Genomic DNA, 56936 nt, shown 5'->3' with positions numbered 1-56936 from the left:
GTGTTGCTGGACGGGGATGGCAAGGTGCTGCGCCGCTCCATCATCTGGTGCGACCAGCGCACCCAGGCTGAGTGCGATGAGATCACCGAGCGGGTGGGCCGTGAGCGGTTGATCGAGATCACCGCCAATCCGGCGCTGACGGGCTTTACGGCCTCTAAGGTGATGTGGGTGAAAAACCACCAGCCGGAGATCTTTGAAAAGACCCGCAAGGTGCTGCTGCCCAAGGATTACGTACGTTACCGGCTGACGGGGGAGTATGCCTCCGAGGTTTCGGACGCCAGCGGCATGCAGTTTTTAGATGTGCCCAAGCGTACCTGGTCCCGCGAGGTGCTGGAGAAGCTGGGCATCCCCTACGATTGGATGCCGGCGGTCTATGAGTCCCAGGAGGTCAGCGGCAAGGTCACCCGCGCGGTGGCGGAGCTGACGGGGCTTAAAGAGGGCACGCCCGTGGTGGGCGGCGGCGGCGACCAGGCCTCGGGCGCCGTGGGCAACGGCATCGTTAAAAGCGGCATCATCTCCTCTACCATCGGCACCAGCGGGGTGGTATTCGCCTATACCGATAAGGTCAGCATCGACCCCAAGGGCCGGGTGCATACCTTCTGCCACGCAGTGCCGGGTACCTGGCACATCATGGGCGTGACCCAGGGCGCGGGCCTTTCGCTGCAATGGCTGCGCAACGAGTTTGGCGGGGAGGAAAAGGATCTTGCCAAATTTATGGGGATTGACCCCTATGTATTAATGAGCGCAGAGGCCGAGCAGGCCCCGGCGGGCTGCAACGGGTTGATCTATCTGCCCTACATGATGGGCGAGCGCACGCCCCACCTGGACCCCTACTGCAAGGCGGCATTTTTCGGACTTTCGGCGGCCCACGGGCGCAGCGATATGATCCGCGCGGTGATGGAGGGCGTCTCCTACAGCCTGCTGGACTGCCTGAATATCATCAGGGAGCTGGGCGCCCCGGTTAGCGAGGTGCGCGCCTCCGGCGGCGGCGGACGCAGCAAACTGTGGCGGCAGATCCAGGCGGATATGTTCGGCCATGATATTTATACCATCAACTCCTCCGAAGGGCCTGCCCTGGGCGTAGCCATTCTGGCGGGCGTCGGCGCGGGCGAGTACGACAGCGTGCCCCAAGCCTGTGAGGCCTGTATCTCCCGGGTGGATCAACTGGAGCCCATCAAGGAGAATGTGGAGACCTACGCCAAGTTCTATCCCATCTATCAGGAACTGTACACTGCGCTTAAGCCCTCTTGTGATAAGGTGGCGCAGATACTAGGACAGAAGTAAATCAGGTTAGCAAAGGGTGGAACCAGGCGCATTTCGCTTGGTTCCGCTTGTTTTAAAATGTATTGAAGGAGGCGGAAAATATGGCAGCGCCGGATATTCTCATGATTGACGACGACGAAAATATTTGCAGACTGGTAAAACTCTATCTGGAAAAGGAAGGCTACACCTTGCAGCTGGCCCATCGCGGGGATACGGGGCTGCAGCAGTTCAGGGAGCAGCCGCCGCAGCTGGTGCTGCTGGATGTGATGCTGCCGGGCTTGGACGGCTGGTCAGTCCTGCGGGAGATCCGCAAGACCCACCGGGTGCCGATCATCATGCTGACCGCCAAGGGCGAGACCTTTGATAAGGTGCTGGGCCTGGAGCTGGGGGCGGATGATTATCTGGTCAAACCCTTTGAGCCGCAGGAGCTGCTGGCGCGTATCCGGGCGATCTTCCGGCGGATGACCCCGGAGGAGCCGCAGGATAGGATCATCCGCTACCCGAACCTGGAGATCAACCTGGCCAACTATGTGCTGACCATCCACGGCAAACATATGGAGCTGCCGCCCAAGGAGATCGAACTGCTGTATTTCCTTGCCGGGCATGCTAACCAGGTGTTCACCCGCGAGCAGCTGTTAGAACAGGTGTGGGGATTTGATTATTATGGCGACTCGCGCACGGTGGATGTACACGTCAAACGTTTGAGAGAGAAACTGGGGCAGGATGACGAATGGCAAATCAAAACGGTGTGGGGCGTAGGATACAAATTTGAGGTGAAATAATTTATGCGCCGATCACTGTACGCGCGGCTGCTGGCCACCTATCTGGGCGTGATGATGCTGGCCCTGATCGGGCTGGGCTTTCTGTTCAGTCAAATGATCGTGGGGGAGACCTATACCCAGAAGCGGGATATGCTCCGCATCGAGGCGGGGAGGCTGGCCCAGTATGCCGCGAGAGATTACTTTACTGTCGGTCAGGTCACCAAAAACTTTGGGGAGGATCTGATCTATTCCGCCGGCCAGTACAAGATCGATGTATGGCTGGTAAACCTGCAGGGCAACGTCATGCAGGTGCAGGGCGCGGGCCAGCCGGCAGAACGCTCCATCGAATCCGAGCAGCTCAAGGGCTACCTAAGCCGCATTATGAACGGGGAAACCGTTGAGACCATGGGGAACTTAAACGGGGTCTATTCCCGCCCCATGCTGACACTGGGCATGCCGGCCAAGGATCAGAGTGGCGCGGTGTTGGGCGCAATTTTCGTACATACGCCGATGGACGAAATGAATATGGCGTTTATGAATATCTACACCCGCGTCAGCTGGCTGGCGATCATGTCAGCCGGGTTGGGCGCGGTGCTGATGGCGCTGGTCACGGCAAGGATCACCCGTCCGCTCAAGCAGATGAACCTGGCTGCCAGCGAGATCGCCCACGGCAAGTTCGACCGGCGCGTAGAGGTGACCGGGGATGACGAGGTGGGCCAGCTGGCGCGCAATTTCAACAAAATGGCCGAAGAGCTTAAAAAACTGGAGGAGCTGCGGGGCGGCTTTGTGGCCAACGTATCCCACGAGCTGCGCTCGCCCATGACCAGTATGCAGGGCTTTGTGCAGGGCATGCTCGATGGCACGATCCCGCCCGAGCAGCGGGATTATTACCTGGACATCGTATTGCAGGAGACCAAGCGGCTGACCCGCCTGGTCAACGATCTGCTGGATCTGAGCAAGATGGAATCGGGCAATTTCCCCTTGCAGTGCAGCGCCTTTGAGCTTAACGAGCGCATCCGGCGGGTGCTGATCCGCTATGAAGGGCGTATCGACGATAAGCACCTGCAGGTACAGGTGGATTTCCGGTCGGAAACCTGTATGGTTTGGGCTGATCCGGATCGGATCGACCAGGTGCTGAGCAACCTGATTGACAATGCGATCAAGTTCACCCCGGAGGGGGGCCAGCTGGATATTTGGACTTATACCTCCACCGGCAAGGCGTTTTGCTGCATAAAGGACAGCGGCATCGGCTTAACGGAGGATCAGCTTCCCTTCATCTTTGAGCGGTTCTACAAGGCGGATACCGCGCATACCCCTGGCAGGGGCACGGGACTGGGCCTGTCGATCGTCAAAAAGATCATTGAGGAGCATGGACAGACCATCGAGGCCACCAGCCAGGCTGGCAAGGGGACTTCGTTCGTATTCTCTCTGGCCAGCTATCAGGAAAAGGGCAAGCTGCTGGAAAAACGGGCGAAGGACTTTGGCGGCGATAAGGCGCGCGAGCGCGAAAAAGAATGAGAGAGGGCAGGGTTTTCTTTTTACAGCACGTTCATACTTTATTAAATAAGCCGCATTATAATAAGGGCAGTTGGACAGAAATAAGATGACAATGCCTATCAAGGAGTGAAATTGATGAACGATTATTATTATGACCCGCGTCCCTCACACAGCAGGAAGTGGTTGGTCTTATCCCTGGTGATCGTTTTACTGATCATCGGCGGGCTGGTCGTCGCCGTGGCGATCGAGCATCAGAATAACGACGGTGGCTCTCAGGCGGCGGCGCCCACCACCAGCGCGCAGGCCTCGCCCAGCGCCAGCGCTTCTGGCGGAACGCAGAATACCTCGGGCGGCGAGGTAGCGCTGGGCGGCTCGCTCAAGGAAATGCAGGAGAATGAGGACGCCGTGGTGCAGGTGGCTGAGAACTTGACGCCCAGCGTGGTTTCCATCGTGGGGACCAGCGCCAGCAGTATGGGCAGCGGGACCTCCGTTTCCTCCGGCAGCGGCATTATTATCTCCGAAGAAGGCTATATTTTAACCAACAACCACGTGGTGGAGGACGCGCAGGTCATCAAAGTGGTGCTGCTGGACGGCACTGAGGCCGAGGCTAAACTGGTGGGCCGCGATGAGGCGACCGACCTTGCGGTCATTAAAGTAGATCTGCCCAATCTGGTAGCGGCGCCCTTGGGCGATTCGGACGCCATCAAGACCGGGCAGATGGCGATCGCGGTGGGCAGCCCCTTGGGCACCCAGCTTTCCGGCACGGTAACGGTGGGTTATATCTCGGCCAAGGATCGGACCATTACCAACGAGGCGGGCCGTAAGATGAACATGATCCAGACGGACGCGGCCATCAACCCCGGCAACAGCGGCGGCGCGCTGGCCAACCTGAAGGGCGAGGTCATCGGCATCAATACCTCTAAGAATACCACGATCGGCTACGATGAGTACGGCAACGCTATTTCGGCAGAGGGTCTGGGCTTTGCGATTCCCATTAACGACGCCATCCCCGTAGCGCAGCAGCTGATCGCCAACGGCAGTATCCCGCGGCCTTGGGTAGGCTTTACCTATACCCAGTTTACCGAGCAGGATGCCAAGAGCTATAATATCCCGGTGGGGTTGTTCGTGCGCAGCGTGGTAGCCGGCAGCCCGGCGGATAAGGCCGGCATTCAGCAGGGCGACCTGGTGACCGAGGTGAACGGTACGCCGATCTCGGACGATGTGGATATGCAGGATATCCTCTCGGGGGTGAATGTAGGGCAGACCATTAAAATGAAGATCTACCGCGAGCAGTTGAACCGCGAGATCGAGGTTGAGGTCACCCTGGGGGATTACACTGATTATGAGAAAATACAGGAACAACAGACCCAGCAACAGCAGGGCGGCCAGCAGCCATGGGGCCGTTAGGGTTAGCGGGGAAATAGTTAAAGCGCCGGAGAATTTCTCCGGCGCTTTTTGTTAACGCCATCAGTGATAAGAATAGAAAGAATGCGGCTGGATAAAAGCCCAGCCGCATTTGTATGATGGATGGAAGCGCTTACAGCAGCTCTGCCCGAAGGGCCTCGCCGCTCTTGGGCGAAAGATAGGCCGGAGCGATATCCAGCACCGTTTTGGCACCGCTTTGCCCCTCCTTGGCCAAGCGATACGCCGCACGAGCATAAGCCACCAGCACGCTGGAGGTGAATTCTGGGTTGCTCTCCAGCTTAAGGGAGAACTCCATCACCTGGCGGGTGCCTTCCCCGGTCTGCCCGCTGCGGATCACGAAACCGCCGTGGGGCATCGCGGCGTGCTCGCGCCGCAGCTCCTCTTCTGAAATAAAGTGAACGGTGGTATCGTAATCGGCAAAATAGTTGGGCATTTCTTTAATGGTTTTCTCTACCGCCACCGCGTCCGCGCCCGGCTGCAAGACCACAAAGCACTCGCGCAAATGTTTTTCGCGGGTGGTAAAGGCCGGCGTTTCGCCGCCGCGGATGCGGTCGATCGCGCTTTGCACAGGAACCGTATACTGCTTGGCATCCTTTACGCCGGGCACGCGGCGGATGGCATCCGAGTGGCCCTGGCTGACCCCGCGCCCCCAGAAGGTATAGCTGGCGCCCTGGGGCAGGGAGGCCTCGCCGAGCAGACGGTTCAGAGAGAATAGGCCGGGATCCCAGCCAACGGAGATGATGGCCACGTGCCCGGAGCGGGCGGCCGCCGCATCCACCGCCGCGAAGTGCTGCGGGATCTTGGCGTGGGTATCAAAGCTGTCGATGGTGTTAAAGTACTGGGCCAGCTGCGGGCCTTGCTCAGGCAGATCGGTAGCGCTGCCCCCGCACAGGATCATTACGTCGATCTCCGCTTGCATGCTGGGCGCATCGGCCAGTGCAAACACCTTGGCGCCCGGCGTCTGGGGCACAAGGCTTTTAGGGTCCCGGCGGGTAAAAATACCGGCCAGTTCCATATCCTCATTTTGCTGCAGGGCCAGCTCAACCCCGCGGCCTAAATTACCGTAACCTGCAATACCTACTTTAATTTTTGCCATAAACAGTCCTCCTTTGAAGTCCATATTCCTCCGTCATGATAACGCCAGAGGCGACCCTGCGTCAATGTTCGCCTTCGGATTCTTCCGGCGGCGTTTGGGGCGGCAGTTTGGAAACCAGCGCCCACTCTACGCGGTGCTCGATCAGCTCCTCTACCTCGATGTGCAATCCGGCCACTTCGACGGTCACCCGGCTGCCATCCTCGGGGATGGCGGTCAGCTGGCTAAAGACCAGCCCGCCCAGCGTATCGTATTCCTCTTCGGTGGGCAGTTCCATCTCCAGCGCCTCGCCCAACGACTCCAAATCGATGCCGCCGGACACCCGCCACAGGTTCTCGGCCAGGGGCTGGAGTTCCTGCACATCCTGCGGATCGAACTCATCGTAAATATTGCCCACGATCTCTTCGAGCAAGTCCTCCATGGTGACCAGTCCGCTGGTGCCGCCGTACTCGTCCACCACGATGGCCAAATGGGTCTTGGTCTTTTGCATTTCGCGGAAAAGGATATCCGCCCGGACGGATTCCGGCACAAAGTAGGCGGGGCGCATGATTTTAGAAAGCGGCAGCGGATTTTCGTGCCGCTGGTTGAGCAAGAACTGCCGGGTGGAAACGATGCCTCGGATATCGTCAATATCCTCCCCATAAACGGGGAAACGGCTCAGCCCGGTCTCCTCGATTAGGGCGAGGATATCCGCAGGCGTATCGTCTAGGCCGATGACCGACATGTCCGTTCGATGGATCATGATCTCCTCTGCGGTGGTATTATTAAATTCAAATATATTGTCGATCATCTCCCGCTCGTCCGCGGCGATGGTGCCCCGCTCCTGGCCGATATCCACCATCAGGCGGATCTCCTCTTCGGTTACGGCTTCTTCCTTCTCGGCGGGGTCAATGCGCATCAGGCGCAGCACGCCGTTGGTAGAAACGCTGAGCAGCCAGACGATGGGCTTCATGACCACGGAGAGAAAGTGGATCACGCCGCTGGCGGCGCGCGCCACCTTTTCGGAGCGCTTCATCGCCACGCGCTTGGGTACCAGCTCGCCCAGCACCAGCGTAAAATAGGAAAGGATCAAGGTGATGACGATAATCGAAATGACGTCCAACGTCTGCTCAGGAAGGACGGTAAAGCCGCAATCCTTTACAAGAAACTGGACGAGCTTATCGGAAAAGTTTTCTGCGGCAAAGGCGCTGGCTAAGAAACCGGCCAGCGTAATGCCGATTTGGATCGTGGAAAGAAAGCCGGCAGGCGTTTGCACCATGCGCAGCATCTGTTTGGCCTTTTTATCGCCTTGCTCCGCCTGGTGGCGCAGCTTGTTTTCGTTCAAAGAGATCACGGCGATCTCCGTGGCGGCAAAAAAGGCATTGAGTGCGATCAGTACGACTTGCAGTAAAAGTTGACTCCATATAGGGTCCGGTGACAAGAAGATTCCCCCTTTTAAAATTCATATCTTTTTTAGTATAACATACCGCCCAGGAATTTTTCATCACCCAATATCGGCCAAACGCGCCCTATTTGGGCGATTTTGGGCCCTGACGCGCACTACGCTTGACAGGCCAAAGCGGCGCCCGCTATACTTTTGCCTAGAGGCGCGGCGCGCAAGGAAGGGGAAGGATTAAGATGGCCAAAGCGGAATTTTCTCCATCGCTGATGTGCATGGATCTGTTGGAATTAAAAGAACAGGTGGCCTTTTTAAACGGCAAGGCGGATTTCTACCATGTGGATATTATGGACGGGCACTTCGTCAAAAACATCACGCTCTCGCCGGACTTTGTGCGGGCGCTGAGCAGGATCGCGGCAAAGCCCATCGATTGCCACCTGATGGTGACGAACCCGGAGGATTATGTGGAGAGCTTGGCAAAGGCCGGGGCGGGCTATATCACCCCGCATGCGGAGACCCTTTGCAACCAGGCCTTTCGGATGATTGGCGCGATCCGCGATGCCGGCTGTAAGGTAGGCGTTGCGGTCAGTCCGGCGACGCCGCTGGGCATGCTGGAGAGCTACCTGCACCTGGTGGATAAGCTGACCATTATGACGGTGGACCCCGGTTTTGCGGGCCAGCCCTTTATCCGCGAGATGCTGGATAAGATCGCCCTTGCCGCGCGATTAAAGGCGGAAAGGGGTTATACCTATAAGATCGAAGTGGATGGCTCGTGCAACGTGCGTACCTATAGGGAACTGTACGCGGCGGGCGCGCAGGTGTTTATTCTGGGATCCTCCGGCCTTTTTGGGCTGGACGCCAGCCTGCCCGCGGCCTGGGATAAGATGTGCGCGCAGTTTGCCGGGGAGACGGGGGTATGAACGGCCCGCAGGTCCTGGGGATCGACATTGGCGGGACGAACTTGCGCCTGGGGCTGGTGGACCGGCAGGGCCAGGTAGAAGGGTTGCAGGTGCAGCCCAGCGCCGTCCTGGCGACGGGGGACCCGATCGGCGCGCTGCAAAGCAGCATTGCGGATTACGTTGCGCGGCAGGGGACTATGCCGGAGGCAGTGGCTATCGGGCTGCCTTCCAGCATCAGCCGGGACCGGCAAAGGGTGTATTCTACGCCCAACCTGCCGGGGTTTGACGATTTGGAGATCCCGGGCCCGCTGTCGGCGCGGCTGGGGTTGCCGGTATTTCTGGAGCGGGATGTGAATTTTCTGCTTCAGTGGGATATCCATCAGTGCGGCCTGCAGGGACTAGAAAATATCCTGGGTTTTTACGTGGGTACGGGCTTTGGCAATGCGATTTATCTAAACGGCAGGTTTTATTTAGGCAAAAACGGCGTGGCCGGCGAGCTGGGGCACATCCCCCTTTATGGGGTGGAGGAGGCTTGTCCCTGCGGCAACACGGGGTGTGCGGAGGTGCGCTGCTCGGGGCGGGCGTTGCAAAAATTGGCCGCCCGGCACTATCCTGGCGAGGAAATGGGGCAACTGTTTCTGCGTCATGGGCAGGAGGCACCGCTGCGCCAGTTTATACAGGAGCTGGCCCTGCCGGTAGCCACCGAGGTCACGCTGCTGGACCCGGACGCGGTGATCCTGGCCGGCGGCGTGGTGGCGATGCCGGACTTCCCTAAAGAGATGTTTTTGGACGAGGTTTTACACCGGGTGCGCAAACCCTATCCCGCCCAGGGATTAAGGGTGCTGTTTCCGGAGCATTCCAAGCGCAGCGGCGTGGCCGGGGCTGGGCTTTACGCCTTTGAGCGGCTGCAAAACCGTTAGGAGGGATTGACGATGGAAAAGCATATGCCGGACGAAAAAACGCTGCGCGCCCTGATGGGGCAGGAAAAGTATGCGGCTTTTGCCGCGGCCGCCGCGATGATTGAGGACAGCTATGAGATGGAGACCTTGTGGGGGCCAGGCGGCAAGGCCGGCCCGTATGAGCTGAAATACCGCCGGGGCGGCAAGACGCTGTGCGCCCTTTATCCCCGGGAGAATTCGTTTGGGTTTATGATGATCTTTGGCCGGGCAGAGCGGGAGAAGTTTGAAGCCATGCGCGAAGAATTTTCTGCTGAGACGCAGCGGGTTTACAATGAGGCGCATACCTATCGAGATGGCAAGTGGGTCATGTTTGAGAGCCCCGCAGGGGAACATCTGGCGGAGATGAAAAGGCTGTTGGCCATCAAACGCCGGCCAAATCGAAAATAGTATGCAGATAAAGTTTGAGAAAGGGTAGCAGATCTGTTATACTGATGTGCGTAAAATGCCCGGCCCAACTGATGGACCGGGCTATCAATATGCTTTTTGGAGGGGTTGCTGTGGAACGCAACAAGAAGTTGAAAAGACTGGTGCTGGCCGCGCTGTTTGCGGCGCTGAGCTGTGTAGCGACGCTGATCATCCAGATCCCTTCGCCCATGCAGGGGTATGTGAACCTGGGGGATTGTTTCGTGCTGCTGGGCGCCTACGCGCTGGGGCCGGTCTGGGGCGGGGCTGCCGGCGGCATCGGTTCTATGCTGGCGGACCTTTTGGCCGGCTATGCCCACTATGCGCCGGGCACGCTGGTCATTAAGGCGCTCAGCGCCTTGGTGGCGGCGCTGATCTTTAAGACGCAGAAATCCCGCCGCAGCGTGCTGCCGGTGATTTTGGGCGGCCTGGCCGGCGAGGCGGTAATGGTTGCCGGATACTTCGGCTACGCCTGCCTGCTGCTGGGCAAAGGGCTGGCCGCGGCTACCAGCATACCGGGCAACCTGGTGCAGGCGGCGGTGGGCATCATCGCCTCAACGGTAATGATCCATCTGATCGGCCGCTCGCCCAAGCTCTACCAATACTTGGAGCGTTAGCCGATGGGCGCGGATAGAAGGCGGCTGGATGGGCCGGCCTGCCGGAAAGTACTGGCGCAGGGCAGATGGGGCACGCTGTGCACCGCCAGCAGGGATGGAGCGCCTTACGGCGTCCCCCTCAACTACGTGTTTGTGCCCGATGAGGATGCGATCTATTGCCACTGCGCGCCGGTGGGGCGAAAGCTGCGCAACATAGCCGAAAACCCGCGCGTGTCCTTTGCGGTGGTGGGCTGGGAGCAATTGGTTCCGGAACGGTTTATTACCAACTTTGCCAGCGTGATGGTCGAAGGGCAGGCCCGGTTAGTTATGGATGCAGATGAGAAGCGCCGCGCGCTGCTGGCGCTTTGCGGCGCGCTGGCGCCCGGACAACCCCGGCGCGATGCGGTGATTGCCCGCTATCTCCAAAGTGTAGTCATCATCCGGATCGATATCGTTTCAGTCACGGGCCGCGAGAACCGGGATGACCAGGGGTTGCGCGCGAATGATTGACAGCTGCCTGCAAAATATGGTATTTTATTGAATGTATGGTGCATATGAAGTGCGCTGCGTGCGGCAGAAGGCCGCCGGCAAGACGGAAAGAATAGCCATTTTATACCGCATAGGGATCAGACTTGTAGTCTGCTATTGTAAAGTCAGAAGGCTTCTATTTTTTATAGAAGTCTTTTTCTTTTGCTTGAGGGAGGAAAACCAATGGATCTAAGTGCGATCCGTACAGCCTGGCAGGGCGGCAAGGGCGACCGTAAGGCTTCGGCCGAACTGTGGGACAGCCTTTCGCCCCGGTATAGGCTGGACGCGCTGCCGGATGAAGGGCAGGACAGCTTGCTAAAGCTGATCGCCGGAAAAGGGCTGCTGCCCAAGGGCGGGCGCGCGCTAGACGTGGGCTGCGGCGGCGGGCGATATACCCTGGCGCTGGCGCGCAAGGGATATGCGGTCACCGGCCTGGATTTTGCGCCGCAGATGATCGCTGCCGCCAAAGAAAATGCACAGCGGCTGGATGTGCCCGCCGCCCGTTTTTTACAGGCGGATTGGGAGGGACTGGACCTGCGGGAAGCGGGCATGGAAAAGGCCTTTGACCTGGTCCTTGCCCATATGACGCCGGCGGTGCAATCCGCCGCGGGCTTTGAAAAGCTGATGGCTGCCAGCCGTGGCGCCTGTATCTTGACCAAGCTGACCCGCCGCAGCCACGCGGTGCAGGACGGGGCCTTTGCGCAGTTGGGCATGCGTCCCTTTGGCAATGACGATACCATCGCTTATGCCTTTGACCTGCTGTGGACGCTGGGCTACCAGCCCCGCGTCGCCTATGAGGCGCGCCAGTGGCTGGGGCGCGTGCCGGTGGAGCAGATGCATCAGGAGATCTGCCGGCGGGCGGCGGTAACGCGGGCGTTGAGCCCTGGGGAACAGGACGCGGTCTTGCGCTATCTGCAGGGCCTGGCACAGGATGGAATGATCGAAGAGACCTCGCGCGCCACGGCGGTAACGCTTTACTGGCGCGTGGATGAGTGATGATTGAAGGGGGATTGCGCAAATGCAGAGCAAACAGGAAATGTGGGAAAGGGCCGCGGCCTTCCATGGCCATGTGTGCGGGGGGCTGACCATCGGCTTTCAGGCGGCGCGCTATGCAATGGAGTTGCTGGAGATCGATTTTTCTAAGGATGAAGACGTGGTGTGCGTGACCGAAAACGACGCCTGTGGGGTGGACGCCATCCAGGTGCTTTTAGGGTGCAGCGTGGGCAAGGGCAACCTGCTTTTCCGGCTGCGGGGCAAGCAGGCCTTCTCCTTTTTCAACCGCAAGAGCGGCAAATCGGTGCGCCTGGTATTGCGCCCCGGGCCGGACATGCCCCGGGAGGCGCGCCAGCAATACCTGTTTAACGCGGATTATAAAGACCTGTTCGATGTAAAGCCGGTTCCCTTTACCCTGCCGGAGCGGGCACGGCTGTTTGCCTCCCAGCCCTGCGCGGTATGCGGGGAGACCACGGCCGAACAGTGGCTGCACGCGCAGGAGGGGCAGCTGGTCTGCCCGGATTGCTTTAAGGCCTACAGCCGGTTCTTTTAAGACGGAATTATAGATAACTAAGATGAGGGAAATGAAATGTTTAAAAAAGCAATTACAATATTGATGGCCCTGTGCCTGCTGGCCGGGTGCGCGGGCTGCGCGTCCACCCCGGCTTCCGGTACCGCGTCGGATGCGACACAGACCGGCGCCGCGGCGTCGGGCACGGCGCAGGCGGATACCGTGACCATAACCGATCTTTATGGCCGTCAGGTCACGCTGCCACGGGAGATCAAATCCATCGTTTGCACCGGCGCAGGGGCGCTGCGGATGATCTGCTACGCCCAAGCGCAGGACTTGGTCATCGGCGCGGAGGACAGCGACAAGACCCAGACCATCAAGCGCGGCTACAATTACGTGAATAACGCTATCTTTAAAGACCTGCCCAGCATCGGTAAGGGCGGCGGCCGGGGCTATACCGCGTATGAGGAGGAGATCATCGCCCTGGCGCCGGATGTGATCTTTTCCGCCTATAACAGCGAGGCACTGGAGGAGCTGGCCAGCAAGACCGGCATCCCGGTGGTAGCCATTACCTATGACAGCGGCATGTTTGATGAGAAGCTGTTTCAATCTTTGGAGCTGATCGGTCAGCTGCTGGGCAAGCAGGAGCGCTGCGATCAACTGACCGATGCGCTAAAGGCCGCCCAGCAGGATTTAAGCGCCCGTACGCAGGATATTGCGGATGCGGATAAGCCTACGGCCTATTCGGGCGCGGTCACCTTCTCGGGCGGGCACGGCTTTGAGGGGACTTACGCCAACTTCCCGCCATTTACGGCCATCGGCGCTAAAAACGTAGTGGATGAGACCGGGCTGGACGGATCCTTGCAGATCGACCTTGAAAAGGTGCTGGTGTGGGATCCGGAGGTGATCTTTCTGGACCCTGGCAATATGGACCTGGTAAACGAGCAGTACGACAAGAACCCCACCTATTTCCAATCGCTGCAGGCGGTGAAAAACGGCGAGGTCTATTCTATGATCTCCTACAATAATTACACCACGAATGTGGAACTGGCCGTAGCGGACGCCTACTATGCCGGAACGGTGATGTTCCCGGAGCAGTTTGCCGATATCGACATTGAGCAAAAGGCGGATGAACTGTTTGAACTGTTTTTAGGCAAGCCCATCTACAGCGATATGCAGGCGGCGGGGCTGAGCTTTGGCAAAATTACGATTGGGGAGTAGCAGTTGGATAAGGCGGTTGCGTTGAACCCGCAGGGGTATAACGAATTTATTAAAAAGAAGGTATTGGTGCTCATCGCCTTGGCGGTGCTGGCGCTGGGGGTGGCGCTGCTCTCCATCCTGGCGGGCTCTTCTGGGCTGACGTTGGGAGAGGTATTCGCCTCGCTTTTTGGGCAGGGGACGGCAAAGACCAACGCCATCGTTTGGAACGTGCGCCTGCCCCGGATCGTGACGGCGATGGTGGTGGGCGGCGCCCTGGCTATGAGCGGGTGCGTGATGCAAAGCGTGCTGCGCAATCCGTTGGCCTCGGCTTCTACCTTGGGCGTATCCCAAGGCGCGGCCTTTGGGGCTACGGCGGCCATCATTCTGTTTGGCGCGGGGGTACAAAACTCCGCGTCGGCCGCCAGCGCCATCAGCATCTCCAACCCCTATCTGGTCACCCTATGCGCCTTTGGCGGAGGTATTATCTCCACGTTGGTCGTGCTGGGGTTAAGCCGCGTACGGCGGATCTCTCCCCAGTCCATGGTGCTGGCGGGCGTGGCGCTCAGCTCGCTTTTTACCGGCGGTACCACGCTGCTACAATACTTTGCGGACGATGTGCAGGTCGCGGCGGTAGTCTTTTGGACCTTTGGCGACCTGGGACGTACCAGCTGGCAGGAGATCGCCCTGATCGCGGGGATCACCCTGGCGGCGGGCCTGTACTTTTTTGCCAACCGCTGGAACTATAACGCCATGGAAGCCGGGCCGCATACCGCCCAGTCCCTGGGGGTAAACGTGGGGGCCGTGATGCTGGCGGGCATGACGGTCAGCTCCCTTGTGGCCTCCACGGCGGTCTCCTTTGTGGGGATCATCAACTTTGTAGGCCTGGTGGCCCCGCACATGGTGCGCAAGTTTGTGGGGAACGATTACCGCTTTTTGCTGCCGGCCTCGATGCTGATGGGCATGGTGATCCTGCTGGTCAGCGACCTGGCGGGGCGGCTGGCCGTGGCGCCGGTGATCCTCCCCATCGGGGCGATCACCTCCTTCTTGGGCGCGCCGCTGTTTTTGTATATGATCTTTAAAGGGGTGCGATAGCATGATTACCGTACGCGACTTGCACTTTGGCTATGGCAGCCAAAAAGTGCTGCAGGATATCTCCTTTGACCTTTCCAAAGGGGAATGCCTGGCCGTGCTGGGCAACAATGGCGCGGGCAAATCCACGCTGATGAAATGCCTGAACCGCATCCTCCACGCCCAGGGCGGCAGCGTGCTGGCGGAGGGGAAGGATCTATTGAACCTGCCCCGCCGGGAGCTGGCCCGCCAGGTGGCCTACGTGGCCCAGAAGGGGGAGGGCAGCCGGGCCACGGTGTTTGATACCGTGCTGCTGGGCCGCAAGCCCTACATCAAGTGGAGCCTGGAGGAGGGGGATTATGCCATCGCCCGGGAGGTGCTGCAAAGGATGCACCTGGAGGATTTTGCGCTGCGCTATATCGACGAGCTCAGCGGCGGCGAGCTGCAGCGGGTGATGCTGGCGCGGGCGCTGTGCCAGCAGCCAGAGCTATTGCTGCTGGATGAACCCACCAGCAGCCTGGACCCTAAGAGCCAGTACGAAGTAATGGCATTGGTGCGCGCCATCGCCCGGCAGAACGATATCGCTGTGGTCATCGTCATCCACGACCTGAACCTGGCGCTGCGGTACTGCGACCGGTTCCTTTTCCTTAAGGAGAACCGCATCTTTGCCTATGGGGGTTACGAGGTTATGACGCCCGAGGTCATCGGCCAGGTATATGGCATGCCGGTGGATATCGTGCAGCATAAGGGCGTGCGCACCGTTATCCCCTTGCCTTTTGAGGGAGAAGCGGTATAAAATAAGCATAAGAGGTAAAGGAGGGATGGGGATGACCAAGCTCAAGGGAATGCTGCCCTTTCTAGCGGGCATGCTGGCCGTGTTTTACCTGCTGCCGCTATTGGTGCGGGATACGGGGTCGGGCATGTTTGTTTTACTGGGGCTGGTGCCGCTGTGCTGTTTTGCGCTGGCGCTGGCCTATGGGCTGATGCGGCCCTTTTCGCCGCTGTACGCGCTGTTTTGCGCGCTGCTTTTTCTCCCCACCCTGTGGATATTCTTTAACGAATCGGCCTGGGTGTATATTCCGGCCTATGGAGCCATTGCGCTTTTAGGCAGCGGGATCGGCGCGCTGATCGCCAAGGGCCTCAGGCGCGTATCATGACCGAACGGATAAAGGCCCGCGGAATGTTTCCGCGGGCCTTTTAGCATGCTTTTTCTGGGGGATGCCGGGTTTTTTATTTGGTGTACAAAAAAGGCGGCTTTTGCAGGACGGCTTGACGTAAAGGCAGCCTTTGGCTATGCTGGATATGGAATGGACAGGAGGACAGGATAATGGCGATAAGAACGTTACGCATAGACGATGACCCGGTACTGCGCAAGCCTTGCAGGCCCATTGCACAGGTGGATGAGCGCATCCGCACCCTGCTGGAGGATATGGGGGATACCCTGCGGGCGGCGGGCAATGGCGCGGCCATCGCGGCCTGCCAGATCGGCGTATTGCGCCGGGCGGTGGTGATCGACTGGGAGGGCGAGCTGATCCATCTGGTCAACCCCGTCATTCTGGAGGCCGAGGGCGAGCAGGAGTGCCTGGAAGGGTGCCTGAGCTTCCCTGGACGTTGGGGCCGGACGATACGCCCGCAAAGGGTGCGGGTGCAGGCGCTAAATGAGCGGGGCGAGCCCTTTACGCTGGAGGGCGAGGGCTTGCTGGCCCAGTGCTTAAGCCACGAGCTGGACCATCTGGACGGCATCGTCTTTACCCAGCGGGTGACCCACTGGCTAAGTGAGAAGGAATTGCAAAGCTTATAAAAAAGTGCGTGGCTATGCCACGCACTTTTTGGGTTACCGGGCGCTGCCTTTAAGGGCGCGCAGGCGCGCTTTATCTTCGGGCGTTACCCGGTAGGATTCTAATGCCTTTTGGATGGCCTTGCGATAGGTAAAGCCGTCCAGGTGGCAGCTGGGTGAAGCCAGATAGTCCAGCGCCGCCTGTGGAAATTTTGCGCAGCACTCGGCTACTGTCCAGGCGGCAGCCATTTTAAAGTAGTACCCGGGGTGCTGCGCCCCATCCAGCCGGGCCAATACTTCATCTGCGTATTCAGGGAGGATAAAGTGGTGCAGCATCAGCACAGCGCCAAAGCGCATGGCGTATTCCTGTCCGCTTTCAAGCTGCTGCCCGGCCAGCGCCCAATAGGGCTGGGGGAACCGGCGCGCATCCTTTAAGCTGGTGCAAAAGCTGTCGCATACCGACCAGTTATCGATCAGCGGGATGAATCCACGAACCCGTTCCAGCCGCTGCTCGGGCGGCATTTTGGCCTGGGCGATGATAAAGCCGTGCAGCAGCGTCAGTTCAAAGCAGCCCTCCGGCGCCTGGGCTAAAAATCCGGCCCAGTCCTGCGCTCGGGCGATCTCCTTGGCCAGCGCGCGTACCTTTGGCAGCCGCACCCCCAGGATCCCCGTCACGCCGGGCAGCAATTTGCTGGTAAAGGCCTGATAGCCCGGCTCGGACATCTGTTGCAGGCACAGCAGGGCCTGTTGGTTATTCATTGCGCCACCTCATTTCTCTTTGAACAGGTACCGCTCGATGGCCAGCGCAGCGCCGTCCTCATCTTGGGTGAGGGTGAGGGCGTCCGCCGCGAGGCGAACCGGGTCGGGCGCCTGCCCCATGGCTACGCCCATACCGGCATAGCGCAGCATCTCGATATCGTTATCATGATCCCCCATAGCCAGGATGGACTGGCGCCCGATCCCCAGCCGCCTGGCAAGCGCGTCGATGGCCATAGGCTTGGAAACGCCCCGGGCGCCGACTTCAAGATAGGTATCTTTAGAGCGGGAAACGGCCAGCAGCTCCGCCTCCGGGCAGGCTTGCAGCTGGGCGGTCAGTCGGTCCAGCTGCGCGGGCGGCGCCATGCACAGCAGCTTATCCGGCCCGGCCTGCCGGGCACGCCACTGCGCCGCGAGCGGGGCAAAGGCGCGCAGCTCCGGCTGGAACCCTACGATATCCGCCTCCTGTTTGGCCCAGGGGTCGAACCGCTCACAAAACCAGTTTTCCCCTTCGTACACGCTAAGGTGCACGCCCAGCGCCCGGCAAAGCTGAACGACTTTGGCGCTGGCCCCGGCATCCAGGAAGGCCAGGCGTTCCAAACGGCCGTGGTAGACCAGCAGCGCGCCGCTAAAGCAGATCATGGGCTGATGCGCAAGGCCCAGCATATCGGCAACCGCGCCAACGCCTTTGGGGCTGCGGGCGGAAACCAAGACGAAGGGAACCTGTTGCGCGGCGCGCAAGATGGCTGTGCACGTCCGCTGCGAGGCTTGATGGCGAGAGTTCAGGATCGTGCCGTCGATATCCGAGCATACCATTTGAATGGCCGGCATGGAATAGCCCTCCTTTATCCTATCGTTTCTATCAAAAAGCATAGCATAGGAGCGGTTTATCGGCAAGAAGGCATGAAAAAACCAAATGCCCGCCCTCTTGAGGGCGGGCATTTATCCTTACGGCTTAATAGTATTTGGGCTTGTAGCTGGATACGGCGCCCGCGGCGTCCCCTGCACAGGCGCAGCTGACGATTTGGAACAGGAAAAACCATAGAAAAGTAGCGATGATGCCGGTGATAATCAACGATTTGGCCAGGTCCATATCGTCTTTGGCTACAAATATGCACCCCAGGACGATGCCCAGCCCCGGGAACAGGATGGAAACGATATACAGCCAGGTTACCGAGCCATAGGCCGCAGCCTTGGGCACATCGGGCGTGACCGAGCCGGTATAGGGGGTCAGCGGCAGGTGGCATTCCGGGCAGAGCTGCACGTTGGCCGCGTAGATTCCGCCGCAGTGCGGGCAGACCTTTTTGGCGCCGCTTGCCGCAGCGCTTTTAAGCGAGGTGTGGCACTTAAAGCACTCAGTTGCGTTGTCGCTGTTGAGCTCCTGACATTTGGGACAGGTTTTCATAGATGTTCCCCCTTTATGAAATGTTGTGTTAGAGCGTCTGCAAAAAGCCCGCCAGGCGCGAGGCGATGCGGGCATGGCCCGCGTCGTTGGGATGCAGGCCATCCGGACGGTATTGCGCCTTATTCTATAAACCAGAACGATCTTTCCTCCATTTTAATGCTTTATGGGAGGTCAAAACAAGGTATGCGCACGTTAGACTATAGCCAGCGCAAAGAAAAAGGCCGGCACCGCCATGGCGGTACCGGCCTTTGTGGCTCTTATACTAGATATTTTAAGCCGGATAGATCAGCCGGGCGGCCATCAGCGGCAGCCCATCCAGCTTTTCTCCAACCACATCGGCAAAGATGCGGCAGGCGTCCCCCTCTTTGACCTTAACGGCCCCATCGTAGGTGATCGCCAGCGCCTCGCCATCGGATAGGGTAAAGGTAAAGCGCATGGGGCTGCCGGGGGTCACCTCGCCAATGGTCCCCTCGCACAGAAAAACCTTGCCCGCCAGCTTTTCAGGGGCGGCGGAGAGCTTGGGATAATCCATCTTCCAGGCGCTTTTGGTGTATTCCTCCGCATTGGGCTTGCGGTACAGCCGGTGGGTGAGCCGGGATTGAGAGCCATCGCCCATGGTAGCGGTCACCTCGATATTTTGCCAGCCGTAATCCCTCAGCTGGGCCGTAAAGGTGAAGTTGCCGCCGCTGTCCTGCGTCAGGCTGCCCGAAAGCATCAGCGGGCAGGTGATCACCGCGTCCGGGTCGCACTGGCCCGAAACGGTAAAGGTCTCCTCCTCGGTGATCTCGCTTAGGTCCTCGCTTAAGGAGAGCGCCACGGGCATGCCCGGCCGCTCGATGGTAATGGTCCGGGTGATGGGCAGGTGATAGGGTGCCTGGGCCTTGATGGTATGCTCGCTGGTCTGTCCGGCGGTGAGCGGCACCGTCACGGTATAACGGCCGGTATCGTCCAGCTGGGCGGATACGTCCTCCCCGTTGATCCAGAGCTTGCTGCCCGGCTCCAGCTGCAGGTCCAACAGTACCGCCGGGGAGGTGGTGGAGACGCTTTCGCCCTCGGGCGAGATCAACACCAACTCGGTGGGTTCTACCTTAAGCCCCTCGGGGGTGAGCGTGTAGCTGCGCGGCTGGCCCGAACCCTCTACCGTTACGGTGATCTCACAGGAGACCTGTTCGCTCTCGGGCCATTGGCTGAGCAATTCGCTCTCCTTGATCTCGAACTGCGCGCTGCCGTTTTGAATCACACCGGTGCGCTCCACAGGGGAGAGGCGCACGCTCTCACCATCCTGGCCGCGGACGGTGACGACCTGCAGCTTTTCCCCATCCCGCGAGATAGCCTCGATCTTGGGCTGATACTCGGAAGGATCCACCGGCGCTGGGGAGGCAGCCGCCTGCTGACGGTTCACCGGGGCGTCGTTGGCCCCTAGATAGTGGCTGACCCCCGCGTACCCGGCGATCCCCGCGGCTACGACGGCCACAGCCGCCACCGCGATGGCCATGCCGCGGCGCACGCTGCGCTTGCGCGCCGCCCGCTCCTGCCGGGTCTCGGGCAAATCTTGGAAGGGATCCTCCGGGATGGTGACGATGGGCTCGCGTCCAGCGGGCATGCCGTGGGCCGCGCGCACGGGGTCGCGCAACGGGTCGGCCGCAATGGCTTTATCCGGCTTTTGGGCATGCGTCTGGGGCGTTTGAGACGGTGCGGCGTCCGCCGCCTGCCCGGCCGGTTCAATCATTCTGTTTTGCGCCGGGGGGTCCTGCGCCTGTATCTGTACCGGCGGGGCGTCCTGCAAGCGGCCGGTACGGGGCTTGAGCATGCAGCCGCAGTTGGGGCAAAAGTAGTAAGAATCCGGGTTTTGCGCCCGGCAGATAGGGCATTGCATCTTCATATCGACTCCTTCGGGATAGATTGCTTCTCTTTTTTTAACTTTGCCTCTAGTATTGCCCCGTTTGCTGCGGCTAATGCCCCCAATAAGGGGTTCTCTGTTTTAAAAAAACGTGCTACAATATAAATCATTGTAAAATAGGTTCATTATGCCCAGAATTTAGGGAGGCTTTTTATGCAAGTAGAAGAGTATTATGAGCAGATCGTATCTGCACCCAAACCCCGCCGGGGCGTGCTGGGCATGCTTAAAGCGGGTCAGATCATCTTCCTGGTGCTGACCGTGATCACGTTCGCGGCGTTTTACCTGTTCCCCATCAGCGGCGGCACGGCCGGGGCGATCCTGGGCTTTTCGGTGCCGGTGATCTGCCTGGCGCTCAGCTTGCTGTACCGCTGGCGGCGGCGCAAGATGCTCACGGATTATGAGTACATCTTTTCCAATGGGGATCTGGAGATCGCCCGGGTGATCGCCAACGCCAAGCGCCGCAAGCTGATGACCTGTGATGTGGCCAACTTTGAATCCATGGGCCCCATCGCCGATGAGGAGGGCAAGCGCCTTTCCAATATGCCAGAGCTGCAAAAGGTGATCGCCACGCCGGACGGGGTCGCCACCCATTACGCGTATTTTAACCGCAATGGCGAAAAGACCATGCTGCTGTTTTCGCCCAACGAGAAGCTCTTTGAGATGATCCGCCAGCAGAACAAGCGCGCGCGCCTGTATCAGGGGAGATGAGCAAAAGATGGTCTATCTGGATAACAGCGCCACGACCCAGCCCTTCCCCGAGGTAGTAGAGGCGGTAAGGGCGGCGATGCTGGAGCGGTGGATGAATCCTTCGGCGCTGTACGCGCCGGCGGTGAAGGTGCGCCGCCAGTTTGAGGAAGCAAGGCGGGCGGCCGCCGGGGCCATGGGGGCCAGCGGCGGGCGGGTCGTGCTGACCGGGGGCGGAACCGATGGGGACAACCTGGCCCTGATCGGCGCGGCCAACCGGTATAACCAGCCTGGCAGCCTGCTGGTCTCTGCACTGGAGCATCCGGCGGTGGGGGAAAGCGCGGCCTTTTTAAAGCTGCGGGGGTGGGAGATCGTGCCCCTGCCGGCTACTCCGGAGGGGTTGGTAACGCCCCAAGCCGTGGGCCAGGCGGCAGATAGCGCCCCTGCGGATCGGCCGGTGATCGTCACCTGCATGCAGGTGAATAACGAGACCGGCGCGCGGATGGATATCGAGGGCATTGCCCGGGCGGTGAAGGCCGCGCGGCCGGACGCTTTGGTTCATTGCGATGGGGTACAGGGCTTTTTGCGCACGCCGCTGAAGCTTAAAAATGTGGATCTGTATACCGTAAGCGCCCACAAGGTGCACGGCCCCAGGGGCGCGGGCGCCCTGTTTGTGCGCGATGGCGTAACCCTGCGCGGGGTGCAGGCCGGCGGCGGGCAGGAGTATGGCCTGCGCTCAGGCACTGAGGACGTGGCCGCGGCGCTGGGCTTTAAAACCGCGCTAGTCCGCTGGCAGGAGGAAGGGGCGGCCTGGCGCGAGGAATTGCGAAAGATGAAACTCTACCTGCTGGGGCAACTGCTGGCTATTGGCGATGTGCGGGTGAACGGGCCGGACCCAGCGGGGGATTTTTCCGCACCCCATATCCTCAACCTATCCTTCGAGGGCGTGCGCGCCCAGGTGCTGCTGCACGCGCTGGAGCAGCGGCAGGTCTATGTATCCACGGGCTCGGCCTGCGCCTCGCACGGCTCGCGCCTTTCCGGGACGCTTAAAGCCATGGGTGTGACCGGCAAGCGCGCCGAAGGGGCAATACGCTTGAGCTTATCGCCGCTTAATACCTTAGGACAGATGGATGAGGCCGCGGATGCGATTAAAGAGATGGTGCTTTCCTTGCGCCAATACCGCAGGAGGTAAATGATAATGGAACAATTGATTCTCGTGCGCTTCGGCGAGATCCACTTAAAAGGGCTGAACCGCCCTTATTTTGAGCACCGTCTGGTGCGGGAGATGAAGCGCAGGCTGTATGACGAGCCGCAGGCCGCCGTGGAAAAGGGAGACGGGCGGTATTATATCCGGGGCGTACAGAACCTGGATGCGGTGATGGAGCGTATCCGCAAGGTGTTTGGCGTACATTCGCTCAGCCCGGCCATCGCGGTTGAAAAGGATATTTCCGCCATACGCGACCAGGCGGTGGAGATGATGCGGGACAAGCGCCCCACCACATTTAAGGTGAAGGCGCGGCGGGCGGACAAGCGCTTCCCCATGACCTCGCCTGAGATCTGCGAGGAGGTAGGCGGCTATATTTTAGAAAACCTGCCGGGCTGGAAGGTGGATGTGCACCATCCCGAAGTGACGCTGGAGGTGGAGGTGCGCGAGCAGGCGTTTTTACACTGCGAGACCCTGCCGGCTGCCGGCGGTATGCCGGTGGGCACCAACGGGCGGGCCTTTTTGCTGCTCTCTGGCGGTATCGACAGCCCGGTGGCCGGTTATATGGTGGCCAAGCGGGGCGTGGCTATCGAGGCGGTGCACTTTTTCTCCTATCCCTATACTGGTGAGCCGGCTAAGGAAAAGGTGCTGACGCTGGCCAAGCTTTTATCGGAATACGCGGGCCCGGTGCGGGTGCACGTGGTGCCCTTTACCAAGATTCAGCAGGAGATCTACCAAAAGTGCCCGGAAGGGGAGCTGACGGTGATCATGCGCCGGTTTATGATGCGCATTGCCCAGGGGCTGGCCCAAAGGGGCAAGGGCGGGGCGCTGGTCACCGGCGAGAGCATCGGCCAGGTAGCCAGCCAGACCATGGAGGCCCTGGCTGCCACCGACGCGGTGGTGGACATGCCGGTTTTCCGGCCGGTGATCGGCATGGACAAGCAGGAGATCATGGAGATCGCCATGAAGATCGGCACCTATGAGACCTCCATCCTGCCCTACGAGGATTGCTGCACCGTATTTACCCCGCGCCACCCGGTGACCCGGCCCAAGCTGGAGCGCATCGAGGCCTCAGAAAAGGTGCTGGATATCGGGGCGCTGGTGCAAGAGGCGATAGACGGTACGGAAGAGGTGACCTTTAACGCGGCCGGGCGCGGCCTGGACGAGTAGAGTAAGGAGTGGACGGCGTGTATCCGTTATTGGCGGCGATCCCCATTTTTGTTGCGGCAATTTTACTTTTGGTGCTTAAATGGCCGGCCTCAAGGGCCATGCCGGCGGCCTTTGTCTCGGCGGCGCTGGTGGCGTTTTTCGGCTGGCAGATGGATTGGCAGCATATCGCGGGCGAATCGCTGCTGGGCGTTTTTAAGGCGGTGGAGCTGTTTACCATTTTGTTCAGCGCACTGCTGATCATCAACCAGATGCGCGCCTCGGGCGCCATGGCGTCTATCAACCGGGCCTTTGGTTCGGTCACGCGGGACCCGCGTATCCAGTCCATCATCATCGGCATGGGCCTGGGCGCCTTTATCGAGGGCGCGGCGGGCTTCGGCATGCCGGCGGCGCTGGGGGCGCCGCTATTGGTGGGCCTGGGCTTCCCGCCGCTGGCGGCCGTGGTGGTGGCGCTGATGATGAACATCCCCTCCATCATTTTCGGTGCGGTGGGCACGCCTACGCTGATGGTGATCAATACCACCAGCGACATCGCCGTTCGTGCGGGGCTGGATGCGGCTTTTTACGGCGCGGCCGTCACTCAATGGAGTGCGTATTTGTACGCGCTGCCGGCAGTGCTGCTGCCCTTTATCGCCATACTGGTATTGACCCGTACCTACGGTAAGGAGAAAAAGTGGCGGGATTTTGTAGAAGTGCTACCCTTTTTGACATTTTCGGTCATCTGCTTTATCGTGCCTTTCCTGCTGGCGGCCACCTTTATCGGGGCGGAGCTGCCCTCGATGATCGGCGCGCTGGTCTGCCTGCCGGCGATGGTGCTGGCGGCGCACAAGGGCTTTTTAATGCCTAAGCACGAGTGGCACTTTTTGCCGGAGGAGCAGTGGCCGGGGGATTGGAAGAGCGTGCATAACCAGGCCGATGCCGGTTACACCTATATGCAGCAGTGGCGCGCCTGGATGCCCTACATCATCGTCATCCTGTTTCTGGCCATCTCCCGCATCCCGGAACTGGGGATCAGTGGTTGGCTGCAGCAGTGGAAGATCACCATCCCTTCCCTGGCGGGGATCGAGGGGAAGGACTATACGGTGGCGCTGGGGTATCTGCCCGGGCTGCTGCCGATCTTTGCGGTGGCTCTTGTCACCCCGCTGATGCATAAGATGGAGGCCTGGCAGGTGGGGCACGCCTGGCGCAATACCTTTAAAATGAGCGTTGGGACGCTGATCATGCTGATCGCCAGCTTTGCCATGGTGCAGGTGATGCTGGGAAGCGATGTCAACGCCAGCGGGATGGACTCGATGACCTCGGTGATCGCCGGGGCATTGGCCCAGGCATCGGGCATGGCTTATCCGGTGATGGCGCCCATGATCGGCGTGCTGGGTTCGTTCGTCTCCTCCTCGGGCACGGTATCCAATACGCTGTTTAGCTCCCTGCAGGTGGAAACGGCCACCATGCTGAACATGTCGCCCACGCTGATCGCCGCGCTGCAAAATGCCGGCGCCATCGTAGGGGTGCCCTTTGGCGTGCGTACCATCATCGCCGCGCTGGTCACGGTAGGCATGGTGGGCAAGGAAGGGACGCTGATGCGCCGGTATTATCCGATGATGATCGTCATCGCTCTTATGATCGGGCTGATCGGCTACCTGCTGATCGCCTCGGGATTTGATCCGGTCCCGGCTGGATAGCGCGGGGATTGACGGATAGGTTATAATAGAATGAAGAGAATAGGGGCCGCCTGGAAGCGGCTCCTTTTAGAAGCGGAAAGGAGGGCTGCGCGTTGAATCTATCCCAAATGCTGGAGCATTTAAAGGGGGACCCGTTTTTTATGCAGAATGTGACGGGGTGGCATATCCAGCCCGCGCAGGCCGCGCGCACCCTGCCCTTCCCCGACCGGGTGGCGCCTGAATTGCGCGCCGCCTACGAAAAGCGGGGCATCAGGGCCCTTTATACCCACCAGCGCCAGGCTTTTGACGCGCTGGAAGCGGGCAAAAACGTGGTGGTGGTCACCCCCACGGCCTCGGGCAAGACGCTGTGCTACAACCTGCCGGTATTAAACGCCATCGCCCGGGATGAGAACGCCCGCGCGCTCTACCTGTTCCCCACAAAGGCCCTGTCCAGCGACCAGGTCTCGGCGGTGACCGAGATCGTAGACCAGCTGGGCCAGGATATCAAGGCCTTTACCTATGACGGGGATACCTCCGTATCGGCCCGGGCGGCGGTGCGGCAGGCGGCCCATATCGTGGTTACCAACCCGGATATGCTGCACTCGGGCATCATGCCCCATCATACCAAATGGGTCAAACTGTTTGAAAACCTGCGCTATATCGTCATCGACGAGGTGCATACCTACAGGGGCGTGTTCGGCAGCCACCTTTGCAACGTGCTGCGGCGCTTAAAGCGCATTTGTGCGTTTTACGGTGCTCATCCCCAGTTTATCTGCTGCTCGGCCACCATTGACAACCCAAAGGAATTGGCCGAAAGCATCTGCCGCGTGCCCATGGAGCTGGTGGACGATAACGGCGCCCCGCGGGGGGAGCGGCACTTTATCTTTTACAACCCGCCGCTGGTCAACCGGCAGCTGGGCGTGCGCAAAAATGCCGTGATCGAGACGCGCAAGATCGCCACTGAGCTGATACGCAACCATATCCAGACCATCGTGTTCGCCCGCAGCCGGGTGAATGTGGAGGTGCTGACCAATTATTTGAGCGAGGCCGCGGGCAGCGGGGAAAAAATACGCGGTTACCGGGGCGGCTACCTGCCTAGCGAGCGGCGCGCCATCGAGCGGGGGCTGCGCGCGGGGGATATTTTGGGCGTGGTCTCCACCAACGCCCTGGAGCTGGGTATCGATATCGGCTCGCTGGAGGCCAGCGTGCTGTGCGGCTTCCCGGGCACCATTGCCAGCACCTGGCAGCAGGCCGGGCGGGCCGGGCGGCGCGCCGGGGAGAGCCTGACGATCCTGGTGGCTACCTCCAGCCCCCTAGATCAGTACATCATCCGCCATCCGGAGTACTTTTTTACCGCCAGCCCGGAGCAGGCGCGCATCAATCCGGATAATCTTTATATCCTGCTCAGCCACTTTAAGTGTGCGGCTTACGAGTTGCCCTTTGTGGATGGGGAGACCTTTGGCACCGATACCGCCCAGCCTCTGCTGGAGTTTTTGCAGGATGAGAAGATCCTGCGCCATGTGGGCGGCCGTTGGCATTGGATGAGCGAGGAGTTCCCGGCCAGCGAGATCAGCCTGCGCACTGCGGTAAGCGAGAACTTCGTGGTGGTCAATATCACCAACCCCGAGCACCCCAAGGTGATCGGCGAGATGGACAAGTTCACCGTACCCATGCTGTTACACGAGCAGGCCATTTACCTGCACCAGGGCCGCCAGTACCAGGTGGAAAAGCTGGATTGGGAGAACCGCAAGGGCTATGTGCGTGAGGTGAATGTGGATTATTATACCGACGCCAATATGCTGACCAGCCTGCGGGTGCTGGACGTATTTCGGGATGGGGAGCGCGCGGGCATCCCCCGTTTTAGCGGCGAGGTGCTGGTCTCGGAGATCACCACGCTATTTAAAAAATTCAAGCTGGATACCCACGAAAACGTGGGCTGGGGAAAGGTGCACCTGCCCCAGCAGGATATGCATACCACGGCCTATTGGCTGACGCTGCCGGCAAAGGTGCGGGAAAAGTACACCGTTCCGCAGATCGAAAAGGCGCTGGGCGGCATCGCCAACCTTTTGCGCAATATTGCACCGGTGCTTTTGATGTGCGACCCTATGGATATCCGGGTGCAGATGCAGGTCCGCGGGCCCTTTACCGAGGAGCCGACCCTGTTCCTTTACGATAATTATCCGGGCGGCATGGGCTTTGCGGATCGGCTTTACGAGCTGCACGAGGAGCTGCTGGGCCAGGTGCTGAAGATGCTTATAAGCTGCGAGTGCGAGAGCGGCTGCCCCAGCTGCGTGGGCCCGGCGCTGGAGAATGGGGAGGACGGAAAGTACCTGACCCGCAAAGTGCTGGAGGCGATGCTTTTATGATCTCCAACCTGCGCGCAAAACTCAAGTTGATGGCTAAGGAACAGGGCCAGCCCCTGCGGGATGAAACGGTGATCCCGCCCGATACGCTTTCCGCCCGGGCGCAGGAACAAGCCGGGCTGCGCCACGAGGTCGCGCGCTATCCATTGGAATTTAAGCGTGGACGCTGCGCGGTGGGCGGCTTTTTGCGGGCGGACCCGGGGGCGGCCGCGCTGCTGGGCGGGCCGCAGGCGAGCTTTGACCCGCGCCGGGCGCTGTTTATCGATACCGAGACCACGGGGCTGCAGGGCAGCGGCGCGCTGGCCTTTTTGGTGGGCCTGGGGTATTTTGAGGGGGACGAATTCGTCGTCCAGCAGTTTTTGATGCGGGACCTGTGTTATGAGGTCGACCTGCTGACGGCCTGCGGACAGCTCTGGATGGAATTTGATACCCTGGTCACCTTCAACGGACGGGCCTTTGACTGGCCGCTGCTGCGCAGCCGCCTGATTATGAACCGTCTGCGCCAGTATGACAAGGCGTTTTACCAGATGGATCTGCTCTACCCCGCCCGCCGGGTCTGGTCGCTACGGCTGCAAAGCTGCCGGTTGGTGGCGCTGGAACGGGATATTCTGGGGGAGGAGCGCCAGGGCGATATCGACGGGGCCGAGATCCCCGGGCGGTACTACCGGTACCTGCGCACCGGGGAAGAAGGGCTGCTGAGCGACATCGTGCTGCATAACCGGTTGGACGTGGCCACCATGCCCGCGCTGGCTGGGGAGCTTTGCCGCCTGCTTAGAAACCCTGAGACAGCCGGGCACGTGCAGGATATCAAATCCCTGGGGCGCATTTACCACCGCCAGGGGGAGCTGGCGCTGGCGGAAAAGCTATACAGCCTATCCGGCGCCATCGCCTGCCGGGAGCTGGGGCTGCTCTATAAAAAAGAGGGACGGCTGGATGAGGCCGCCGCGGTGTGGGTGCAGATGGTGCAAAAGGGCCTGGGGGGCGTGTTCCCCCACGTGGAGCTGGCCAAATATGCGGAACATACGTTAAAAGATTACGGGGCGGCCTGCGATTGGACGCAAAAAGCCCTGCGTTTTCCGTTGCTGAGCCAGGGGACTCAGGCGGAGCTTCGGCACAGGCTGCACCGATTGCAGGGCAAGCTGGCGCGGGAGCGTGAGCAAAAGGAGGAAGCGACATGAGTTTTATGGGGAACCTTTACGGGCGCTATGCCTATTTCCGCCATATCGGCGGGCGGATGGAACAGGCCAAGAAATTTTATCTCAAGGGTCTTGAAAAGGGCATGGATAAGCCCAAGTATCTGTCCGGCTGCGGGGTAGCCATGCTGCGGCTGGGGGACTTTGAACTGGCCAAGGAGATGTTCCAAAAAACCTTGGCCCACCCCAAGACGCCGGAGGCGCACAAGAATGCCAACCGGCTGAACCTGGCGGTGACGCTTTGGAAGCTGGGGGAGATCGATGCATCGCTTACACTGTTCCACCAGCTGGAGGAAGATTATCCCAGCGCCGCGGTCTATGGCAGCCTAGGATATGTGCTGCTGGATATCGGCCGGGAGGAAGAAGCGCTGCAATATAACCTTAAGCGCCTGGAGGAATACGATGAGACCGATCCGGTCATGCTGGATACTGTAGGGCAGATCTATTACCGCCGGGGCGAGCTGGATAAGGCCAAGGAATATTTCTCCGAAGCGGTCAAGATCAAGAATAATCTGGTGGATTCGCTCTATTATCTGGGCATTCTAGAGCAGCGGGACGGCAACATCCGCCGGGCACGGGCCATGCTCTCGCGCGCCTCGCGCCAGCATATCTCTACCCTTAATACCGTTACGCGGGAGATGGTGGAAGAGAAGTTTAAGGAGCTGGACGAGCTATACGACGCGTTGCCCCCCGAGGAGAAGGAGGCGCAGGCGCTTAAAAGCGCGCCCAAGGCGCAGACCCATAGCGACCCGACGCAAAAGCTCAAGTTCTAAAGCGGCTCGCTTGACAGATGCCTAGCGTAATAGGTATAATGACTTGGCCGGTTATTGCCGGTAAGATGATGAATGGAAATGGGGTTAGAGCGTGCGCAAAACTGCTTAAAGTGCGGCGAGGAAGCGGTTCCCTTAAAGGGCGGGGACAGTCTGTTTGCTGCACGGATTATATCTGTTAAGCAGAAGATTGCCGCGCCGGTGACCCGCTTTTTTAAGCAGTAGGGGCATTTTACCCTTTGTGATACGGAAAAAGGGCCTGCGGAATTTTCTGCAGGCCTTTTTGTTGCGCCGATAAAGAGCGCGTGACGGTAAAATTTCCACACAAGGAGGGATGCGCATGGCGATGCTGCAAATTAGCCGCCTGACCTTTGGCTACGAAGGCGGCGTAGAAAATATATTTGAGAATGTGAACCTGATTTTGGATACTACCTGGCGCTTGGGGCTTATCGGGCGCAACGGCAAGGGAAAGACCACTTTTTTAAAGCTGCTGATGGGCGAGATGGCCTACCAGGGGCAGATCGACGCGCCAGTCTCGTTTGATTACTTCCCGTTTGAAGTGCATGCGGCCCCGGGCCAGCCGGCGCTGGAGGTCATGCGTCAGGTGATCGCCCCTTACGCTAAGATGGAACGGGAGATGCAGGCCTGCCTGGAGGATGGCGGCGAGCAGGCGATGGAAGCCTATGGGGCGCTTTTGACCCGCTATATGGCGCTGGATGGCTATACCCTGCCGGATACGTTGCGGGTCGAGGCGGCTAAGCTGGGGGTAAAGCCTGAGGCGCTGGAGCGCCCCTTTAACACCCTGAGCCATGGCGAACAAATGAAGCTGGAGCTTGCGGCGCTGTTTCAAAAAAAGAACCGCTTTTTGCTGATCGACGAGCCCACCAATCACTTGGACGGGGACGGGCGGGAGAAGGTAGCCCGCTATTTAAAGGGCAAGACGGGCTTTATCCTGGTTTCGCACGACCGGCACTTTTTAGACCAGACCATCGACCACGTGCTGGTGCTGGGCCGCAAGGATATCGTACTGCAGCAGGGCAATTATTCCACCTGGCAGGCGGATAAGGCCTTGCAGGATCAGGCGCAGCTATCCCGCAACGAAAAGCTGAAAAAGGATATCGGGGCCTTGGCGGCCTCGGCCCGACGCACGGCAGGCTGGTCCGATGCGGTGGAGCGCAGCAAGACCGGCGCGGCGGATAAAGGATATGTGGGGCACCAGGCGGCCAAGATGATGAAGCGCGCTAAAGCGATCGAGGCCCGGCGGGAAAAGGCGATAGAGGAGAAAAAGGGCCTGCTGCAAAACTTGGATGAATGCTCATGTACGGTAAGGAAGCAAGCAACCGAAAACAAGAGATAGACCGCCAGCACTACACTATTCCGAACCAAAGACCAAAAGATAAGCATTGTGGGAAAATCTAAACTTTTGGATTTTCCTACAATGCCGACTACGGCGGAATCCTTCCCACTCCTTATATCTTTATTTCCGTATACATTGAATTTGTATTTAGTAAATGCTATAATGTCCCTATTCAAATTATAAATGTGTTGAATTAGTTACATGTACATATTTTTTGTGCCGCATAAATACCCTGTTGAGGTTGTCGTTCTTTGTCCAGATGTGGAAACAATAAAAGGAAGGGAACGATACAGGGAGAAAACAGGCTATTCCGGCTTTACGGTTGAAACCTTATACGATACATTTATGCAGACAACACCACGGATCGGCTTTTGGCTGGACAATTCCAACCAAACACCACAGCAGACAGCAGAAACCATTCTGAACGCCAGAAAGTCGGTATGATTGTTACATATAAGGGGAAGAAAAATTTCTTTTAGGTACTTTCTTTCCTAAAACTAATGTGATATAATAGCATCATTCCAAAAAAGGAGTAAAAAATATGCGGCAAGGTATTCTTAAATAAAACTATAATCAAATAGTGGGAACAAAGGATTATGATAGTCCCTTTTGTGGGGGCTTGGTTTTTTGTACCCAATTTAAAAATACTTTTGCCTTATCAATTTTGACATATCCGAAAAACAGCAATCACAAACAGGTGTATGCTGTATATGTGTATGTCCGCAAATTATAATCCCCAGTGGTAAAAGTATTTTACTGCTGGGGATTTTTATGCCCTTTTGGGGCTGTAAAAGGAGGACAATCACATGAAAATAATCAATATTGGAATTCTCGCCCATGTAGACGCAGGAAAAACAACATTGACGGAAAGCCTGCTGTACACCAGTGGAGCGATTGCGGAACAAGGAAACGTGGATAAAGGAACTACAAGAACAGACACTATGATTTTGGAACGGCAGCGCGGAATTACCATTCAGACAGCGGTTACTTCTTTTTGCTGGAATGATTATAAAATCAATATCGTGGACACTCCCGGTCATATGGATTTTTTAACCGAAGCATACCGCTCTTTATCTGTCCTTGACGGAGCTGTTTTAGTCATTTCGGCAAAAGACGGCGTACAGGCACAAACCCGTATATTATTCCATGCGCTTCAGAAAATGGACATTCCGACAATTATCTTTATAAATAAGATAGACCAAAATGGGATCGACCTGCGGCGTGTTTACCAAAGCATTAAAGATAAACTTACCAGTGATATGATTGTCATGCAGGAGGTTTCCCTGTCGCCAAAGATAACCATGACCGATATTTCTGATTTGGACAAATGGGATATGATTATTTCCGGAAGCGATGAACTATTAGAACGATATGTTGCAGAGGATTCTTTGGATATACAGGAATTACAATATGAAAAGTGCAAAAGAACCAGATGCTGCTCTTTGTTTCCTGTTTATCATGGGAGTGCAAAAGACAATTTAGGAACAGAAAAACTGATTGAAGCGATTACAGAAACTTTCATTACAGAAACAGACGATATTCAGTCTGAATTATGTGGATATGTTTTTAAGGTTGAGTATACAGAGCGGAAAAAACGGCTTTCTTATTTACGCCTGTATCATGGGACGCTCCATTTACGGGATACCCTGCTGCTGTCAAAAAAGGAAAAAATAAAGATTACAGAAATGTGTATTCCGTCAAATGGTGAAATCGTCCCGGTTGACCATGCCTGTCCGGGAGAAATTGTTATTTTAGCTGATGATACTTTGAAACTGAACGACATTCTGGGAAATGAAAAACTCCTGCCTCACAAAACACGGATTGATAATCCCATGCCATTACTTCGGACAACGGTAGAGCCGCAAAAGCCGGAGCAAAGGGAAGCCCTGTTAAATGCCCTCACAGAGATTGCTGATACAGACCCTCTTTTGCATTTTGACATTGATACTGTTACACATGAGATTATATTATCTTTTTTGGGAAAAGTACAGTTAGAAGTTATTTGTTCGCTATTAGAAGAAAAATATCATGTGGGCGTGGCTATGAAAGAGCCTTCGGTTATTTATCTGGAAAGACCGCAAAAAAAAGCGAGCTACACGATTCATATTGAAGTGCCGCCGAATCCGTTTTGGGCATCTATTGGTTTGACTGTAACACCGCTTCCTGTTGGAAGCGGAACACAATATAAAAGCGAGGTATCTCTCGGCTATTTAAACCAAAGTTTTCAAAATGCCGTCATGGAGGGTGTGCGTTATGGAATGGAGCAGGGCTTATATGGCTGGGGAGTGACAGACTGCCAAATTTGTTTTGATTATGGAGTTTATTACAGCCCGGTCAGCACCCCCGCTGATTTTCGTTTTCTTGCGCCTGTCGTGTTGGAGCAGGCATTGAAAAAAGCAGGAACACAACTGTTGGAACCATACCTTTCCTTTACCCTTTTTGCACCGCAGGAATATCTTTCACGGGCTTATAATGACGCACCAAAGTATTGCGCAATCATTGAATCAACCAGACTTGAAAAAGATGAAGTTATTTTTAAGGGGGAAATCCCTGCCCGTTGTATTGGTGAATATAGAAATGATTTGAATTTTTATACAAATGGAAGAAGTGTCTGCATTACAGAATTAAAAGGGTATCAGGAAACTTCCGGCGAGCCTGTGTTTCAGCCACGCCGCCCGAACAGCCGTTTAGACAAGATCCGGCATATGTTTCAGAAGATAATGTAACATCTTGCGCAATGCAAACGTTCATTGCTGGCTATTGCGAAATATCATTGATAAAATCAGCATCAGAGAGGAGGAACCATTTTGAACCAGAAACAGACGGATATTACAACAGGAAAGCAAATACGTCATCTGCGAACACAATCGGGAATGACACAGGAAGAACTGGCTGGGAAATTGAATGTTACCCGGCAGGCGCTATCGAATTGGGAGAGAGATGTTAATGAACCCGATTTAAATACGTTGAAAAAAATTTGTTTTCTTTTTGGAGTCCACATGGACGATTTTGCGAAGGAGGTAATAACAAAAATGGAAACATGTGAAAAAAAGAGAAACGACAATTTAATAAGTATGATATGGCAATTGGACTTTTTTATGGTGTCGGGATATTTCTTGGCATTGGTATTTTCTTTGTTGGCGGTTTTATGACAATGTCGGGTGCAGGGTGGGGAGCATCACTATTTGGCGGTGGCTGTTTTTCTCTTGTATTTGGCTTGATATGCCATGCAGTTATTACATTGAGAAGAAATGACAAATGATGACATATCCTGCTTTCTAGTCTTTTCGGTCATATCGCGTAAAAAAGCCGCTGCTTTTGGCTTTCCAATAGCGGCGGCAAAGGGAAATATCCTTTGAATACCTTACAGAAGAAAAGTTTTGCAGCATTATAAAAATAAAAGCCTATACCATTTTGGAAAGAAAAGATACATAATAGTCAAGACGGCAACAATCAGAAGTTATGGAGGGTAACAATGGAATATAGTAAGGAAGATTTAATGGAAGCAAAAAGGCAAATTTTGGGAGTGGGAGAGAACATGGGAACAGAGGAAAGCAAAAAGATCTGGGAGAAAAACGCACAATTTTGGGATGATGCAATGGGTGACGAATCCAATGAATTTCACAGAGAGGTAGTACGTCCCAAAGTAACGGAACTTCTCTCTCCTGATCCTTCGGATTACATTTTGGATATTGCGTGCGGCAATGGAAATTATTCTTCGTATCTTGCACAGAGAGGCGCTTCGGTCGTCGCTTTTGATTACAGCAAAAAAATGATAGAATTGGCTAAAAGACGGCGATCACAATATGCAAAACAAATTGAGTTTTGCGTAGCGGATGCGACCAATAGAGAAAGCTTATTAGGATTAAAAAGAAATCGAGCCTTTACGAAAGCAGTTTCTAATATGGCAATTATGGATATTACGGATATTGAACCGCTTTTTATGGCTGTTTATGAACTATTGGAGGAAAACGGGATTTTTGTCTTTGCAACGCAGCACCCTTGTTTTATCACATTGACTGAAAAATATATGACACCGCACAGTTACTATGATATAGCGATCGAAGGGCAGCCGGAGGAGCAGATTTATTATCATCGTTCCATACAAGATATTTTTAACCTTTGTTTCAGAGCTGGATTTGTCATTGATGGATTTTATGAAGAATGTTTCAAAAACAATAAAGAAATTCCTATGGTAATGATAGTAAGGCTTAAAAAGGTAAAACGTGATAGCTTAAAATAAATTCAAGTTTGCCGGATAAATAGCAAACCCGGCCGAGCCAGTCAACGGTCAAGATGAACGGGCTTCGCCCGCCGTTGACAGCCCCGCCCGGTTTTGCAGTTAGGCAGTCAAGGAGCGACAGCCTAAAGTGCTGCCGCCCCTTACTATCATAAAAAGCAACTACTAACCAGCCACAGCCCTTTTGGGAGGAAAGGGGGATTTTCCATGACCTGTACAGAAGAATATCGGGAACATATCGAGTACACTTTCCATGCCTTTTGCAAAGTCGTTATCCGAAATGCAACGATCAACGCAGCGAGGACACGGAGCAGGAAGCACAAAAGAGAAATATCCCTTGAATACCTCACAGACGAAAAGCACTACCCTTTAGGCACGACAGATGAATATTTCCAAGCCCCGGAGCCGGACGAGGAATACATACTTACCCTTTGCGGCGATACGGTCATTTTCAGCAGCGGTTTACTTGCGGAAGCCCTGTCACGGCTGGACGAACGGGAGCGGGAAATGATTTACCTGTCCTTTTTCAAGCGTATTCCACAGCACGAAATTGGCAGACAGTACGGGCGCAGCCGCAGCACAGCGGGCTACCATATCCGAAAAGCCCTACGGCAGCTCCAAGCGGAAATGGAGGGAATGGCATATGAGAAATAATAGGCTTCTCCCCTATGAAACAATCGTCCAAGCCGCCAGCGGGGAGCCGGAAGCGGTGGGAACTGTATTGCAGTATTACCGCCGCCGCATACAATGTGCCGCCCGTGTGAATGGACGGGTAGACCAAGATACAGAGGACTACATCACCCAGACGCTTCTCACAGCTATTTTCAAGTTCCGCTTTGGGAGATAGCCCTACCGCCTACAACTGAATAACCGCCGCTTCGCCGGCAACCAGAAAGCAGTAAATCTATTCAACAGATTTGCTGCTTTTTTTCGTTCCTGTTTGGCATTTTTGAAAATCCCCAGTATGAAAAAACAAAAGGGAAAATAGCCGCCGCAGTTGGCAAAATCCCTTACTTATCCGTAGAGGGTATCAAAGAAAAAAATACTGCCATTGTCCGCCTATTCCGGCTTGCGTGGTGTTGTAGGGAATAGAGGGGAAATTCTAAAAATCTCCGTCCATTTTGCTTTGCGTGGTGTTGTAGGTAGTGAAAGGAAAATTTTCAAGATAAGCCGGAATAGCGGGTAGCAAAGCCCTTTTGAAACGTTTTGTTAGCGGAAAGGACGGGAGCCGGGGAACGCCGGAGTTTTTCAGAGCAAGATTCTACCGAGGTGCCAAAATTCGCTCTCCGCTTATTTTTGCCCCTGCGGGAATCTTGTTGGGGAGTGCCTTCCCCAAACCCTGCTATGCGCCCTGTCGGGCGAGAAAGGAGGTCACAGACCATGCGAAAGAAATACAATACGCCCCACCGCCGTCATGTGGTAAAGACCCGCATGACCGATGAAGAATACGCCGACTTCACCGGGCGGCTGGCGGCTTATGAAATCAGCCAGTCCGAGTTTATCCGGCAAGCCATACGGAAAGCGACCATACGCCCCATTGTCACCGTTTCCCCGGTCAATGACGGGCTGCTTGCCGCCCTCTCCAAGCTCACGGCAGAGTACGGGAAAATCGGCGGCAACTTAAACCAGATTGCCCGGAGCCTGAACGAATACGGAAGCCCCTACCGGGGGCTGGAAAAGGAAGTGCGGGGAGCCGCCGCCGACCTTGCCGCCTTGAAGTTTGAAGTCTTGCAGAAAGTAGGTGAAGCCGTTGGCGATACTCAAACATATCAGCTCTAAAAATGCCAACTACGGGGACGCTGAAAAATACCTCACATTCGAGCATGACGAGTTTACCATGAAGCCCACCCTTGACGCAGACGGGCGGCTCATACCGAGGGTAGACTACCGCATATCCTCTCTGAATTGTGGCGGGGAGGATTTTGCCGTTGCCTGTATGCGCTCCAATCTCCGCTACGGCAAGAACCAGAAACGGGAGGACGTAAAGAGCCACCACTACATCATCAGCTTTGACCCACGGGACGGCCCGGACAACGGCTTGACCGTTGATCGGGCGCAGGAGCTGGGCGAGAAGTTCTGCGCCGAGCATTTCCCCGGACACCAGGCCCTTGTCTGCACCCACCCGGACGGACACAGCCACACCGAAAATATCCATGTGCATATCGTCATTAACAGTCTGCGGATTGCGGAGGTTCCCATGCTGCCCCACATGGACAGGCCAGCGGACAGGAAAGCAGGCTGCAAGCACCGCTGTACGGACGCAGCTATGAACTATCTGAAAGCCGAAGTCATGGAGATGTGCCACAGCGAGGGGCTTTACCAGATAGACCTTTTGAACGGCAGCAAAGAACGCATTACCGAGCGTGAGTATTGGGCGCAGAAGAAAGGACAGGCTGCCCTTGACAGAGCCAACGCCCCTATTGCTGCGGACGGTATCGCGCCCCGGCAGACCAAGTTTGAAACGGATAAGGCGAAGCTGCGCCGGACTATCCGGGAAGCCCTTGCCGCTGCTTCCGGCTTTGATGAGTTTGCCGCCCTGCTTCTCCGGCATGGTGTGACCGTCAAGGAGAGCCGGGGGCGGCTAAGTTACCTCACGCCGGACAGGACGAAGCCAATTACCGCCCGGAAGCTGGGGGACGATTTTGACCGGGCTGCTGTCCTCTCCGTTTTGGAGCAGAACGCCGCCAGAGCCGCCGAAAAACCCGCAGCCATAGCGGAATACCCCGGCAGTATCAAAGACCGCTTACGGACGAAAAAAGAAGCGAAAAACGCCCCGAACAATGACGCTGTACAGCGCATGGTAGACATAGCCGCCAAGCGAGCCGAGGGGAAAGGACGGGGCTATGAGAAGTGGGCGACCATGCACAACCTCAAACAGATGTCGGCTACCCTCATGCTCTACCAGCAGTATGGCTTTTCTTCCCCGGACGAGCTGGACGCTGCCATTTCCGCAGCCAACACCGCCACGCAGGAGAGCCTTGCCGGACTGAAAGGGCTGGAAGCCGCTATCCGGGAGAAAAAGGAATTGCAGCGCAACCTTTTGGGCTATATCGGCACGAAGCCCGCCCGTGACGGTCTGAAAGCGCAGAAATCGGAGAAAGCCCGGAGAGCCTACCGGGAACAGCACGAAAGCGATTTTATCATAGCGGACACAGCCGCCCGTTATTTCCGGGAGCATGGAATAACCAAGCTGCCAGCCAGCAAAGCCCTGCAAAGGGAGATTGAGCAGCTTACCGTCCAGAAGAACGCCGGATATAACGACTACCGGGAGAAACGCCAGCGGGCGCAGGAGCTTCAGACAGTCAGACGCAATATCGACCAGATTTTAAGGGGCGCACCGAGCCAGCAGAAAAAGCGTGAACAGGAGCGTTAAAGACCGCCCCGAAATGATACCGAAACCCTACAAAAATACAGGTATGATATGAACCCTTACCGCAATACTCCCCGACTTCCAAACGGGGCTTACAGGGCAGAAAAAGCCCGAAAATGATACCGAGAACATACAGAAAATGCCCCCTATCCCGCTACACCGATAGGAACGGCAGAAAGGAGCTTACCATTGCCGAGAATGAGCAAGAAGCGGCGGCTGGAATGGTCTTTCTTCCTCAACCACCGCAACCGTATCACTTACAACGACCTATGCCGGGGCTGCACCCGTGACTGCAAACAGAGCTTCCGGGCGGTTATCATACTATGCCCTCGCTATTATTCCAAACGCTGGAAAAAGGAGGACGCAGCCTATGGCAGATAACCGCAAATATTACTACCTCAAGCTGAAAGAGAGCTATTTTGACGATGATGCAATCGTTCTGCTGGAAAGTATGCAGGACGGCGTTATCTATTCCAACATTCTCTTGAAGCTGTACTTGAAATCGCTGAAAAACGGCGGGAAATTGCAGCTTGACGAGAATATCCCCTACACCGCCCAGATGATTGCGACCATTACCCGCCAGCAGGTAGGTACCGTAGAGAGAGCTTTGAAAATCTTTATGAAGCTGGGGCTTGTGGAGCCTTTGCCAAGCGGCGCACTCTACATGAGCAACATTGAGCTTTTAATCGGCCAGTCCTCTACCGAGGGGGAGCGCAAGCGCAGGGCGCGGCTGGCTTTGCAGGAACAAAAAGCCCTGCCGCAGACAGGGGCGGACAAATGTCCACCATATCGAGCGGACATTTGTCCACCAGAGATAGAGATAGAGAAAGAGATAGATATAGAAATAGAAAAAGAGAGAGAGTTAGAAACGGGACACCCCGCCCCCGCCGCCTATGGCAGATACCACAATGTCATTCTTTCCGATACGGAGCTTGACGGGCTGAAAACAGAGCTTCCCGGCAAGTGGGAGTATTACATTGACCGCCTATCCTGCCATATCGCTTCCAGCGGGAGGAAATACAAGAGCCATGCAGCCACGATTTTCAAGTGGGCGCAGGAGGACGCAGCCAAGAAAGCCCCGAAAAAGGGCATACCCGATTATACCTGTAAGGAGGGCGAGAGCTTATGACGAATGGATTTGATGAAATGATTTTGAATATGACCGACACCACGCCGGAGCCGGAGGACTACACCGGCGAGGACGGGCTTTTATACTGCGGGAAGTGCCACAAGCCCAAAGAGGGCTATTTCCCCAAAGAAACCGCCGCATGGCTGGGGCGTGACCGCCACCCGGCAGAATGTGACTGCCAGCGGGCAGAGCGTGAGGAACGGGAAGCCGCAGAGAAACAGCGCAGTCACCTTGAAACTGTCGAGCGGTTGAAGCGGCGGGGCTTTACAGACCCGGCTATGCAGGGCTGGACGTTTGAGAACGACAACGGCAAGTGCCCGCAAATGGAACACGCCCATTTCTATGTGGAGAACTGGGAAACCATGAAAGAGCGCAACATTGGCTATCTGCTATGGGGCGGCGTTGGCACAGGCAAGAGCTATTTTGCGGGCTGTATCGCAAATGCCCTTATGGAGCGTGAAATCCCCGTGTGCATGACAAACTTTGCATTGATATTGGGTGACCTTGCCGCCAGCTTTGAGGGCAGGAATGAATATATCTCCCGACTTTGCAGCTTCCCGCTGCTTATCCTTGACGATTTTGGAATGGAACGGGGAACGGAATACGGCTTAGAGCAGGTCTACAACGTGATTGACAGCCGTTACCGCAGCGGCAGGCCGCTGATCGTCACGACTAATCTCACGCTGGAGGACTTGCAGCACCCGGAGGACACCGCCCACGCCCGCATTTATGACCGTCTGATTGAAATGTGTTCTCCTGTCCGCTTTACCGGGAGCAACTTCCGAAAAGCCACGGCGCAGGAGAAAATGGGACAACTGAAAAAGCTGATGAACAGAAAGGAGAGCCGCCTATGACCAACACCCCAAAGAATGACCGCAGCACCCGCCGCCCGGATTGCGTGACGGAAATCCGCATAGGTAATTCTGTCCTTGTCGTTTCCGGCTATTTCAAGCAGGACACCACCGCCACCGCCGCCGATAAAATGCTGAAAGTGCTGGAAGCGGAAGCTGCTACACAAAAATCGGCAATTTGACGGGACGTAAAGAAGCAGAAAGGACTGTACAGCCAGCCCCGGCGTGTGGTATGATAGTCATACGGAATAGTGGGGCTGGCTGTCGGAAATGGAGGACACTATGTTAAGACAGACCACCCGAAACCTTATTACCGCCCTTTATCCGAGATTATCCCACGAGGACGAGCTGCAAGGTGAGAGCAATTCTATTTCAAACCAGAAGCGTATTCTTGAAACCTATGCGAAGCAGAACGGCTTTTCCAATCTGCAATGGTACACAGATGACGGTTATTCTGGGGCGAACTTCCAAAGACCCGGTTTTCAAGCCATGCTTGCGGACATTGAAGCCGGAAAAGTCGGCACCGTTATCGTCAAGGATATGTCACGGTTAGGGCGAAACTATCTGCAAGTGGGAATGTATACGGAAATGATTTTCCCACAGAAAGGCGTCCGCTTTATCGCTATCAATGACGGAGTGGACAGCGCACAGGGCGACAATGATTTTGCCCCTCTGCGGAACATTTTTAACGAATGGCTGGTGAGAGATACGAGCAAGAAAATCAAAGCAGTAAAACGGTCTAAGGGTATGAGCGGGAAGCCCGTCACGAGCAAACCCGTATACGGCTACTTTATGGACGAGGACGAAAATTTTATCATTGACGGGGAAGCCGCCCCTGTTGTGCGGCAGATTTACAGCTTGTGCCTTGCCGGGAACGGGCCGACCAAGATAGCCCGTATGCTCACAGAGCAGGAGATCCCCACGCCGGGAACGCTGGAATACCGTCGGACGGGAAGCACCCGCCGCTACCACCCCGGCTATGAGTGCAAGTGGGCGACCAATACCGTGGTACATATCCTTGAAAACAGGGAGTACACGGGCTGTCTGGTAAACTTCAAGACGGAGAAGCCGTCCTACAAGACCAAGCACAGCGTAGAGAACCCCATTGAGAAACAGGCGATTTTCGAGAACCACCATGAGCCTATCATTGACACCCAGATGTGGGAGCGTGTGCAGGAGTTACGCAAGCAGCGCAAACGCCCGAACCGCTATGATGAAGTGGGCTTATTCTCCGGCATACTCTTTTGTGCCGACTGCGGCAGCGTCCTTTACCAGCAGCGTTACCAGAACGCCACCCGCAAGCAGGATTGTTATATCTGCGGGAGCTACAAGAAGCGTACCCGTGACTGTACGGCGCACTTTATCCGCACCGACCTGTTGACCGCCGGAGTGACCGACAATCTGCGGAAAGTCACCAGCTATGCAGCGAAGCACGAAGCCCGGTTTATGAAGCTGCTGATCGAGCAGAACGAGGACGGGGGCAAGCGCAGGAACGCCGCAAGGAAAAAGGAGCTGGAAGCCGCCGAGAAGCGTATCAGCGAGTTATCCGCTATCTTCAAGCGGCTGTATGAGGACAGCGTGACCGGGCGCATTTCAGACGAGCGTTTCACGGAGCTGTCGGCAGACTATGAAGCCGAGCAGAAAGAACTGAAAGAGAGAGCCGCCGCTATCCGGGCAGAGCTTTCCAAAGCGCAGGAAGCCACGGTAAACGCAGAAAAGTTTATGAATGTTGTCCGCAAGTACACCAGCTTTGAAGAACTTACCCCTACCCTTTTGCGTGAGTTTGTGGAGAAAATCGTTGTGCATGAGTGCAGCTATGACGAGAACGGCACACGCAGACAGGACATTGATATTTATTACTCTTTCGTTGGCAAGGTAGACCTGCCCGAATGACCGCCCGACCTATCCGGCGCAATGCGCAAACGCCGGATAGGAACGGCAAAATTTTTTACACTTCTACTACTTCTTTATCACACATCAGCAAAGCACAGGCGCTTAAAGTGCAGGTGCTGCCTACCCGGCGCAGCGCTTTGCTGGAGGTGCGGGATCTGGTGATCGACTACGGCAGCGGCCCGCTTTTTGAACCCGTGAGCTTTTGCGTGCGGGAAGGGGAGCGGGTAGCCATCCAAGGGGGCAATGGTTCGGGCAAATCCTCGCTGCTCAAGCTGCTTTTGGGCGAACAGATCCCTTATATGGGCGACGTGCGCGTGGCCGGCGATCTGGTCATCGCCACGGTGCCGCAGGAGCCCGGGCTTTTGCAGGGCAGCCTGCGCGCGTATGCGCGGGCGGCACAAATCGACGAGAGCCTTTTTTTAACGATCTTGCGCAAACTGGATTTTAGCCGATTGCAATTTGAAAAGGATATGGCGGATTTCAGCGCCGGGCAAAAGAAAAAAGTGCTGCTGGCGGCCAGTTTGGCCAAGCCTGCGCACCTGCTACTTTGGGATGAGCCCCTCAATTATATCGATATCCTCAGCCGCAGCCAGCTTGAGGAGGCCATCCTTCGCGACCGGCCCGCCATGGTGTTTGTAGAGCACGATCTGTTTTTTACCCAAAAGGTGGCCACACATACGGTAAAGCTGCGTGAAAGGCTTGCCAGGCGTCCTGCAAAGGGCTAACCGCGCCTTTGCCCTCCAGTTTCGCCCAGCTTTTTGCGCAGATCCTGCACATAGGCGCGCTGCATTTTGTGCAGCGGCATAAAGCAAAAGGCCACCGCCCGCAGAACAGGGTTTTTAAATTGCAGCGTCTCGGTAAAGACCACCTGCGTCCCCGTACCATAGGCGGAAAAGGTACCGGTCCAGCGGCCGGAAAAGCGGCTGTTTTGCATGTCGAAGGCATAAAGGCGGCAGGGCTCAAAATGTGTGATGGTAAAATAGGTCTCCAGGCGGCCGGATCTCTCCACAAAGGTGGTATCGCTTAAGACACGTAGCTCGTCGATCCCGCTGCGCCAGGCATAATCGGAATTATCGGTCACCGCCTGCCATACCGCCTCGGGGGGTGAGCTGAGAAAAGCTGAAATCTGCGTGTGGAGCATTCTACCGCCTGCCTTTAACTAATATTCTTTACCATCATAGCACAATTGGCGTAATATCCCAATATACAACGCGTGGCAAAGCCTGGGAATCTGTGCTATACTGCCCATAGTAGATTTAAGGAAGGCTTGTTTACCCACAGGGGAGGCGAACAGCGCATGAAAAAGATCGGGCGGGGTTGGTTGGCCGTTCTGCGCTCCAGCCGCGATTATATCAGGCGTGATAAAGAGCAGATACGCGAAAAGAATCTGCATGCGCTGCAGATCGTCAGTATTGTGTTTAGCGTATTGCTGGCAATTTACACCATAGTAGCCTACTTTTTCTTTAAAAATCCGCAGTTGATGGCCTTTTATTATGTTTTTTTAGGGCTGCAGGCGGTTTTTGATTGCGTCTTGTTGCGCGTGGTACGTAAAGACGCCTCGACCCGGTGGGTGCAGGGGCTTTGCATGTCGGCCAGTTTGCTGATCGTAGGGTTCGTCATTGCGATTTCGGTCTTTCCCTACCCCACGCGCCCGGCCATCTTCTTCCCGCCGGTGCTGGTGGGCATGGCGGCGATCTTTATCTTTTCATATGAAAGACTGATTTTACTGCTTACAGGTTATGCTGCGGTGTTTGCGGCGCTGGTGATGATTTTTAAAACGCCCCAGGCCCTGGCTTACGATATTTGGAGCATTATTCCCGCTTATCTGATCGCCATGGTGTGCGCATACAATATTACCAGCCTGCGCCTGGGAGACTTCCACAGCCGCATGCGATGGATGCAGCTGAGCATCATTGACAAACCGACGGGGCTGCTCAACAAAGCGGCCTGCGAGGATGCCTGCCGGGCCTGCTTGGCTGAGGCGGGCAGGGGTACCCACGCGCTTTTGGTGCTGGATATTGACGATTTTAAGCAGGTGAACGATACCTATGGCCATCAGGAGGGGGACCGGGTGTTGCGCAGATTAGGCGCGCTATTGCAACAGGGCTTCCATGAGGACGATGTGATCGGGCGCATTGGCGGGGACGAATTCTTGGTATTGATGAAAGATATCGACGAGCGCACCGCTGGGGAGCGGGCGCTGGAAATGGTGGGCAGAATCGCATGGTCGCTTTCTAATCACCCGGAACTACGCGCAACCTGCAGCGCGGGGCTGGCGATAGCGCCGGAGGATAGTAAGGATTTTGACGCGGTGTTTGCCCGGGCGGATCAGGCGCTGTACCAGGCCAAACAGCAGGGTAAAAACCGGCTGAGCGTCCTTTAGAACAGGATATTGCATCGATAAAAGCGCGCGGCTTGGCCGGGCGCTTTTTAGAGCCAGATAAAATTTTACCTGCGAATAGATGGTGAACATATTGTAAATAGTCTTTGCGTCGCGATATAATATAAAAGATCATCAAGAGGGGGGGATATAATGGCGCTTTTAGCAGTCAACTTCTTTTCGGTTAAATTAAACATGAATTGCGCGTTGTCCATCATCCTGCCGGACCGTACTCGCGAACAGGGAAAACGCTGGCCGTTGCTCTATCTTTTGCATGAGGAGGGCGGCAACCATACCGCCTGGCAGCGCAATACCCGGGTAGAGCGCTTGGCCAACCGTTGGGGGATGGCTATGGTGCTGCCCTCGACGCTACAGGGATGTTATACGGATATGGCGAACGGATACGCCTTTTTCTCCTTTTTGAAGGATGAATTGCCCGGCATCATCGCGCGGGATTATCCGTCCATCACCGCGGACCCGCAGGACACCTGGGTAGCCGGCTGCGGGATGGGCGGCTTTGGCGCGCTGAAATGGGCGCTGCACTGCCCGGAGCGGTTTGCCGCAGCAGGTGCGTTTTTTGCACCGGTGGATATTGCAAAGGCCTTTCAAAGAAAGATAGACGCAAAAGAGGATGTGGCCCGTTGGAAGAATATCTGGAAAAGTCCGCAGGCTATAAAGGGCGGCCCATCCGATTTGGAGGCTTTGGCTGGGAAAATTACGCAGGCGCCCGGACTACGGTTCTACCTTACCTGCCCGCAGGGCTGCACCGCTTATGCAGAGAATCAGATGCTATACCATACGCTGCAAAGCAGGTGCGATGTAAAAATGGATGCACCTGCCCAGGGCGATGCGTGGGATTTGGCCGAACAGGGACTATGCGATATGCACGCCTGGTTGTGCGGGCAGGCGTGAGGAGGGAAAGTTATGTCTTTTATTCAGGCGGATTTTTACTCCCGGGTCTTGCAAATGGAGTGTCAGCTGAACGCCGTGCTGCCGGAGGCGCGCCAGGGCGTAGGCGCCAATGCGGCGGTGCGCGAGGGAAAGTATCCGGTATTGTTTTTGCTGCATGGCACCTCGGGGGATCACAGCGATTGGGAGCGTTGGACTAGCATTGAGCGTTATGCCGCCCATAAGGGGATCGCGGTGGTGATGTGCGCAGGCCAACTGAGCGCCTATGCCAATATGGCCTATGGCGAGCGCTTTTTTGATTACGTGGCCTATGAGGTGCCCCAGATAGCGCGGGAATTTTTCTCGCTTTCCGCCGCGCGGGAGGACAGCTTTATCGCCGGCCTGTCCATGGGCGGATACGGGGCGCTGAAAGTTGGCCTGACCGATCCGGAGCGTTATGGAGCGGTGGGGTGCCTCTCCTCCTTTAACCAGGCCTATATGCCGCCGCTGCCAGATGGCCCTTTAAAGCAGATCGTGGCGGATCGGTTGCGCCTTTGCTGGGATGCGCAGGACGCAAGCGGCATCATCGGCACGGAAAGCGACCTTTTCGTGCTGGCACGGCGGGCACTGGACGCGGGCAAGAAACTCCCGCAGATCTTTTTTGCCTGTGGGAGCGACGACCACAATTTTCCGCCGGCCCAGGATACCATCCGCTTTTTTACAGAGCTGGAGGGGGACCCGTTCAGGTTCAAATATTACCGGCCGCGTGGCCGGCACGACTGGGAATTTTGGGACGAATGGGTGCAAAAGTTGCTGGACTGGCTGCCGCTGCAAGACTGACAAGATGATCGATGAAAGGGGAACGAAAATTGGCTACGGGTTTTTTGGTCGTAATCTATCTGGCCTTTATCAGCCTGGGGCTGCCCGACCCCATGTTGGGCGCGGCCTGGCCGCTGATGCAGGTGGATTTTGGCGCGCCGCTGGAGGCCGCGGGCGTTGTTTCCATGGTGATCTCCGGGGGGACGATCCTTTCCAGCCTTTTAAGCGGGCGGCTGATCGCCCGCTTTGGCAACGGACGGCTGACGCTGTTTAGCGTAATGCTCACTGCCGCGGCGCTGGTAGGTTTTGCGCTGGCCCCCTCGTTTGGATGGCTGGTCGTTCTGGCGGTGCCCTACGGACTGGGGGGCGGCGCGGTGGATGCAGCGCTGAATAATTATGTGGCCGCCCATTACGAATCCCGCCACATGAGCTGGCTGCATGCCTTTTGGGGCGTGGGAACGATGATCGGCCCCATGGCGCTATCGGCGCTGATCGCCGGCGGGCTTTCCTGGCGCAGCGGATATTGGGCGGTGGCGGGCTTCCAAACGATGCTGGTATTGATCCTGATCTTTACGCTGCCCTTATGGGGCAAGGTGGCCAAACTGAACCCCAATAAGTTTACCGGCGAGGCAGATGAGGCCCAGGGCAGCCGGGTGACGATTCCGCAGGCCATCAAGATACCGGGCGTAAAACTCGCCATGCTGGCGTTTTTATTCTACTGCGGCGTGGAGACCACGGTGATGCTGTGGGGCGCCAGCTACCTGATCCAGATGCGGGGGATCGATGCCGCTACGGCGGCGCAGGGCTCGGCCGCATTTTTTGCCGGCATCACCGCCGGACGCATCCTCTCCGGTTTTTTAACGATGAAGTTATCCAACAAGCGCCTGATCTGGCTGGGGGTAGCGGGTATTATAGTAGGCGTGGCGCTGCTGCTGATCCCCGGCGGGGCGGGCCTGGCCATGGCGGGCTTTTTCATGCTGGGCCTGGGCTGCGCGCCCATCTTCCCCTGCATGCTGCATGAAACGCCGGTGCGCTTTGGTATTGCCGCCTCGCAGACCGTGATGGGCATGCAGACGGCTACGGCCTACACCGGCTCTACGCTGCTTCCGCCGCTGCTGGGGGTGATCGCCTCCTGCGTTTCGCTGCAGATCTTCCCCTTTGTGTTGCTGGGGTATGCGTTGGCGCTGGGCGTTTGTACGGCCTGCATCAACCGCAATCTGGCGCGCAAGGGCGCAGGAGCTTAGGCACTTTCATCGCCAAGTATGGAAAAAATCCCCGCCGTCGGTTGACAAACGGCGGGGATTGCCATATAATAAGCTAACACGCTAGTGCTGTAGTGATTTAGAACGATAAAGTAGCAGGTGAAATGATGGCAACCTATCAAAAGCAGATCCCCGGCGGCGTGCAGGACTATCTGCAGGCCGAGTGTTACCACAAGCGGCGGGTGGAGCGCGCTTTGCGCGAGACCTTTATGATGAGCGGGTATGACGAGGTGGAGACCCCCTCGTTTGAGTATTACGATGTTTACAGCGAGAGCAACGCCCTAAAGCAGGAGCGGATGATCAAGTTCTTCGACCCGAACGGGCGCATCCTGGCCCTGCGGCCGGATTTTACCATGCCGATTGCCCGTCTGTGCGCCACGCGCATGGAGGGGGCGGAGCTGCCGTTGCGGCTGTGCTATGTAGGCAGCGCCTTTGGCAACGATGCGGGCGCCCAGAGCCAACGGCGTGAGTTTACCCAGGCGGGCGTGGAGCTTTTGGGCCTGCCCGGGGCCAAGGGGGATGCCGAGGTGATCGCCCTGGCCATCGTCGCCATGAAAGAGGCTGGGCTGACGGATTTCCAGATCGACATTGGGCAGGTGGAGTTTTTCCGCGGGCTGATGGATCAGGTGGGGATGAACGAGCGGGACGCCGAGCAGCTGCGCGAGTATGTGGAGCAGAAAAACGAGCTGGCCATCGAGCTGATGCTGAAAAACTACCCCATGGGCGGGGAGATCAAAAGCGACCTGCAGCGCCTGCCTATGCTGTACGGCGGGCCGGAGGTACTGGACGAGGCACAGGCCATATCCTCGCACCCGCGCTGCCGCGCCGCTATCGACAACCTGCGCGAGGTGTACGCGCTGCTGGAGGCCTTCGGCCTGAGCGACTATGTTTCCATCGATTTAGGCATGGTGCAGGCCATCGGGTATTATACGGGCGTGATCTTTAAGGGCATGACGGGGGCTTTGGGTTACCCGCTGCTCACTGGCGGCCGGTATGATCACCTGCTGCGGGCCTTTGGGCGGGATCTGCCCGCCACCGGGTTTGCGCTGGGGGTCAAAGAGATTTTGCTCTCGCTGGATAGCCAAAGCGCGCTGCGGCGGCAGCCCGGTGTGCAGGTGCTAGTGGGGGCGGACGCCAGCTGTGTCTCAGCCGCTTATGCCTATGCGCAAAAGCTGCGGGGCGAGGGCGTGCGTACGGCGTTTTGCCTGGGGTGCCTGCCCCAGCAGGTCGTCTCGCAGGCCCGCCAGCTGGGCGTGCCCAAAGCGGCCTACGCAGATGCCAACGGCGTGCGGCAGTTGATCGAGGTAAAGGAGGGCGAGGCGTGATGCAGGATGTGATCACCATTGCACTGGCCAAGGGCCGGCTGGCCGAAAAGGCTATTGCGGTGCTGGAAAAATGCGGGATCGATTGCAGCCAGGTCAAAGATCCCGGGCGCAGGCTGGTACTGCGGGATGAAACGGGAGCGTATCAGTTTATCCTGGTCAAACCCAGCGACGTGCCCACCTATGTCGATAGCGGCGTGGCGGATATCGGCATCGCCGGTAAGGATACCCTGATGGAGGAGAACCGCCCGCTTTACGAGATGCTGGACCTGGGCTTTGGCCGGTGCCGCCTGTGCATCGCCGGCTTTCCGGATGCGGCGCAGCGCCGGGGCATCACGGTGGCCAACCGGCGGGTCGCCACCAAATACCCCAACATTGCCCGCAGTTTCTACGCGGCCCGGGGCGAGACCATCGATATTATCAAGCTCAACGGCTCGGTGGAGCTAGGCCCTATCGTGGGCCTGGCCGACGAGATTTTGGATATTGTAGAGAGCGGCAAGACCTTGAAGGAGAACGGATTGGTGGTGCTGGAGGAGGTTTGCCCGGTATCGGCGCATTTGGTGGTCAACCGGGTCAGCCTGAAGACCAAGGGGAACAAGATCAAGGCGCTGATCGCCCAGGTGCGCGCGGCGCTGGAGGAGGAGCAAGCATGATCCCAATTATCGATTGGCAGGCGGCGCCGCAGGCCGTGAAAGAACGGCTGACCGGCCGCTCGCAGTTAAATTTTGACGCCGTGCGCGGCGTAGTTAATGAAGTGCTGAGCAATATCCGCCAGCGCGGGGACGAGGCGTTATTGGAGTACACCGCCAAATTTGACGGGGTGCAGTTCCCGGACGGGGCGGCCATGCGCATTACGCAAGAGGAGATCGACCAGGCGTACGCCCAGGTGGATGCGGACATGCTGCGCCGGCTGCGGGCCGCACGGGACAATATCCGCGCCTTCCACGAAAAGCAGATGCAAAAGACCTGGATGGATATCGGCCCCGGCAAGACTCTGGGGCAGCTGGTGCGGCCGATCGCCAGCGTGGGCGTTTACGTGCCGGGCGGCACGGCGGCCTATCCTTCTTCGGTGCTCATGAATATCATGCCCGCCAAGGTAGCGGGGGTGGAGCGGATCGTCATGGTCACCCCGCCGGGTAAGGATGGCAAAGCCAACCCCTTAAGCGTGGTCTGCGCCGCGGAGGCCGGGGCCAATGAGATGATCAAGATGGGCGGGGCACAGGCGGTGGCCGCGCTGGCCTTTGGTACGCAGAGCATTGAGAAGGTGGATAAGATCACCGGCCCGGGCAATATCTACGTGGCCAACGCTAAGCGGGAGGTCTACGGTTACGTGGGCATCGACATGATCGCCGGGCCCAGCGAGGTGATGGTGATCGCCGATGCTAGCGCTACCCCCCGCTATGTGGCGGCGGACCTTTTGAGCCAGGCGGAGCACGACGCGCTCAGCGCCGTTATACTGGCGACGGATTCCATGGCTATCGCCCAGGGCGTTGCGCAGGAGCTGGAGCGCCAGCTGTCCACCCTCTCCCGCAAGGAGATCGCGGGCAAGTCCCTTTCTACCTATGGTACGATCGTAGTGGTGCCGGACCTAAAGGCCGCAGCTGCCCTGGCCAACGAGGTAGCGCCCGAGCACCTGGAGCTGTGCGTATCCGCGCCCTTTGAGCTGCTGGGGCAGATTCGCAACGCGGGGGCGATCTTCCTGGGACATTACACGCCCGAGCCCGTAGGGGATTATTGGGCGGGGCCCAATCACGTACTGCCCACCAGCGGTACGGCGCGGTTTTTCTCTCCGCTCTCGGTTGAGGATTTCCTCAAAAAGAGCAGTGTGCTATACTATTCAAGAGAAGAGCTGGCGTCCTGCTGGCAGGATATTTCGCAGTTTGCCCGGGGTGAGGGGCTGGATGCCCATGCCCGCGCGGTAGAGCTGCGCTTTGAGGAGGAAAAATAGATGGCGCGCACAGGCGAGGTGGCACGCAAAACGGCGGAGACGGATGTCGCGCTGCAGCTTGCGATCGATGGCACGGGCGCATCCCAAATCGATACCGGCGTGGGCTTTTTAAACCATATGCTGACCCTGCTATCCAAGCATGGGATGATGGATTTGCAGGTGCGCTGCAAGGGCGATCTGGAGGTGGACGCCCACCATACGGTGGAGGATATCGGCCTTTGCTTAGGGCAGGCGCTGCGCCAGGCCGCGGGGGACAAAAGAGGCATTGCGCGCTACGGCACTTTTTATGTGCCCATGGATGAGGCGCTGGTGCGGGTAGCGCTGGATTTTTCCGGCCGGCCGTTTTTTGTGCTGCGCGGAGCGCTGCCCTATGCGCTGCTGGGGCAGATGGATACCGGGCTTGTGACGGAGTTTTTCCGCGCCGTGGCCATGGAGGCGGGGCTGACGCTGCACATCGATATTTTAGCGGGGGAGAACGCCCACCACATGGTAGAAGGGGCGTTTAAGGCTTTTGGCCGGGCGCTGCGCGCGGCGCTGACCCTGGACGCGCGGGAGCAGGGTATCCCCTCTACCAAGGGGAGCCTATAAATCGTGGAGAAGAAGGATAATATGGTCATCTATCCGGCAATCGATATGAAGGACGGGCGCTGCGTGCGCCTAAAACAGGGTGCGGCGGACGCTGTGACGGTTTATGGGGACGACCCCGTGGCCATGGCGGAAAAGTGGGCCGCCGCAGGGGCCAAATGGCTGCACGTGGTGGACCTGGACGGCGCCTTTGAGGGCAAAAGCCGCAATGCGGCGCTGTTTAAGCAAATTGTGGAGGCGGCAAAAATACCGGTGCAGACAGGGGGCGGCATCCGCACGATGGCGGATATCGCTTATCGCATTGAAGAATGCGGCATTGCCCGGGTGATCCTGGGTACGGTGGCGCTGGAGAATCCGGGGCTGGTGGCGGAGGCGGCCAAGCGCTTCCCGGGTAAGATCGCCGTGGGCATCGACGCCAAGGACGGCTATGTGGCTGTGCGGGGCTGGGTGGATGTGTCTAAGACGCTGGCGGTAGACCTAGCGCAAAGAATGGCGCACGCCGGCGCCTGCACGGTGATCTATACCGATATCAGTAAGGACGGCATGATGCGCGGCCCTAACGTAGAAGCCACGGGCGAGATGGTGAAAAAGGGCGGTATGCCGGTCATCGGCTCGGGCGGGGTCTCCTGCCTGGAGGATGTCAGGGCCCTGAAGGCGGCGGGCTGCGCGGGCGTCATCGTAGGGCAAGCGCTGTATTCGGGCGCGGTGACCTTAGAGGAACTGCTGGCGCTGGGAGATTAATATGGGAAAGGTTTTGCGCCGCCTGGCGATTTTGCTCTTGCTGATCTCGCTGGCGCTGGGCGGGATCGCCATCCCCATGGATCGCGGTCAATGGCTATGTGCCGCCTGGCCCTGGTGCGACCCGCTGTACGTGATCGCGGCGGAATATGCGGTCATCGGCGGGCGGGACCGGTCGATAGACGAGGAAAAACTGACCATGAGCCTGCGGGGCGAACAGGTGACCGTGCTGCGCGAGCAGGTATGGGTCTTTGGCGGCGCTGCGCCGCAGACAAAGGATTTGGAGGAGGATACCAATGGAAAATAATATCCTGGAAAAAGTTAAATATAACCACCACGGCCTGGTGCCGGCCATTGCGCAGGATGTGGAGAGCGGCCGGGTACTGATGATGGCCTGGATGAACGAGGAGTCCCTCAAGCTGACGCTTGAGACCCGGCGGGCGCATTACTTTAGCCGCAGCCGCAAAAAGCTTTGGCTAAAGGGCGAGACCTCGGGCCACTTTCAGGATGTGGTGGATATGGCCCTGGATTGCGACGGGGATACCATCCTGATGCGCGTGCACCAGACCGGGGCCGCCTGCCATAACGGCACCTTCAGCTGTTTTGAGCAGCCCCTGCTGGAGAGCGAGGAAGAGATGGGCGGCGACAGCCGCGTGCTCCAGGAGCTGTATGACGTGATTGCGGACCGCCAGAAAAACCCCAAGGAGGGCTCTTATACCAACTTCCTCTTTGAAAAAGGGGTGGATAAGATCTGCAAAAAGGTGGGCGAGGAGGCGGCCGAGACCATTATCGCCGCCAAGAACCGCTCCAAGGACGAGGTGACGGGCGAGGCGAGCGACCTGATGTATCACCTGATGGTATTGCTGGTGGAGCAGGGCGTGAGCCTGCAGGATATTTATCGGGAACTGGCGGACCGGCGCTAAAAAGCGCCGCCGCTACATATTTTTGCCCCGTGCGCATATGCTTTTAAGGAGCGAGAAAGCCCCGTCCCCGTGGGATGAACGCGCAAGCGCCTATCCTGCGGGCAGCGGCGGTTTGCATGCGCAAAGCAGGGTAAAAATATGGCGAATAAGGGATTGACAGACGCCCCGAACTATTATATAATTATCAAGCATCAATTCGTTCGGGAGCATAGCTCAGCTGGGAGAGCACTTGCCTTACAAGCAAGGGGTCACAGGTTCGAGCCCTGTTGTTCCCACCAATGGCCTGGTAGTTCAGTTGGTTAGAACGCTAGCCTGTCACGCTAGAGGTCGAGGGTTCGAGCCCCTTCCAGGTCGCCATATGCCTCGGTAGCTCAGTCGGTAGAGCAAGGGACTGAAAATCCCTGTGTCGGTGGTTCGATTCCACTCTGAGGCACCATCTTTGCGGTAGTAGCTCAATGGTAGAGTGCCACCTTGCCATGGTGGATGTTGCGAGTTCGAGTCTCGTCTACCGCTCCAATTCCGGCGCTATAGCCAAGTGGTAAGGCAAAGGTCTGCAAAACCTTCATTCCCCGGTTCGAGTCCGGGTGGCGCCTCCAGCGGCAATTAGCCGTACCCGATATCGCAATTCACTTTGGTGGGTTGCGATATTTTTGTGTCCGTAAGTAAATTCGTATCGTAAGACATTGCCAGCGGCAAGTGGCCGCTCTCAAGTTCGTAAACCGCTTATGTGGTTTGCAGAATGAATGATTCGATATTAACCATTTAAAACTAAAAAACTTACCAGCAAGCCGGCTGCACCCGATGTTTTGCAAATTGCTTACAAAGGTTGCGGCGTTTTTATGTTTAAGAGAGGTACGGGTACATTTTTTTATCGATGCGCCTAAGCTGCGGGGTAGCACGCAACCGTCAACACATATACGGGTTGCGCATTTTTTATATTTTCTAACAACATTTTTTATATTTGCAGTTGCGAGTATAGGTTATTGTGCGAAAAGATGAACTGTCGGGTGCATTCATAAACGGAATACGGGTTTGATTGCGGAAGAAACCCAGGAATGTTACAATATACTATAAGTATAGCTAAATATCGGGCGTGTTGGACAGACACTTAACCGTGGGGCCCATTTGAGGAGATAAGCGATGCGAGCAGAAAACTTAGCCGGGTTGCTGGATGCGATGACGCAGACTAGTATCTACGTCATCGAGGAAGAAAGCCACCGGCTGCTTTATTATAACCGGCGCTGCCGCGATATGGGCCGGGGAAAGGCCGCCCTTGGGGTGAAGTGCCACGAGGTATGGCCGGAGGTCTGCGCCAACTGCCCGCTAGATGCGCTGGGGGATAATTCTTCCAGCCATATTGTTTGTTACGACCCGCTGCTTAAAACCACGGTTGACGTTACGGCCAACCGGATTCTATGGGATGATACGATTCCAGCCGTCGTGGTGACGGCAACACCGCATAAGCTGAATTTTGAGGAAGAACAGGGGCTGCAAAAGATTCGGCAGATGTACGCGCGCAGTTTATTGACGGTCTTTGGCGAGTGCATTATCGCCAACCTTACGGCTGACTATTATGTAAACTGCCAAAAGGATATGCTGTGGACCGGGATACCGGAGGAAGGAAACTTTGGCGAAGAAAACCGTAAGTACGCCCGGAAACTACTGCACCCGGACGACCTGCCCCTGTTTAATGATGCTTTTTCGCGCGAGGCGATGATTCGGCTCTTTGGAGAGGGAAAGCGGCAGATCACCCGGCGCCTGCGCCGGCGCACGCAGGAGGGCGGCTACCACATGGTGGAGTTTACCGCCGCGCGGATCGACCAACAGGAGGGGGGCGCCCTGTGGTGCGTGCTGGTGTTCCGAGATGTTCAGGAGGAATATCTGCTGGAGCGCCAGCGCAATCTGGAGCTTAGCCAGCTGGCCACCGCGGCGCAGGTAGCCTTTCAAATGCTGATCTCTGTCAACCTTACCCAGAATACCTATCATATGCTGGCCTACGAGCGATTCCCCGTGAAAAAACCGGAAGACCAGGGCAGCTTCAGCGACTTGATCGCATCGGAATGCGCCAGCGTGCATCCCGATTACCGCGATGAATTTATCAATAAATTCTCCCGGCGCGCGTTGATGGAGACCTTTATGGGCGGCAGGCGCATTGTGGCGATGGAAGTACCTCACCTGGGCGAGGATGGGCAGTACCACTGGCATTTTACCCAGGTTGTACGGGTGGAGAGCCCCTATACCGATGAACTGATCGAGATCACCCTTTCGCGTAATATTGATGCGGAACGGCGGATGCAGCGGGAGATGCTGGAAAAGGAGCGCCGCGCCAAAAAGCTGCTGGAGGACGCGCTGGATAAGGCGGAAAAGGCCAACCGGGCCAAGAGCGACTTCCTTTCTAAAATGAGCCATGATATCCGCACGCCGCTAAATGCCATCACCGGGATGACGGAGCTTGCGCAGCTGCATATCGGGGATGCGGAAAAGATGCAGGATTATTTGCACAAGATCGCCAGCTCCGGCACGCATCTGCTCAGCCTGATCAACGAGGTGTTGGATGTAAGCAAGATCGAAAGCGGCTCGGTCGAGTTGGAGGAACGCGAATTTGACCTGCGCGCGGTAGCGCAGGAGGCGGCGGAGATGATCCGTCTGCCCGTGGAGCAGAAACGGCAAGCCCTTTTAATACAGATCGACCCTCAGATGCACCTGCAGGTGTTGGGAGATGCGGCGCGGCTGGGGCAGGTGCTGGTCAACATTCTGGAAAACGCCTCAAAATATACGCCTGAAGGCGGGAAGATCACCTTTAAGGTGGAGGAGATCAAAAAAGAAGAACTCTATGCGGGAACTTACCGGTTTGAAATTGAGGACGAGGGGATCGGCATGGCGCCGGAGTATCTTCAGCATATATTTGAACCCTTCAGCCGGGCGGACGACAGCCGTACCAGCAAAGTGCCGGGAACGGGGTTGGGGATGACCATCGTCAAAAGCCTGGTGTCGATGATGGGCGGCAGCATTGATGTACATAGCGAATATGGCAAGGGCTCCCGGTTCACCGTCACACTGTATCTGAATAAGGCTTGCGCACCAAAAGCCAGGGAGCCAGAACCGGTGCAATGGCCCAAAGAGGCTTACAGCCAAATGCGGGTGCTGCTGGTGGAGGATAACGAGATCAACCGGCAGATCGCAACGGAGATGCTGCAACTGCTGGGCATACAGGTCGAGGCGGCCGAAAACGGGCGCGAGGCGGTAGAGGCGGTACACAACCATCCGCCGCTATACTATAGCATGGTATTTATGGATATTCAGATGCCGGTGCTCGATGGATATGAGGCCACCCGCCAGATCCGGAATTCCGGCATGGCACGGATCGAGGAGCTGCCCATCTTTGCGATGACGGCGGACGCCTTTGCAGAGGATGTGAGGCGGGCGCGTCTTGCGGGAATGAACGGACATTTGGCCAAGCCCATCTCTCTGGAGCAGCTGCGAGGGGTGCTCTCGGAATGCTTGAGCTGGCGGCGCGAGCACTTGACTGAAACGATGGACCAATGAGAGTACACCAATACGGTATACGGGATAAAGAAGCGCTGCCGTCAGGCAGAATAGAGGGTTGAAGTGATGATAGCACGCAAGAAAATACTGATCGTAGAGGATAACCCGATTAACCGGGCCATGTTAAAGGAGATATTATCCTCTCAATATACCGTTATAGAGGCGGAAAATGGCCAGGAAGCGCTGGACGTTTTAAAGGATTATAAAGACGAGCTGTCCTTGATCCTGCTGGATA

57 protein-coding genes, 5 tRNA genes and 2 pseudogenes (2 of these 64 cut by a window edge) are annotated in these 56936 nt (G+C 57.0%); 57 read left to right on the top strand and 7 right to left on the bottom strand.

Features of this window, described 5'->3' with window-relative positions:
* The 4 genes from xylB to H8699_RS03305 form a co-directional block, all read left to right on the top strand.
* A protein-coding gene (gene xylB, locus H8699_RS03320; RefSeq protein WP_249284469.1) for a xylulokinase crosses the window boundary here: on the top strand, positions 1–1284 show its 3' portion. The gene continues 252 nt to the left of window position 1, outside the view; 1284 of the gene's 1536 nt are visible here — the last part of the coding sequence; its start codon lies beyond the left edge, outside the window; its stop codon occupies positions 1282–1284.
* An 80-nt stretch (positions 1285–1364) separates the two neighbouring features.
* Positions 1365–2045 (top strand): response regulator transcription factor, encoded by a 681-nt coding sequence (locus H8699_RS03315; RefSeq protein WP_138295037.1) that lies wholly within the window; start codon positions 1365–1367, stop codon positions 2043–2045.
* A gap of 3 nt (positions 2046–2048) precedes the next feature.
* Positions 2049–3542, top strand: coding sequence for a sensor histidine kinase (locus tag H8699_RS03310; RefSeq protein WP_138295036.1), 1494 nt, complete (start codon positions 2049–2051; stop codon positions 3540–3542).
* A gap of 114 nt (positions 3543–3656) precedes the next feature.
* Positions 3657–4928 carry a S1C family serine protease gene (locus tag H8699_RS03305; protein ID WP_249284468.1) on the top strand — a complete coding sequence of 424 codons (1272 nt, stop codon included), beginning with the start codon at positions 3657–3659 and terminating at the stop codon, positions 4926–4928.
* 130 nt (positions 4929–5058) lie between these two features.
* On the opposite strand, the gene H8699_RS03300 is transcribed toward H8699_RS03305, so the two are convergent.
* Positions 5059–6042, bottom strand: a complete 984-nt coding sequence (locus H8699_RS03300) for a diaminopimelate dehydrogenase (protein WP_249284467.1) — start codon at positions 6040–6042, stop codon at positions 5059–5061.
* 61 nt (positions 6043–6103) lie between these two features.
* The gene (locus H8699_RS03295; protein ID WP_249284466.1) at positions 6104–7459 is read right to left on the bottom strand and encodes a hemolysin family protein; all 1356 of its coding nucleotides are present in this window, start codon (positions 7457–7459) and stop codon (positions 6104–6106) included.
* Between the two features lie 197 nt (positions 7460–7656).
* On the opposite strand from H8699_RS03295, the gene alsE reads away from it, so the two are divergent.
* The 12 genes from alsE to def all read left to right on the top strand — a co-directional run bounded on the left by alsE (position 7657) and on the right by def (position 16374).
* Complete coding sequence (alsE, locus tag H8699_RS03290; protein ID WP_249284465.1) at positions 7657–8337, top strand: D-allulose 6-phosphate 3-epimerase; 681 nt, start codon at positions 7657–7659, stop codon at positions 8335–8337.
* Entirely contained in the window at positions 8334–9236 is a 903-nt protein-coding gene (gene alsK, locus H8699_RS03285) for an allose kinase (RefSeq protein ID WP_249284464.1), read from the top strand. Before alsE ends, alsK begins: the two co-directional genes overlap by 4 nt.
* A 12-nt stretch (positions 9237–9248) precedes the next feature.
* Positions 9249–9662 carry a DUF3788 domain-containing protein gene (locus tag H8699_RS03280; RefSeq protein ID WP_249284463.1) on the top strand — a complete coding sequence of 138 codons (414 nt, stop codon included), beginning with the start codon at positions 9249–9251 and terminating at the stop codon, positions 9660–9662.
* A 110-nt stretch (positions 9663–9772) separates the two neighbouring features.
* Positions 9773–10294 (top strand): ECF transporter S component, encoded by a 522-nt coding sequence (locus tag H8699_RS03275; protein ID WP_249284462.1) that lies wholly within the window; start codon positions 9773–9775, stop codon positions 10292–10294.
* Between the two features lie 3 nt (positions 10295–10297).
* Complete coding sequence (locus tag H8699_RS03270) at positions 10298–10783, top strand: pyridoxamine 5'-phosphate oxidase family protein (RefSeq protein ID WP_249284461.1); 486 nt, start codon at positions 10298–10300, stop codon at positions 10781–10783.
* A 201-nt stretch (positions 10784–10984) separates the two neighbouring features.
* Positions 10985–11797 (top strand): class I SAM-dependent methyltransferase, encoded by an 813-nt coding sequence (locus tag H8699_RS03265; RefSeq protein ID WP_249284460.1) that lies wholly within the window; start codon positions 10985–10987, stop codon positions 11795–11797.
* 22 nt (positions 11798–11819) lie between these two features.
* Positions 11820–12347, top strand: a complete 528-nt coding sequence (locus H8699_RS03260; RefSeq protein WP_147518984.1) for an FmdE family protein — start codon at positions 11820–11822, stop codon at positions 12345–12347.
* A 36-nt stretch (positions 12348–12383) separates the two neighbouring features.
* On the top strand, positions 12384–13526 hold the full coding sequence (locus tag H8699_RS03255) for an iron ABC transporter substrate-binding protein (protein WP_249284459.1): 1143 nt from the start codon (positions 12384–12386) through the stop codon (positions 13524–13526).
* Positions 13527–13529: 3 nt separating this feature from the next.
* A complete protein-coding gene (locus H8699_RS03250) occupies positions 13530–14597 on the top strand; it encodes a FecCD family ABC transporter permease (RefSeq protein WP_249284458.1) in 1068 nt (355 codons plus the stop codon).
* A gap of 1 nt (position 14598) precedes the next feature.
* Entirely contained in the window at positions 14599–15369 is a 771-nt protein-coding gene (locus tag H8699_RS03245) for an ABC transporter ATP-binding protein (RefSeq protein ID WP_249284457.1), read from the top strand.
* Positions 15370–15400: 31 nt separating this feature from the next.
* Complete coding sequence (locus H8699_RS03240; RefSeq protein ID WP_249284456.1) at positions 15401–15730, top strand: hypothetical protein; 330 nt, start codon at positions 15401–15403, stop codon at positions 15728–15730.
* Positions 15731–15900: 170 nt separating this feature from the next.
* Positions 15901–16374 (top strand): peptide deformylase, encoded by a 474-nt coding sequence (gene def / locus H8699_RS03235; RefSeq protein WP_249284455.1) that lies wholly within the window; start codon positions 15901–15903, stop codon positions 16372–16374.
* A gap of 33 nt (positions 16375–16407) precedes the next feature.
* Here def and H8699_RS03230 read toward each other — a convergent pair whose 3' ends face one another.
* The 4 genes from H8699_RS03230 to H8699_RS03215 form a co-directional block, all read right to left on the bottom strand.
* Positions 16408–17109 carry a DNA alkylation repair protein gene (locus H8699_RS03230; protein ID WP_249284454.1) on the bottom strand — a complete coding sequence of 234 codons (702 nt, stop codon included), beginning with the start codon at positions 17107–17109 and terminating at the stop codon, positions 16408–16410.
* 9 nt (positions 17110–17118) lie between these two features.
* Positions 17119–17937 (bottom strand): Cof-type HAD-IIB family hydrolase, encoded by an 819-nt coding sequence (locus tag H8699_RS03225; protein ID WP_249284453.1) that lies wholly within the window; start codon positions 17935–17937, stop codon positions 17119–17121.
* 124 nt (positions 17938–18061) lie between these two features.
* Positions 18062–18511, bottom strand: a complete 450-nt coding sequence (locus H8699_RS03220; protein WP_249284452.1) for a double zinc ribbon domain-containing protein — start codon at positions 18509–18511, stop codon at positions 18062–18064.
* A gap of 271 nt (positions 18512–18782) precedes the next feature.
* Complete coding sequence (locus H8699_RS03215; RefSeq protein WP_249284451.1) at positions 18783–20393, bottom strand: zinc ribbon domain-containing protein; 1611 nt, start codon at positions 20391–20393, stop codon at positions 18783–18785.
* 171 nt (positions 20394–20564) lie between these two features.
* On the opposite strand from H8699_RS03215, the gene H8699_RS03210 reads away from it, so the two are divergent.
* The 23 genes and pseudogenes from H8699_RS03210 to H8699_RS03110 all read left to right on the top strand — a co-directional run bounded on the left by H8699_RS03210 (position 20565) and on the right by H8699_RS03110 (position 43015).
* Positions 20565–21119 (top strand): DUF6106 family protein, encoded by a 555-nt coding sequence (locus tag H8699_RS03210; protein WP_249284450.1) that lies wholly within the window; start codon positions 20565–20567, stop codon positions 21117–21119.
* 7 nt (positions 21120–21126) lie between these two features.
* A complete protein-coding gene (locus tag H8699_RS03205) occupies positions 21127–22287 on the top strand; it encodes a cysteine desulfurase family protein (RefSeq protein ID WP_249284449.1) in 1161 nt (386 codons plus the stop codon).
* Between the two features lie 6 nt (positions 22288–22293).
* The gene (gene thiI / locus H8699_RS03200; RefSeq protein ID WP_249284448.1) at positions 22294–23469 is read left to right on the top strand and encodes a tRNA uracil 4-sulfurtransferase ThiI; all 1176 of its coding nucleotides are present in this window, start codon (positions 22294–22296) and stop codon (positions 23467–23469) included.
* 17 nt (positions 23470–23486) lie between these two features.
* Positions 23487–25145, top strand: a complete 1659-nt coding sequence (locus H8699_RS03195) for an L-lactate permease (RefSeq protein ID WP_249284447.1) — start codon at positions 23487–23489, stop codon at positions 25143–25145.
* A 92-nt stretch (positions 25146–25237) separates the two neighbouring features.
* Complete coding sequence (locus H8699_RS03190; RefSeq protein ID WP_249284446.1) at positions 25238–27490, top strand: DEAD/DEAH box helicase; 2253 nt, start codon at positions 25238–25240, stop codon at positions 27488–27490.
* A complete protein-coding gene (locus H8699_RS03185; protein ID WP_249284445.1) occupies positions 27487–28665 on the top strand; it encodes a ribonuclease H-like domain-containing protein in 1179 nt (392 codons plus the stop codon). The genes H8699_RS03190 and H8699_RS03185 overlap by 4 nt, the downstream gene beginning before the upstream one ends.
* Complete coding sequence (locus tag H8699_RS03180) at positions 28662–29453, top strand: tetratricopeptide repeat protein (RefSeq protein ID WP_249284444.1); 792 nt, start codon at positions 28662–28664, stop codon at positions 29451–29453. Before H8699_RS03185 ends, H8699_RS03180 begins: the two co-directional genes overlap by 4 nt.
* A gap of 337 nt (positions 29454–29790) precedes the next feature.
* Positions 29791–30807 carry an ATP-binding cassette domain-containing protein gene (locus tag H8699_RS03175; RefSeq protein ID WP_249284443.1) on the top strand — a complete coding sequence of 339 codons (1017 nt, stop codon included), beginning with the start codon at positions 29791–29793 and terminating at the stop codon, positions 30805–30807.
* 222 nt (positions 30808–31029) lie between these two features.
* Positions 31030–31251: pseudogene (locus H8699_RS12580) on the top strand (phosphotransferase); the annotation flags it as partial.
* A gap of 362 nt (positions 31252–31613) precedes the next feature.
* Entirely contained in the window at positions 31614–33533 is a 1920-nt protein-coding gene (tet(32), locus tag H8699_RS03170; RefSeq protein WP_002602099.1) for a tetracycline resistance ribosomal protection protein Tet(32), read from the top strand.
* A gap of 81 nt (positions 33534–33614) precedes the next feature.
* A pseudogene (locus H8699_RS03165) lies at positions 33615–34069 on the top strand (helix-turn-helix domain-containing protein).
* Positions 34070–34282: 213 nt separating this feature from the next.
* Positions 34283–35050 (top strand): class I SAM-dependent methyltransferase, encoded by a 768-nt coding sequence (locus H8699_RS03160; RefSeq protein WP_002602097.1) that lies wholly within the window; start codon positions 34283–34285, stop codon positions 35048–35050.
* A 204-nt stretch (positions 35051–35254) separates the two neighbouring features.
* Positions 35255–35701, top strand: a complete 447-nt coding sequence (locus tag H8699_RS03155; RefSeq protein ID WP_002602096.1) for an RNA polymerase sigma factor — start codon at positions 35255–35257, stop codon at positions 35699–35701.
* Positions 35691–35894: a helix-turn-helix domain-containing protein gene (locus H8699_RS03150; protein ID WP_002602095.1), complete on the top strand. Its 204-nt coding sequence runs from the start codon at positions 35691–35693 to the stop codon at positions 35892–35894. The genes H8699_RS03155 and H8699_RS03150 overlap by 11 nt, the downstream gene beginning before the upstream one ends.
* 533 nt (positions 35895–36427) lie before the next feature.
* Positions 36428–36826: a plasmid mobilization protein gene (locus H8699_RS03145; protein WP_002602094.1), complete on the top strand. Its 399-nt coding sequence runs from the start codon at positions 36428–36430 to the stop codon at positions 36824–36826.
* Complete coding sequence (locus tag H8699_RS03140; protein WP_002602093.1) at positions 36798–38420, top strand: relaxase/mobilization nuclease domain-containing protein; 1623 nt, start codon at positions 36798–36800, stop codon at positions 38418–38420. Before H8699_RS03145 ends, H8699_RS03140 begins: the two co-directional genes overlap by 29 nt.
* A gap of 186 nt (positions 38421–38606) precedes the next feature.
* Positions 38607–38798: a hypothetical protein gene (locus H8699_RS03135; RefSeq protein ID WP_006058351.1), complete on the top strand. Its 192-nt coding sequence runs from the start codon at positions 38607–38609 to the stop codon at positions 38796–38798.
* Positions 38788–39546: a phage replisome organizer N-terminal domain-containing protein gene (locus H8699_RS03130; protein WP_002605636.1), complete on the top strand. Its 759-nt coding sequence runs from the start codon at positions 38788–38790 to the stop codon at positions 39544–39546. Before H8699_RS03135 ends, H8699_RS03130 begins: the two co-directional genes overlap by 11 nt.
* Positions 39543–40400: an ATP-binding protein gene (locus H8699_RS03125; protein WP_002605635.1), complete on the top strand. Its 858-nt coding sequence runs from the start codon at positions 39543–39545 to the stop codon at positions 40398–40400. Before H8699_RS03130 ends, H8699_RS03125 begins: the two co-directional genes overlap by 4 nt.
* On the top strand, positions 40397–40579 hold the full coding sequence (locus H8699_RS03120; RefSeq protein ID WP_002605634.1) for a transposon-encoded TnpW family protein: 183 nt from the start codon (positions 40397–40399) through the stop codon (positions 40577–40579). The genes H8699_RS03125 and H8699_RS03120 overlap by 4 nt, the downstream gene beginning before the upstream one ends.
* Positions 40580–40679: 100 nt before the next feature.
* Complete coding sequence (locus tag H8699_RS03115; protein WP_002605633.1) at positions 40680–42290, top strand: recombinase family protein; 1611 nt, start codon at positions 40680–40682, stop codon at positions 42288–42290.
* Between the two features lie 21 nt (positions 42291–42311).
* The gene (locus H8699_RS12625) at positions 42312–42452 is read left to right on the top strand and encodes a Maff2 family mobile element protein (RefSeq protein WP_456237267.1); all 141 of its coding nucleotides are present in this window, start codon (positions 42312–42314) and stop codon (positions 42450–42452) included.
* The gene (locus H8699_RS03110; protein WP_249284442.1) at positions 42398–43015 is read left to right on the top strand and encodes an ATP-binding cassette domain-containing protein; all 618 of its coding nucleotides are present in this window, start codon (positions 42398–42400) and stop codon (positions 43013–43015) included. Before H8699_RS12625 ends, H8699_RS03110 begins: the two co-directional genes overlap by 55 nt.
* Here the strand turns inward: H8699_RS03110 and H8699_RS03105 are convergent.
* The gene (locus H8699_RS03105) at positions 43012–43431 is read right to left on the bottom strand and encodes an SRPBCC family protein (RefSeq protein WP_249284441.1); all 420 of its coding nucleotides are present in this window, start codon (positions 43429–43431) and stop codon (positions 43012–43014) included. The genes H8699_RS03110 and H8699_RS03105 overlap by 4 nt on opposite strands.
* Before the next feature lie 156 nt (positions 43432–43587).
* Here H8699_RS03105 and H8699_RS03100 point away from each other — a divergent pair, with 156 nt between their 5' ends.
* The 18 genes from H8699_RS03100 to H8699_RS03015 all read left to right on the top strand — a co-directional run.
* Entirely contained in the window at positions 43588–44673 is a 1086-nt protein-coding gene (locus tag H8699_RS03100) for a GGDEF domain-containing protein (protein ID WP_249284440.1), read from the top strand.
* Between the two features lie 150 nt (positions 44674–44823).
* Complete coding sequence (locus H8699_RS03095) at positions 44824–45582, top strand: alpha/beta hydrolase (RefSeq protein WP_249284439.1); 759 nt, start codon at positions 44824–44826, stop codon at positions 45580–45582.
* Positions 45583–45594: 12 nt separating this feature from the next.
* A complete protein-coding gene (locus H8699_RS03090; protein WP_249284438.1) occupies positions 45595–46398 on the top strand; it encodes an alpha/beta hydrolase in 804 nt (267 codons plus the stop codon).
* A 29-nt stretch (positions 46399–46427) separates the two neighbouring features.
* Entirely contained in the window at positions 46428–47621 is a 1194-nt protein-coding gene (locus H8699_RS03085) for an MFS transporter (protein WP_249284437.1), read from the top strand.
* A 122-nt stretch (positions 47622–47743) separates the two neighbouring features.
* A complete protein-coding gene (gene hisZ, locus H8699_RS03080; RefSeq protein WP_249284436.1) occupies positions 47744–48964 on the top strand; it encodes an ATP phosphoribosyltransferase regulatory subunit in 1221 nt (406 codons plus the stop codon).
* Complete coding sequence (gene hisG / locus H8699_RS03075; protein WP_138295007.1) at positions 48964–49614, top strand: ATP phosphoribosyltransferase; 651 nt, start codon at positions 48964–48966, stop codon at positions 49612–49614. Before hisZ ends, hisG begins: the two co-directional genes overlap by 1 nt.
* Positions 49611–50909: a histidinol dehydrogenase gene (gene hisD / locus H8699_RS03070; RefSeq protein WP_249284435.1), complete on the top strand. Its 1299-nt coding sequence runs from the start codon at positions 49611–49613 to the stop codon at positions 50907–50909. Before hisG ends, hisD begins: the two co-directional genes overlap by 4 nt.
* Complete coding sequence (gene hisB / locus H8699_RS03065) at positions 50910–51497, top strand: imidazoleglycerol-phosphate dehydratase HisB (RefSeq protein WP_249284434.1); 588 nt, start codon at positions 50910–50912, stop codon at positions 51495–51497.
* Between the two features lie 21 nt (positions 51498–51518).
* Positions 51519–52235 (top strand): 1-(5-phosphoribosyl)-5-[(5-phosphoribosylamino)methylideneamino]imidazole-4-carboxamide isomerase, encoded by a 717-nt coding sequence (hisA, locus tag H8699_RS03060; RefSeq protein WP_249284720.1) that lies wholly within the window; start codon positions 51519–51521, stop codon positions 52233–52235.
* A 1-nt stretch (position 52236) separates the two neighbouring features.
* Positions 52237–52539 (top strand): hypothetical protein, encoded by a 303-nt coding sequence (locus H8699_RS03055; protein WP_249284433.1) that lies wholly within the window; start codon positions 52237–52239, stop codon positions 52537–52539.
* Positions 52529–53155 (top strand): bifunctional phosphoribosyl-AMP cyclohydrolase/phosphoribosyl-ATP diphosphatase HisIE, encoded by a 627-nt coding sequence (gene hisIE / locus H8699_RS03050; protein ID WP_249284432.1) that lies wholly within the window; start codon positions 52529–52531, stop codon positions 53153–53155. The genes H8699_RS03055 and hisIE overlap by 11 nt, the downstream gene beginning before the upstream one ends.
* 202 nt (positions 53156–53357) lie before the next feature.
* Positions 53358–53433, top strand: a tRNA-Val gene (locus H8699_RS03045).
* Between the two features lie 2 nt (positions 53434–53435).
* Positions 53436–53512 (top strand) — tRNA-Asp (locus H8699_RS03040).
* A 3-nt stretch (positions 53513–53515) separates the two neighbouring features.
* Positions 53516–53591, top strand: a tRNA-Phe gene (locus H8699_RS03035).
* Between the two features lie 5 nt (positions 53592–53596).
* Positions 53597–53671: transfer RNA gene (locus H8699_RS03030), tRNA-Gly, on the top strand.
* A 5-nt stretch (positions 53672–53676) separates the two neighbouring features.
* Positions 53677–53751 (top strand) — tRNA-Cys (locus H8699_RS03025).
* Between the two features lie 544 nt (positions 53752–54295).
* Positions 54296–56701 carry an ATP-binding protein gene (locus H8699_RS03020; RefSeq protein ID WP_249284431.1) on the top strand — a complete coding sequence of 802 codons (2406 nt, stop codon included), beginning with the start codon at positions 54296–54298 and terminating at the stop codon, positions 56699–56701.
* Positions 56702–56767: 66 nt separating this feature from the next.
* A protein-coding gene (locus H8699_RS03015; RefSeq protein ID WP_249284430.1) for a two-component system response regulator crosses the window boundary here: on the top strand, positions 56768–56936 show its beginning. The gene runs 1487 nt beyond the window's last position; the window shows 169 of its 1656 coding nt (coding positions 1–169); it begins with the start codon at positions 56768–56770; the stop codon falls past the right edge of the window.

This window comes from Luoshenia tenuis (genome assembly GCF_014384745.1).
Classification (GTDB): domain Bacteria; phylum Bacillota; class Clostridia; order Christensenellales.
The sequence above is the reverse complement of the archived record's forward strand: the minus strand, read 5'-3'. Positions and strand labels throughout refer to the sequence as shown.

Excerpts from the sequence above, each read along its gene's own strand:
- hisB (WP_249284434.1), top strand. The coding sequence starts at position 50,910 with ATGGCGCGCACAGGCGAGGTGGCACGCAAAACGGCGGAGACGGATGTC.
- H8699_RS03230 (WP_249284454.1), bottom strand. The coding sequence starts at position 17,109 with ATGAATAACCAACAGGCCCTGCTGTGCCTGCAACAGATGTCCGAGCCG.
- H8699_RS03160 (WP_002602097.1), top strand. The coding sequence starts at position 34,283 with ATGGAATATAGTAAGGAAGATTTAATGGAAGCAAAAAGGCAAATTTTG.
- H8699_RS03120 (WP_002605634.1), top strand. The coding sequence starts at position 40,397 with ATGACCAACACCCCAAAGAATGACCGCAGCACCCGCCGCCCGGATTGC.
- H8699_RS03300 (WP_249284467.1), bottom strand. The coding sequence starts at position 6,042 with ATGGCAAAAATTAAAGTAGGTATTGCAGGTTACGGTAATTTAGGCCGC.
- H8699_RS03310 (WP_138295036.1), top strand. The coding sequence starts at position 2,049 with ATGCGCCGATCACTGTACGCGCGGCTGCTGGCCACCTATCTGGGCGTG.
- H8699_RS03240 (WP_249284456.1), top strand. The coding sequence starts at position 15,401 with ATGACCAAGCTCAAGGGAATGCTGCCCTTTCTAGCGGGCATGCTGGCC.
- H8699_RS03185 (WP_249284445.1), top strand. The coding sequence starts at position 27,487 with ATGATCTCCAACCTGCGCGCAAAACTCAAGTTGATGGCTAAGGAACAG.
- hisD (WP_249284435.1), top strand. The coding sequence starts at position 49,611 with ATGATCCCAATTATCGATTGGCAGGCGGCGCCGCAGGCCGTGAAAGAA.
- H8699_RS03105 (WP_249284441.1), bottom strand. The coding sequence starts at position 43,431 with ATGCTCCACACGCAGATTTCAGCTTTTCTCAGCTCACCCCCCGAGGCG.
- H8699_RS03180 (WP_249284444.1), top strand. The coding sequence starts at position 28,662 with ATGAGTTTTATGGGGAACCTTTACGGGCGCTATGCCTATTTCCGCCAT.
- H8699_RS03090 (WP_249284438.1), top strand. The coding sequence starts at position 45,595 with ATGTCTTTTATTCAGGCGGATTTTTACTCCCGGGTCTTGCAAATGGAG.
- hisIE (WP_249284432.1), top strand. The coding sequence starts at position 52,529 with ATGGAAAATAATATCCTGGAAAAAGTTAAATATAACCACCACGGCCTG.
- H8699_RS03280 (WP_249284463.1), top strand. The coding sequence starts at position 9,249 with ATGGAAAAGCATATGCCGGACGAAAAAACGCTGCGCGCCCTGATGGGG.
- def (WP_249284455.1), top strand. The coding sequence starts at position 15,901 with ATGGCGATAAGAACGTTACGCATAGACGATGACCCGGTACTGCGCAAG.
- H8699_RS03215 (WP_249284451.1), bottom strand. The coding sequence starts at position 20,393 with ATGAAGATGCAATGCCCTATCTGCCGGGCGCAAAACCCGGATTCTTAC.
- H8699_RS03155 (WP_002602096.1), top strand. The coding sequence starts at position 35,255 with ATGACCTGTACAGAAGAATATCGGGAACATATCGAGTACACTTTCCAT.
- H8699_RS03175 (WP_249284443.1), top strand. The coding sequence starts at position 29,791 with ATGGCGATGCTGCAAATTAGCCGCCTGACCTTTGGCTACGAAGGCGGC.
- H8699_RS03245 (WP_249284457.1), top strand. The coding sequence starts at position 14,599 with ATGATTACCGTACGCGACTTGCACTTTGGCTATGGCAGCCAAAAAGTG.
- H8699_RS03115 (WP_002605633.1), top strand. The coding sequence starts at position 40,680 with ATGTTAAGACAGACCACCCGAAACCTTATTACCGCCCTTTATCCGAGA.
- H8699_RS03260 (WP_147518984.1), top strand. The coding sequence starts at position 11,820 with ATGCAGAGCAAACAGGAAATGTGGGAAAGGGCCGCGGCCTTCCATGGC.
- H8699_RS03150 (WP_002602095.1), top strand. The coding sequence starts at position 35,691 with ATGAGAAATAATAGGCTTCTCCCCTATGAAACAATCGTCCAAGCCGCC.
- H8699_RS03130 (WP_002605636.1), top strand. The coding sequence starts at position 38,788 with ATGGCAGATAACCGCAAATATTACTACCTCAAGCTGAAAGAGAGCTAT.
- H8699_RS12625 (WP_456237267.1), top strand. The coding sequence starts at position 42,312 with ATGCGCAAACGCCGGATAGGAACGGCAAAATTTTTTACACTTCTACTA.
- alsK (WP_249284464.1), top strand. The coding sequence starts at position 8,334 with ATGAACGGCCCGCAGGTCCTGGGGATCGACATTGGCGGGACGAACTTG.
- H8699_RS03265 (WP_249284460.1), top strand. The coding sequence starts at position 10,985 with ATGGATCTAAGTGCGATCCGTACAGCCTGGCAGGGCGGCAAGGGCGAC.
- H8699_RS03125 (WP_002605635.1), top strand. The coding sequence starts at position 39,543 with ATGACGAATGGATTTGATGAAATGATTTTGAATATGACCGACACCACG.
- H8699_RS03220 (WP_249284452.1), bottom strand. The coding sequence starts at position 18,511 with ATGAAAACCTGTCCCAAATGTCAGGAGCTCAACAGCGACAACGCAACT.
- H8699_RS03100 (WP_249284440.1), top strand. The coding sequence starts at position 43,588 with ATGAAAAAGATCGGGCGGGGTTGGTTGGCCGTTCTGCGCTCCAGCCGC.
- H8699_RS03225 (WP_249284453.1), bottom strand. The coding sequence starts at position 17,937 with ATGCCGGCCATTCAAATGGTATGCTCGGATATCGACGGCACGATCCTG.
- alsE (WP_249284465.1), top strand. The coding sequence starts at position 7,657 with ATGGCCAAAGCGGAATTTTCTCCATCGCTGATGTGCATGGATCTGTTG.
- H8699_RS03095 (WP_249284439.1), top strand. The coding sequence starts at position 44,824 with ATGGCGCTTTTAGCAGTCAACTTCTTTTCGGTTAAATTAAACATGAAT.
- H8699_RS03270 (WP_249284461.1), top strand. The coding sequence starts at position 10,298 with ATGGGCGCGGATAGAAGGCGGCTGGATGGGCCGGCCTGCCGGAAAGTA.
- H8699_RS03205 (WP_249284449.1), top strand. The coding sequence starts at position 21,127 with ATGGTCTATCTGGATAACAGCGCCACGACCCAGCCCTTCCCCGAGGTA.
- H8699_RS03055 (WP_249284433.1), top strand. The coding sequence starts at position 52,237 with ATGGGAAAGGTTTTGCGCCGCCTGGCGATTTTGCTCTTGCTGATCTCG.
- hisZ (WP_249284436.1), top strand. The coding sequence starts at position 47,744 with ATGATGGCAACCTATCAAAAGCAGATCCCCGGCGGCGTGCAGGACTAT.
- H8699_RS03305 (WP_249284468.1), top strand. The coding sequence starts at position 3,657 with ATGAACGATTATTATTATGACCCGCGTCCCTCACACAGCAGGAAGTGG.
- thiI (WP_249284448.1), top strand. The coding sequence starts at position 22,294 with ATGGAACAATTGATTCTCGTGCGCTTCGGCGAGATCCACTTAAAAGGG.
- hisG (WP_138295007.1), top strand. The coding sequence starts at position 48,964 with ATGCAGGATGTGATCACCATTGCACTGGCCAAGGGCCGGCTGGCCGAA.
- H8699_RS03315 (WP_138295037.1), top strand. The coding sequence starts at position 1,365 with ATGGCAGCGCCGGATATTCTCATGATTGACGACGACGAAAATATTTGC.
- H8699_RS03255 (WP_249284459.1), top strand. The coding sequence starts at position 12,384 with ATGTTTAAAAAAGCAATTACAATATTGATGGCCCTGTGCCTGCTGGCC.
- H8699_RS03210 (WP_249284450.1), top strand. The coding sequence starts at position 20,565 with ATGCAAGTAGAAGAGTATTATGAGCAGATCGTATCTGCACCCAAACCC.
- hisA (WP_249284720.1), top strand. The coding sequence starts at position 51,519 with ATGGTCATCTATCCGGCAATCGATATGAAGGACGGGCGCTGCGTGCGC.
- H8699_RS03145 (WP_002602094.1), top strand. The coding sequence starts at position 36,428 with ATGCGAAAGAAATACAATACGCCCCACCGCCGTCATGTGGTAAAGACC.
- H8699_RS03020 (WP_249284431.1), top strand. The coding sequence starts at position 54,296 with ATGCGAGCAGAAAACTTAGCCGGGTTGCTGGATGCGATGACGCAGACT.